Here is a 57671-nt window from a genome sequence, read left to right on the forward strand (position 1 = left end):
TGTCGCCGCGGCCAGAGAGGTTGACCACAATCAACTGCTCTTTTTCCGGCTCGGCCTGAATCATCTTCATGGCGTGCGCCAGGGCGTGGGATGACTCCAGCGCCGGAATGATACCTTCATCGCGACAGAGCTGTTTAAAGGCGGCCAGCGCTTCGTTATCGGTGATGGAGACATATTCCGCACGACCAATGCTGTTCAGGTGCGCATGCTGCGGGCCTACCGACGGGAAGTCGAGGCCGGCAGAGATCGAGTAAGACTCCTCAATCTGGCCATCATGGGTCTGCATCATCGGCGATTTCATACCGAAGTAGATGCCGACGCGACCGTGCTTGAGCGGTGCGCCATGCTCGCCGGTCTCAATGCCGTGGCCCGCAGGCTCTACGCCGATCAGCTTCACGCTGGTCTCATCGATAAAGTCGGCAAACATGCCGATGGCATTGGAGCCGCCGCCCACACAGGCGAGGATCGCATCGGGCAGACGCCCCTCTCTTTCCAGAATCTGCTTTTTAGTCTCTTCGCCAATCATGCGCTGGAACTCACGCACAATCGTCGGGAAGGGATGCGGACCCGCTGCGGTGCCGAGCATATAGTGTGATGTCTCGTAGCTGCCAGACCAGTCGCGCAGTGCTTCATTACAGGCATCTTTCAGCGTGGCGGAGCCGCTGTGCACCGGGATCACTTCTGCGCCCATCAGACGCATACGGAAGACGTTGGGTGACTGACGCTCCACATCTTTTGCGCCCATATAGATGCGGCATTTCATGCCCAGCAGCGCACAGGCCAGCGCTGAAGCTACGCCGTGCTGACCCGCACCGGTTTCGGCAATGATTTCGTTTTTGCCCATGCGTTTGGCTAACAACGCCTGACCCAGCACCTGGTTGGTCTTGTGCGCGCCACCGTGCAGCAGATCTTCACGCTTAAGATAGAGGCGGGTTTTGGTGCCTTTAGTCAGGTTTTTGCACAGCGTCAGGGCGGTAGGCCGACCCGCATAGTTCTTCAGCAGGTCGGTAAACTCGGCCTGAAACTCAGGATCTTTCTGGGCGTCGACAAACGCCTGTTCCAGCTGGCGCAGGGCTGGCATCAGGATTTGCGGAACATACATTCCGCCAAATTCGCCAAAGTAGGGATTAAGTAACGTCATTTTTTATCTTCCTTTCTCGGGCCCGCCGTTGAGCAGGCCAGGCAAATCAGTAGGCTCGCAGTGTCTGAAACACAGCGGCAATTTTACGGGCATCTTTGATGCCAGGCGCGCTTTCCACGCCAGAGTTGAAGTCCAGGCCGGCACAGCCGAGCTGCGCGGCTTCAACACAGTTATCCGCGCTCAGGCCACCGGCCAGCAGAACATTGTTGAGCGTCTGTCCCTGCAACAGCGACCAGTCGAAACGCTGTCCGGTTCCACCGTCGCCATTATCAAACACATAACGGTCAACATGAGGCCAGTCGCGCGCCGGCAAGGTGCCTTCAATGCGCAGCGCCTTCCAGATTTGAATCTCTGCTGGCAGAGCCGCACGCAGTTCAGCCACAAACGCCGGCGTCTCGTTGCCATGCAGCTGCACCGCAGAGAGTGAAAGCGCACCGGCTTGCGTGACAATGTCACTCATAGCGGCATTGCGGAACACGCCGACGTAGCGCAGCGGGGCCGCAGCGATAACGGTCTGCGCCGTAGCGGTGTCAATCTGGCGCGGGGAACCTTCCGCGAAGATCAGCCCACCATAGATTGCCCCGGCTTCATAGGCGGCACGCGCATCTTCGGCACGGGTCAGGCCGCACACTTTATTGCTGCCCAGCGTGACCCGACGCACCGCTGCGGTCAGGTCGGCTTCTTCCATCAGTGCAGAACCAATCAGGAAGCCGTTGGCAAAATGGCTCAGCTCGCGAATATCGGCATAGCTGTTAATGCCTGATTCGCTGATTACCGTGACGCCGTGTGACAGGCGCGGTGCCAGCTGACGGGTGCGGTTAAGATCGATAGAGAGGTCACGCAGATCGCGGTTGTTGATACCCACGACTTTGGCCTGCAGCGCGATAGCCCGCTCCAGTTCCTCTTCATTGCTTACTTCAGTCAGAATGCCCATCTTCAGGCTGTGCGCCACAGCGGCCAGCTGACGATACTGCTCGTCATCCAGCACTGACAGCATCAGCAGAATCGCATCCGCCTGGTAGTAACGGGCCAGATAGATCTGATAGGGGTCGATGATAAAATCTTTGCACAGCACCGGCTGGGTGATGGCCGCGCTGACAATCGGCAGAAAGGCGAAGTCGCCCTGAAAATATTTCTCATCGGTCAGCACAGATACCGCGGAAGCGTAGTGGCGGTAGACCCCGGCAATGGCGGCTGGATCGAAATCCTCACGAATAATGCCTTTCGAGGGAGAGGCCTTTTTACACTCCAGGATAAACGCGGTTCTTGCACCCTGCAGCGCGTCGTAGAAATGACGGCTGGCAGGTTCAATGCTGTTCTGAAAGGTAGAGAGAGGCTGCTGCTGCTGACGGGCTTCAACCCAAATCGCTTTGTCCTGAACAATTTTTTCTAACACGGTGCCTTTCATGATTATCCTCTTGCTGCCAGTGCGACGACACGCTCATAAGCCTGTCCGCTGCGGATGGCGTTAAGCGCCTGCTGTGCGTTTTCACGCAGATCTTCCTGACCGAATACTTTAAGCAACATCGCCACGTTGACGGCGACGGCCTCCTCATGGGCCTGCTGGCCATTACCCTGGAGTAAAGAGGTCAGAATGTCACGATTTTCTTCCGGCGTGCCGCCCGCCAGCGCCTCTTTGGGATGGAAGCCAAAACCAAAGTCCTCTGGCGAGAGCTGATAGCGCGTAATTTCACCTTCACGCAGTTCGGCCACATGGGTCACGTCGTGCAGCGCCACCTCATCCATTCCGCCACCGTGAACCACCGCCGCGCGCTGATAACCCAGCACTTTCAGCGTCTGGGCAATCGGCATCACCAGTTCCGGGCTGTAGACGCCAATCACCGCCAGTGGCGGGCGTGCCGGATTGATCAGCGGGCCCAGCACGTTAAACAGCGTACGGGTCTTAAGCTGCTGGCGGACCGGCATCGCGTGGCGAAAACCGGTGTGATACTGCGGCGCAAACAGGAAGCAGACATTCAGATCGTCCAGCGCCTGGCGCGCCCGGTCAGCGGGCATATCGAGATTGATGCCAAAGGCGGCCAGCAGATCGGAGGAGCCCGATTTGCTGGAGACGCTGCGGTTGCCGTGCTTCGCCACTTTCAGACCGCAGGTCGCAGCGACAAAGGCGCTGGCAGTCGAGATATTAATGCTGTTACTGCCATCGCCGCCGGTGCCCACAATGTCGGCAAACGCATAATCAGGGCGGGGAAAAGGTTTGGCATCTTCCAGCAGTGCGGTGGCGGCTCCGGCGATCTCTTCCGGCGTTTCACCGCGCACTTTCATGGCGATCAACGCGGCAGCGAGCTGCGTTGGCTCCAGCTGTCCGGTAATGATGGCGCTGAACAGCTGATGACTCTCAGCCTGATTCAGCGTCTGCGCCTGGTAAAGTTTTTCCAGTGTCTGTTGCATGTTTATTCTCCCTGTTACTTCGCCAGCGCCCAGGCCAGCGTCTGCTCAAGCAGGCGCGCGCCCTGAGAAGTCAAAATCGATTCAGGATGGAACTGAAACCCGCATACGCGATCGGTTTCATGGCGAACGGCCATCACCATCCCGTTGTAACTGGCGTTCACCGTCAGCTCTTCCGGCGTGTTGCTGCCCACCAGCGAGTGATAGCGCGCCACCGGCAGCGGATTGCTCAGACCGGCAAACATCGCCTCGCCGTCATGGTCGATTGAAGAGGCTTTGCCGTGCAGGATCTCGCCTGCCTGGCCCACATGGCCGCCATAGGCTTCGACAATCGCCTGGTGACCCAGACAGATACCGATAATTGGCAGACGACCACGCAGCACCCGCAGCAGCTCCGGCATACAGCCAGCATCTTTTGGCGCGCCGGGACCGGGAGAGAGCATCAGCACCGGGTTCTCCATCCGCTGCAGCTGTTCAATAAGCAGTTCGGCGGGCAGGTTGTTGCGGTAAATCACCACGTTGTGACCAAAGGTCCGCAGCTGATCAACCAGGTTATAGGTAAAAGAGTCGATGTTATCGAGCAGCAGAATATCGGCCATCAGAAGATCTCCTTGCAGTGATGGGCAGTCGCGATAGCGCGCAGTACGGCGCGCGCTTTGTTGCGGCTTTCATCAGCTTCAGCCTGCGGATTAGAATCCAGCACCACACCAGCGCCCGCCTGAACGGTGGCGACGCCATCTTCTACATAGGCGGAGCGGATAACGATACAGGTATCGAGATCGCCCTGGGCGGTGAAGTAGCCCACCGCGCCGCCGTAGCTGCCGCGACGGGTGCGTTCAGCCCCGGCAATCAACTGCATGGCGCGAACTTTTGGTGCTCCGCTCAGCGTGCCCATGTTCATACAGGCACGATAAGCGTGCAGCACATCGAGATCCGCGCGCAGCGTACCCACCACGCGGGAAACCAGATGCATCACAAACGAGTAGCGGTCGACTTTGGTCAGGTCAGCCACGTAACGGCTGCCGGGCACGCAGATACGTGCCAGATCGTTACGCGCCAGATCCACCAGCATCAGATGCTCAGCCAGCTCTTTATGGTCGGTACGCATCTCCAGCTCAATGCGGCTGTCGAGATCGCGGTCCAGTGAGCCATCAGCATGGCGGCCACGCGGGCGGGTACCGGCAATCGGGTAGATCTCAATCTGACGGGAGGTGGCGTCATACTTCAGCGAACTCTCCGGCGACGCGCCAAACAATGAGAAATCCTGATCCTGCATGAAAAACATGTAGGGGCTGGGATTGCTGTTTTTCAGTGTCTCATAAGCAGCCAGCGGCGACGGGCACGGCAGCGAGAAGCGACGTGACGGCACGACCTGGAAAATTTCGCCGATGCGAACCGCCTGCTGAAGGGTGCGTACTACGTCGCAATACTCTTCATCACTCTGGCTGGTGGTCAGCGTCATCTGTTCTACCGGCTGGACCGGCAGAGCCGGTGCCGGCTGCAGCATCTGGCCGTGCAACTGCTCGATGCGGCGCTGCAGGCGCTGGAACTCGCTGGTGGACGGGCAGAACAGGCTGGCCTGCAGACGCGCACTGCGGGTCTGGTGATCGATCACCAGTAAGGTTTCTGCCAGGTAAAAACAGTAGTCAGGGCAGCGTTGCTGATTATCCAGCTCCGGCAGGGTTTCAAAACCGGCAACCAGATCATAAGCAAACAGGCCACCCAGCAGCACGGCTTCGCGCTCATCGGCAGGGGAGTTGACCAGTTGTGGAATCAGACGCAAAGCATCAAACACCGACAGTGCCTTGAGGCGGGAATCTTCATCCTGCTGATGGTCGGTGCTTTGCGGGAAAGTCAGCTCGCGTCCATCGGGACGAACCTGATTGCTGACCGACGCAGGCAGGGCCTCATCCAGCAGCGGCAGCAGGGCGCGGCCATTTTCTGACAACGCCTGAACGGTGACATTGTTGCCCATTGCGCTGACGCGCAGCGCGCTGTCGACAATCAGCAGGCTTTTTAAGTTGCGCTTGCTGTCGATGTCAGCGGATTCAAGCAGCAGGGTTGCCGGACGTGCGCCGCACAGCTGGTGAAACACTGCGGCCGGATCTTCGCGGTAGGGTGCGGTGCCGGTAATCAACTTCACTGTAGGTTTCGCATTTGGCATGATGATTTCTCTGAATTTCGCTCAAAAAAAAGCCCGCTCGGTGGCGGGCTCAGGTATTAGCACAGCGTTTACGCAAAGTGTGCACGACCCTGTCGCCCGTTTTCGGGAACATTGCGCCAACCGTTTAAATGCGTGATTACAACAGCCATGATTGAATACCCGTTACGTGTGAACTTGTGTACTAGTTAACGGGTTCAGAGCGGAAATGTCAATACACTTTTTCACTGACCGTGAAAATCGTTATCATGCTGGCCGGTTTAGTTTTTGCAGGAGTTCTCTTGAGCGATATCGCCCGTTTCCCGGTTTATGATTTACACAGCCACACGCGTGCCTCCGATGGCTTACTGACGCCAGCCGCCCTGGTGCAGCGAGCGGTTGAGATGCGCGTCGGCGTACTGGCGATCACCGATCACGACAGCGTTGCAGGGGTTGATGAAGCGCAGCAAACGGCAATCGATTACGATTTACCGATAAAAGTGCTGGCGGGCGCAGAAATCTCCACCCTGTGGGAAAACCATGAGATTCACATCGTGGGACTGAACATTGATATCCGCCATCCGGCGATGGTGGCGTTTCTGGCCGGACAACATGCCTGTCGGCAAGCACGTGCAGAAGAGATTGGTGAGCGACTGGCGAAGGCACGTATCCCGGATGCGCTGGCGGGAGCCACGCGACTGGCTGATGGCGGCATCATTACCCGCGGTCACTTTGCCCGCTTCCTGATTGAGCAGGGTAAAGCAGAGAATATGGCGCAGGTGTTCAAAAATTATCTGGCGCGTGGCAAAACCGGTTACGTGCCGCCACAATGGTGTACAATTAAACAAGCTATTGATGCTATTCATCATTCTGGTGGCTGCGCCGTGCTGGCGCATCCTGGCCGTTACGGTTTATCGGCAAAGTGGCTCAAACGGCTGGTCGCCCATTTCCGCGAAGCGGGCGGTGATGCGATGGAAGTCGCGCAGTGCCAGCAGCCACCTAATGAGCGCACGACGCTGGCGCAATACGCCAGAGATAATGAACTGGCCGCATCACAAGGTTCTGATTTTCATCAACCCTGTCCGTGGATTGAACTGGGCCGCAAACTCTGGCTGCCCGCGGCGGTTGAGCCGGTCTGGGAACGCTTCCCGGATCTGGCTCCCAGCCTGGCAATCACGGAAAGGTGACACGAGGTTTCTATGAGTCAATTGTTTCATATTCATCCGGACAACCCGCAGCCCCGCCTGATTAATCAGGCGGTTGACTACCTGAACAAAGGCAGCGTCATTGTTTATCCAACCGATTCCGGCTATGCGCTGGGCTGTCGGCTGGAGGAGAAGGGCGCGATGGAGCGTATCTGTCGTATCCGTCAGCTCGACGGGCACCACAACTTTACCCTGATGTGCCGGGATCTCTCTGAGCTGTCGGTCTATTCGCAGGTGGGCAACTCAGCGTTTCGCCTGCTGAAAAACAACACGCCAGGCAACTACACCTTTATTCTCAAGGCGACCAAAGAGGTGCCGCGCCGCCTGATGAATGAAAAACGTAAGACCATTGGTCTGCGCGTGCCCTCTAATCCCGTGGCGCTGGCGCTGCTGGAAGCACTGAATCAGCCGATGATGTCGACCTCATTAATTCTGCCGGGCAACGATTTCACCGAGTCCGATCCGGAAGAGATCCAGCACAGCATCGGCAAGCTGGTCGATCTGATTATCGACGGCGGCACGCTGGGCCAGCAGCCGACCACGGTGGTCGATCTGACCACCGATGCGCCGGAAATTGTGCGTGAAGGGGTGGGCGATACCCGCCCGTTCCTGTAAGCCCTCAGGCTCAGGCACCGCGTGTCGGTGTCTGGGCCAGATTCGACTCTAACCAGCTTTTGAACTGGCCGTAAGGAATATAAAGTGACACATCTTTCAGGATCACTTTGTTATTACGCCCATTTTTAATCGAGTCAGAATAGCCAACAATCACGCCGCCCAGCGTATCATCACGGTTATAAACGCCGCCGCCCGACATCCCCTGAACAACACCTGCATTGGAGGCCATGGCTATACAGGGACTTTTATTCCAGTTATTCCGAATAGCCGTACGGGCTAAATTAACTCCGGTCGATTCAACCGGCATCGCTGAAATAAAACTGTAGCCATACATTTTAACCGGATCGCCGATGTCGCTGCTGCGGAACTTAGTCAGCGTGCTGGCGTCATTCTTGTGATAAATAATCGCAAGGTCGCAATAAGGGTGATAAGACTTGACGCGCTGCACGGCAGTTTTGGCAACGTGCGCAGCTGTCAGGCTATATTCAGGCGTCAGAGGAATGCTGGTGCCCAGTGTGCCGAGACCGAGGATCGTCGGAATGCCAGTCACGCTCATATCTACGTGCTGCATCGCCGTACGACTGTACTCAGTGTGGCCCACAGAACACCCGCTCAGCACCAGTGCAGCAAGCACCGGGCACAGCAACAGGTTTTTCATGATGGGTTTCTTTATTCAGGCATGTCGGGAAATCCCTGGTGAAGATTTTTGACATGCAAGCAAGGTTCATCACTGAACCGTATTAACGCAACAACTCCGGATGCGCCGGTTTATTGGATTAATCTAAAAAGACTATTTTTATAAACGAATAACAAAAGCCGGACTTCATTGTTGCAAGACCCCTCTGTCGTGAGTCCTGCTTTTTATTGTGCTACAGGAATAAAGTATATCAGCTTAATAGTGTCGTACAATTTATTAAAGCTAATAAGAATCAAATGTCCTTGAAAATAAGGCCTTAAATAAATCTGCGTTAGAAAAAATCTGGGTTTTTTGTATTTACCGAGCGGTTATAATGGATTAAGTCATTAAAACAGTTTTTTGTGCTAACTTTAATGTTTTTTTAAGAAGAATAAAAGCAAGGGAAAACCAGCGAAAGTGTAAGATAGTGTTAAGGTTTTTATCACCAGAACATTACGTTGATGAAACTAAAGTGGTTAGAAAATTTAATTGTCATCAGCTATAAAGTTTTTAATACATGCATTTTATTAATCTTATTCCTGTCAGATGCACGGGGATTATTTAAATCAGCGTCAGATATTATCAGATCTAAAACTATCAGAGGCTGACCCTTCTTAATTCGCTTCAGACCCACTCATAAAGCGCGTTACTTCAGGGGTAAATGCCTGTATAATGGGGCCGAATTAATAGGTTAACCTGTTGATTCAGAAAGAATTATCACCCTACCGTGACGCCTGGGAAGGCGACAAAGAGGAAGCTCAATGAGCGAAAAGTTACAGAAAGTCTTAGCGCGTGCCGGTCATGGCTCGCGTCGTGAAATCGAATCAATGATTGCCGCTGGCCGTGTCAGCGTCGACGGCAAGATCGCCACCCTGGGCGACCGCGTTGAAAGCAGCAAATCTCTGAAAATCCGTATTGATGGCCATCTGGTCTCGATTGCTGAATCAGCAACCGAAGTTTGCCGCGTGCTGGCTTACTACAAACCAGAAGGTGAACTCTGTACCCGCAGCGATCCTGAAGGGCGCCCAACGGTATTTGACCGTCTGCCTCGTCTGCGCGGTTCACGCTGGATTGCCGTTGGCCGTCTGGATGTGAACACCTGTGGTCTGATGCTCTTCACCACTGACGGTGAACTGGCGAACCGCCTGATGCATCCGAGCCGTGAAGTGGAACGTGAATATGCGGTGCGCGTCTTTGGTCAGGTCGACGATGATAAAATTCGTCAGCTGAGCAAGGGCGTTCAGCTGGAAGATGGCCCGGCTGCCTTTAAAACCCTGAAATTTGGCGGTGGAGAAGGGATCAACCAGTGGTACAACGTGACCCTGACCGAAGGACGCAACCGTGAAGTGCGTCGTTTATGGGAAGCGGTCGGCGTGCAGGTCAGTCGTCTGATGCGTGTTCGCTACGGCGATATCACCTTACCAAAAGGCCTGCCACGCGGTGGCTGGACCGAACTGGATCTGCCTGCGGTTAACTACCTGCGTAATCTGGTGGAGATGGATGATGAAACGGTTACCAAACTGGTGGTCGAAAAAGATCGTCGTCGCACCAAAGCGAACCAGATTCGTCGTGCCGTGAAACGTCACAGTAAAGTGAGCAGCACCCCACGTGCACCACGCCGCAATCCGGGCAGCAAACGTAACTCCGGTTAATCACGTTGCCCGATCGCTAAAAACGCAGCCCCAGGGCTGCGTTTTCTTTTTCTGTTACCAGTCAATTCCCTGCTGAGCCTGTATCCCGGCATCAAAAGCGTGCTTAACCGGCCGCATCTCAGTCACCGTATCCGCCATCTCAGTCAGGCTGCGATGACAGCCACGTCCGGTAATGATGACGCTCTGATGCGCCGGGCGCTGTTGCAGGGCCGCTATCAGCTCTTCCAGTGGCAGATAATCCATGCTGACCATATAGGTGATTTCGTCGAGCACCACCAGATCCAGCTGCTCATCGGCCAGCATCCGTTTTGCATGCTGCCACACCGCCAGACAGGCGGCGGTATCCGTTTCGCGGTTCTGCGTATCCCAGGTAAAGCCGGTTGCCATCACCTGAAATTCAACACCGTGCTGTTCCAGCAGGTTTCGCTCGCCATTCGGCCAGTCACCTTTAATGAACTGGATAGCCGCCACGCGTTTGCCATGACCGGTGGCGCGGAGTGCGGTGCCAAAGGCCGCAGTCGTTTTGCCTTTGCCATTGCCGGTAAAGACCATCAGGATGCCACGAACCTCCGTGGCTGCAGCAATACGCGCATCTACCTGTTCTTTTAACCGCTGCTGACGCTGTTGATGACGATCGTCAGCCATTATTCAGCGGCTCCCGGTTTTCTGCCTGGCTGGGCATCAAAGCTGATCCCGGTTTTACGACGGCTGTCATCACCCATCAGATAAAGGTAGAGCGGCATCAAATCGGCAGGGGTTTTCAGCTTATTGGCATCTTCCTGCGGGAACGCGCTGGCACGCATTTTGGTTCGCGTCCCGCCCGGATTAATACAGTTCACCCGCAATGCCTGCGTTTTATACTCATCAGCCAGTACCTGCATCATGCCTTCGGTAGCAAATTTAGAGACGGCGTAAGCCCCCCAGCCCGCGCGACCGGTACGGCCCACGCTGGAGGTGGTAAACACCAGTGAACCGGCATCCGATTTTAACAGCAGCGGCAACAGCGCCTGCGTCAGGAAGAAGGTGGCGTCCAGGTTGATGTTCATCACCTGCTGCCAGACCTGTGGGTCGAGTTCAGCCAGCGGCAAAATCTCACCGAGGATACCGGCGTTATGCAGCACGCCGTCAAGACGCGGAAACTGTTGGGCCAGCTGTTCTGCCACCTGCTGGCAACGTTCCGGTGTCGCTTCGGCCAGATCGAACACCACAGTGTGAGCAGGGCAGAGATTAAGTTGATTGATCGCCTGTTCGACCTGCTGAAGCTTCTCAGGGTTACGGCCCATCAGGATCACTTCTGCGCCATAGCGGGCATAAGTCAGCGCCGCTTCCCGGCCAATGCCATCTGAAGCGCCAGTGACCAGGATAATGCGATGATTGAGCAGGTCGCTTTTCGGTTGATAATGCACAGCGGGGTCCTCCAGCGAAAACAGCATGATTCCGCTTTATGCCTGAATTTACGAATGGGCGCAATCGCCAACCCACGCATTCTGTGCCAGCTGCTGGCATTTCAGGCGACGAAGCGGGGCAAAACGGCTAAACTGGCGAACTGTTTTTGATTCTCAGTTTACTAAGGCGACCTATGGATTTTATTTCAACGTATGGACTGTTTTTAGCGAAAGTGGTGACACTGGTGGTTGCCGTCGCTGTGATTGTCATGATTGTGATGAATGCCGCATTACGCAAACGGGCACAAAACGGTCAGCTTCGACTGACTCATCTGGATGATGACTATCAACAGATGAAAGAGGATTTGCAGCTGGCAAAAATGAAGCCTCAGGCACAAAAAGTCTGGCTGAAAAATCATAAGAAAAGTGAAAAGCTGAAAGCCAAAGCGGAAAAGCAGGCGGCGAAGCAGGGGCAGACAGACAGTGCGAAGCCCACGCTCTATGTACTCGATTTCAAAGGCAGCATGGACGCCCATGAGGTGACTTCACTGCGCGAAGAGATTTCAGCCGTGCTGGCTGTGAAACAGCCTGGCGATGAAGTGCTGCTGCGTCTTGAAAGCCCTGGTGGCGTGGTTCATGGCTATGGCCTGGCAGCCTCGCAGCTGCAGCGTCTGCGCGATCAGGGTCTGCGCATCACGGCGGCCGTGGATAAAGTGGCGGCCAGCGGCGGTTACATGATGGCCTGCGTAGCCGATCGTATTGTGGCGGCACCTTTCTCGATTATTGGCTCCATCGGCGTGGTCGCGCAGATCCCCAATTTCAACCGCCTGCTGAAACGGAACGATATTGATATTGAGCTGCATACCGCCGGACAGTACAAGCGCACGCTGACGCTGTTTGGTGAAAACACCGAAGAGGGACGTGAGAAATTCCAGGAAGATCTCGACGAAACGCACCTGCTGTTCAAGCAGTTTGTCCACCAGATGCGCCCGTCACTCGACATCGATCAGGTGGCAACCGGTGAACACTGGTATGGACGCCAGGCGCTGGACCTCGGACTGGTTGACGAAATCGGCACCAGCGATGATCTGATCATCCGTCAGATGGATAAGTTCAGCGTGCTCGGCGTGCATTATGCCCGCCGCCGTAAGGTGATGGATCGCTTTACGCAGAGCGCCGGCTCTGTGGCAGAGCGCCTGCTGCTGAAACTCTGGCAGCGCGGCGAAAAGCCACTGCTCTGATGATGCGAAACCCGGCCTGCGCCGGGTTTTTTCATTCCAGGTGGTAGAGCGGCGATAGCACCACGGCAAGGTGTTTGAACACGTTAAACACCGCCGTGGTTTTAGCCGTCGGCACTCCATCGGCATCGAGAAAAAACGGTCCGCGAAATACCAGCACTTCACCCTGCTGAATCACCTCATCCGCCTGCATTCCCGCTAAATAATCATCATGTTCTTTGATCAGCGCATTGGCCTTTTCCAGCAACGCCTGGCGGGAAATAGCCTGAGTTGAACTCTGCATTTATTCACTCCTGTTTGACAGTACTCCAATCCTTTCTATATTACTGGCGAGTCACAGGGTGTGACAAATCGGTGTAATCGATGAAAACCTGGCGTAAGTCCGGGCTGAGTGCTAATTAAGTTGCGTAACAGATTTTATCAGGTAGAGTGTGGGCGATTCCGATTTCAGGGATTTTGCACCAGGATGTGCGATGAGTTCAGATAGAAAAAGCACTCTTTATCATGCAGTTGCATAACGCCACATCATCTGATCTGAGATTGACCCCTCCGCCTTGAAATGTTAAACAGGCGCAGCAATATTGAACCCATTGGGTTTTTGGGCATCCAATCCTCTCCCGTTAAGCAGGATGTTTTCATTAGGTAAAGGTAAATATGGGTAAAGCACTCGTTATTGTTGAGTCCCCGGCAAAGGCTAAAACAATCAATAAATACCTGGGTAGTGATTACGTGGTTAAATCCAGCGTGGGTCATATCCGGGATCTGCCGACCAGTGGTTCAACCGCGAAAAAAAGTGCTGACGCCTCGACAGATAAGAAAGTCAAAGACGCTTCGACTGACAAGAAAGTCAAAAAAGTTAAAAAAGATGAGAAGGCCGCACTCGTCAGCCGCATGGGTGTTGACCCCTATCACGGCTGGGAAGCGGACTATCAGATTCTGCCCGGCAAAGAGAAAGTGGTTGCCGAACTGAAGGCGTTAGCCGCCAATGCTGACCACATCTATCTCGCAACCGACCTTGACCGCGAAGGGGAAGCCATTGCCTGGCACCTGCGGGAAGTGATTGGTGGTGATGACTCGCGCTTCAGCCGCGTCGTGTTTAACGAAATAACCAAGAATGCGATTCGTCAGGCGTTTGAAAAGCCGGGCGAACTGAATATTGATCGGGTTAATGCTCAGCAGGCGCGTCGCTTTATGGACCGCGTGGTGGGCTACATGGTCTCGCCACTGCTGTGGAAAAAGATCGCTCGTGGTCTCTCTGCCGGACGTGTGCAATCCGTTGCCGTTCGCCTGGTGGTGGAACGTGAACGTGAGATTAAAGCTTTTGTTCCCGAAGAGTACTGGGAAGTTAATGCCGCGCTGACCACGCCGAAAGGCGATGAGCTGTCGATGGACGTGACGCACAAAGGCGATAAAGCCTTCCGTCCGGTCAACCGCGACGAGACGTATGCCGCCGTCGCGCTGCTGGAAAAAGCGCGCTATGAGATCGTGGATCGTGAAGATAAGCCGACCAGCAGCAAGCCGGGCGCGCCTTATATCACCTCGACACTGCAGCAGGCTGCCAGCACCCGTCTCGGCTTTGGCGTTAAGAAGACCATGATGATGGCCCAGCGGCTGTATGAAGCGGGCCACATTACTTATATGCGTACCGATTCGACCAACCTGAGTCAGGATGCGGTCGCCATGGCGCGTGGCTATATCGAAAGTAATTTCGGTAAAAAGTATCTGCCTGAAAACGCCATAACTTACGCCAGCAAAGAGAACTCCCAGGAAGCGCACGAAGCGATTCGTCCTTCTGATGTGGAAGTGGTGGCGGAAAAGCTGAAAGATATGGAAGCGGATGCGCAGAAACTCTATCAGCTGATCTGGCGTCAGTTTGTTGCCTGTCAGATGACACCAGCAAAATATGACTCCAGCACCATTACTGCCGCCGCCGGTGATTTCCGGCTCAAAGCGAAAGGCCGTATTCTGCGTTTCGACGGCTGGACCAAAGTGATGCCTGCGCTGCGTAAGAATGATGAAGATCGTACGCTGCCTGCGGTAAGCGTGGGTGATGTTCTGGACCTGCAACAACTGCTGCCCGGTCAGCACTTCACCAAGCCACCGGCGCGCTTCAGCGAAGCGTCACTGGTGCGCGAGCTGGAGAAGCGCGGAATTGGTCGTCCATCCACCTACGCCGCCATTACCTCGACGATTCAGGATCGTGGCTACGTACGGGTTGAAAACCGCCGTTTTTATGCGGAAAAAATGGGTGAAATCGTCACCGATCGTCTGGAAGAGAACTTCCGCGAACTGATGAATTATGATTTCACCGCCCGCATGGAGAGCAACCTTGACCAGGTTGCCAATAACCAGGCGCAATGGAAAGCGGTACTCGACCACTTCTTCACCGATTTTACCCAGCAGCTTGAACTGGCTGAGAAAGATCCTGAAGAGGGCGGGATGCAGCCGAACCAGATGGTGCTGACCTCGATTGACTGCCCGACCTGTAGCCGTCCGATGGGGATTCGAACTGCCAGTACCGGCGTCTTCCTGGGCTGTTCCGGCTATGCGCTGCCACCTAAAGAGCGCTGCAAACAGACCATCAACCTGATCCCGGAAAATGAAGTTCTCAATATTCTGGAAGGGGATGATGCTGAAACCAACGCCCTGCGTGCCCGTCGTCGCTGCCAGAAGTGTGGCACGGCCATGGACAGCTACCTGATCGATAACGAACGTAAACTGCATGTCTGTGGTAATAACCCGGAGTGTGATGGTTACGAGATTGAGAAGGGCGAATTCCGCATCAAAGGCTATGACGGCCCGGTAGTGGAGTGCGAGAAGTGTGGTTCGGAGATGCACCTGAAGATGGGACGCTTTGGTAAGTACATGGCGTGTACCAATGAAGAGTGCAAAAACACCCGCAAGATCCTGCGCAGTGGTGAAGTTGCTCCGCCGAAAGAGGATCCGGTTCCGCTGCCAGAGCTGGCGTGTGAGAAGTCAGATGCTTACTTCGTGTTGCGTGACGGTGCGGCGGGCGTTTTCCTCGCGGCCAACACCTTCCCGAAATCACGCGAGACGCGTGCGCCGCTGGTGGAAGAGCTTCAGCGCTTCAAAGATCGTCTGCCTGAGAAGCTGAAATATCTGGCCGACGCGCCAGCAGCCGATCCGGAAGGCAACAAAACGCTGGTGCGTTTCAGCCGCAAGACCAAACAGCAGTATGTCTCCTCAGAAAAAGAGGGCAAGGCAACCGGCTGGTCCGCCTTCTATATAGATGGCAAATGGCAGGAAGCGAAAAAGTAATCCCTGAAGGCCAGCGCTCGCTGGCCTTTTTCTGAGCCTTATATCAATCCGTTCTACTCTCTCACTTAAACTGATATAGTTGTTATAGCATTTCCGACCTTTCCTGATGCATAGCATCTTTTTACCCTCGCGACTATACGTCAACCGGGGATGCGACTCTGTAACTTACCGGGATGGAATAGATATGAAATTACAGCAGTTGCGCTATATCGTTGAAGTGGTCAATCACAATCTCAACGTCTCTTCGACGGCGGAAGGTCTCTACACCTCTCAACCCGGCATCAGTAAACAGGTGCGTATGCTGGAAGATGAACTGGGCGTGCAAATCTTTGCCCGCAGCGGTAAACATCTCACCCAGGTCACGCCTGCAGGGGAAGAGATCATCCGTATAGCGCGTGAAGTTCTCTCCAAAGTGGATGCGATTAAATCGGTAGCCGGTGAACACACCTGGCCTGATAAAGGCTCGCTCTATGTCGCAACCACGCACACCCAGGCTCGCTACGCGCTGCCTGGGGTGATCAAAGGATTTATTGAGCGCTATCCTCGCGTCTCTTTGCACATGCATCAGGGTTCTCCGACCCAGATCGCCGAAGCCGTCTCCAAAGGTAATGCGGATTTTGCCATCGCCACCGAAGCCCTGCATCTCTATGACGATTTAATCATGCTGCCGTGCTACCACTGGAATCGGGCAATTGTGGTGACTGCCGATCATCCGCTGGCCGGAAAAGGGCAGGTCACCATTGAGGAGCTGGCTGAATATCCGCTGGTGACCTACACCTTTGGCTTTACCGGGCGCTCAGAACTGGATACGGCTTTCAATCGTGCAGGTTTAACGCCACGCATCGTCTTTACCGCGACCGACGCCGACGTAATCAAAACTTATGTCCGCTTAGGTCTGGGGGTTGGCGTTATCGCCAGCATGGCAGTAGATCCGGTGGCCGATCCTGACCTGATTCGCATTGAAGCCGCCGATATCTTTACCAACAGCACTACTAAGATTGGATTCCGCCGCAGCACCTTCCTGCGCAGCTATATGTATGATTTTATCCAACGTTTTGCGCCGCACCTGACGCGCGATGTGGTAGATACTGCGGTTGCGTTGCGCTCCAATGAAGACATTGAAGCGATGTTTAAAGATATCAAACTGCCGTTTAAATAGAATTTAACCTCCCCGCGTAAACATAAGGCTGCCTGGTGCAGCCTTTTTTGTCTCCAGGCTTTAGCGCCAAATGAGACTCAAAAGTTTTTATGATTTTTTTGTAAATGAAACATTGATCACATGTTTCCTCATCGGGCTTTCTTAAATGCGAATTACAACACATTTTTAACTATGTCACTTTGCGGCTTGCCAGGAATATTCCCATACTCCAGTTAAGAGCTAACGTGGGAAGCCACTAAACATAAGGTTCTTAAGTGTTATCTATAGTTTTGAGTGGATCTGTTTTTAAATTAACTCAAATTTTTTAGCGGGTTTTTTAATTAAATATTAGTTCCGGTATTAATGATTTCTTACGTTACCTGAGCTCATTGATTAATACCGTTAATCGTTGTACTCAATAAAAATAACTGGATTTTTGGCCTTAACGCGTTTAGGATTCCTCCTAAATCTTAATCGATGTTATCAATCATTTTGTTGAGAGTGATTATCAAAAACTATGAATACACGACTGACTGTACAACCGGGTTTCCCGGCAAAAAGCACCAAGGTTGAGCGTACCGGCAACACTCGTCGCAAAGCCTGGTTAACCGTATTCGCTGCCTCTGCGCTGTTTTGGGTAGTTGTCGCGTTAATGATTTGGCGTATCTGGGGTTAAAGCCATGTGGGCAAATACACTCAGCCATAAACGTTCCCTGACCTCGGGTCAGCACAAGACGGTCTCCTGTAAAGGAAAAGAACCCCTTGCAAAGGACGAAAAAGTGTCTATCCCCGATTCATGGGATTTGAGTGATAACCAGAGACTTTTTATTGAGTCGTTTCTGGACCCTAAAAACAAATAACGTTGTCAGACCATTTCTTCGTCACTGTTCTTTTAAAACCGGAATTTCCGGTGGGCCTATAAATGCCCTTACCACATCCTGTACGACCAAAGGGTGTCGCCTCTTTCTATAAGGTGACCGCAAAAACTTTTACGCCCGATTCCGGCGAAGGAGTGAACCAAATGAATATTATTAAAATGTCCTGGCTCAGCGCGTATGCATTCTCCTTTGCGTTCTGGTCTGCGGCGGTGTGGATAACCCTGTAATTTGAATTAAAATCACCTTTTCATGATGCCTCGTGACTTCACGGGGCATTTTCGTTTGCGATCGATTGTAGCAATTTGTGTTGTAATCAAAACGTTAACGAAATTGTGGTCTATCTTTAACATAAACCTTTGTCTCTCTGAGGTTTAAAGACCATGAATGAAAGGAGGAGCTATGTCGTCTACCCTACGCGAGCAGAGTCAGGAAGTACTGCAGGTCGACACCAAAAAATATCACATCTTCAGTCTTCCCCATGCTGCTCAACACCTTGGCAATATCGATCGCCTGCCAAAATCCCTTAAAGTCCTGCTGGAAAATTTACTGCGCTATCAGGATGGTGACTCTGTTACGACGGAGGACATCCAGGCGCTGGTTGACTGGCAAAAAGATGCCCACGCCGATCGTGAAATTGCCTACCGGCCAGCCCGTGTATTAATGCAGGACTTTACTGGCGTGCCTGCGGTAGTCGACCTTGCTGCGATGCGAGAAGCAGTGAATCGGCTAGGCGGCGATGTGGCGAAAGTTAATCCGCTGTCACCGGTTGATCTGGTTATCGACCACTCGGTGACTGTCGACCATTTTGGCAATGATGACGCGTTTGAAGAGAACGTCCGGCTGGAGATGGAGCGAAACCATGAGCGCTACGTCTTTCTCCGCTGGGGCCAGAAGGCGTTTGATAAATTCCGCGTGGTGCCACCAGGAACCGGTATTTGCCATCAGGTGAACCTGGAATATCTCGGCAAGGCAATCTGGCATGAAACCGTTGATGGTGAAGAGTATGCCTGGCCCGATACGCTGGTCGGTACGGACTCTCACACTACCATGATCAACGCGCTTGGCGTGCTGGGGTGGGGAGTAGGGGGAATCGAAGCCGAAGCCGCCATGCTCGGTCAGCCTGTCTCAATGCTTATCCCGGATGTGGTGGGTTTCAAACTTACCGGCAAATTGCGGGCGGGTATTACGGCAACCGACCTTGTGTTGACCGTCACCCAGATGCTGCGTAAGCATGGCGTCGTCGGTAAATTCGTTGAGTTTTATGGTGATGGCCTGGCCGATTTGCCGCTGGCAGACCGCGCAACCATCGCCAATATGGCACCGGAATATGGCGCAACCTGCGGATTCTTCCCGGTTGATGACGTCACGCTGAGCTACATGACCCTGACCGGACGCGATGCCGAACAGGTAGCGTTAGTGGAAGCTTATGCCAAAGCGCAGGGTTTGTGGCGCAACCCTGGCGATGAGCCGCGTTTTACCAGCACTCTGGCGCTGGATATGAATGAGGTGGAATCGAGTCTCGCAGGACCAAAACGTCCGCAGGATCGGGTGTCGCTGGGTGATGTGCCCGCCGCGTTTGATGCCAGCAACGAACTGGAAGTGAATCAGGCGCAGAAACCCCATAAAATCGTTGAGTATACCGACAGTGATACCGGGCTGACGCATAAGCTGACCGATGGAGCGGTGGTGATCAGTGCGATTACCTCCTGTACTAACACCTCCAACCCCAGCGTCTTAATGGCGGCCGGTTTACTGGCGAAGAAAGCGGTCGAGCGGGGGCTGAAACGTCAGCCGTGGGTCAAAGCCTCGCTGGCACCCGGTTCTAAAGTGGTTTCAGACTACCTGGCCGTCGCGCAACTGACCTCTTATCTCGACGAGCTGGGCTTTAATCTGGTTGGTTATGGCTGCACCACCTGTATCGGTAACTCCGGCCCGCTGAAAGATGAAATCGAGTCTGCGATCAAAGCAGGCGACCTTACGGTGGGTGCTGTGCTGTCCGGCAACCGCAACTTTGAAGGCCGTATTCATCCGCTGATTAAAACCAACTGGCTGGCGTCGCCGCCGCTGGTGGTGGCCTACGCGCTGGCGGGTAACATGAAGATTAACCTGCAGACCGAGCCGCTGGGCCACGATCGTCAGGGCCAGCCGGTCTACCTGAAAGATATCTGGCCTTCTCCGGAAGAGATCGCTACGGCCGTGCAGCAGGTCACCAGCGACATGTTCCATAAAGAGTACGCTGAAGTCTTCGACGGTACGCCAGAGTGGCAGGAGATTAAGGTGAGTGAAGCCGCGACTTACGACTGGGATGAGGGCTCGACTTATATTCGTCTGTCGCCTTTCTTTGACGATATGGAGAAAGAGCCTAAGCCGGTGCAGGATATTCGCGGTGCGCGGGTGCTGGCCATGCTGGGCGACTCGGTCACCACTGACCATATCTCACCTGCGGGCAGCATTAAAGCGGAAAGTCCGGCCGGACGGTATCTGCTGTCACACGGCGTGGAGCGTATAGACTTTAACTCCTATGGTTCGCGTCGCGGTAACCATGAAGTGATGATGCGCGGCACGTTCGCCAACATCCGTATCCGCAATGAGATGGTACCCGGCGTGGAGGGCGGTTATACCCGACACTACCCAAGTGGCGAACAGCTGGCCATCTATGATGCGGCAATGAAATATCAGGCGGAAGGCGTGCCGCTGGCGGTCATCGCGGGTCTTGAGTATGGCTCTGGTTCAAGTCGCGACTGGGCGGCGAAAGGACCACGTCTGCAGGGGGTCAGGGTAGTAATTGCGGAATCTTTTGAGCGTATTCACCGCTCAAACCTGATTGGGATGGGCATTCTGCCACTGGAGTTTCCGCAGGGCTTGACCCGCAAAAGCCTGGGGCTGACCGGTGAGGAGCGCATTGACGTGGAAAATCTTCAGGCACTGACGCCTGGCTGCAGCGTTAAAGTGACGCTGACCCGTGCCGACGGCAGTAAGGAAGAGCTGGACACTCGCTGTCGCATCGATACCGGTAATGAGCTGACCTATTACCGCAATGACGGCATCCTGCACTACGTTATCCGCAATATGCTGGACTGATAAGAAAGCCGGGGAAACCCGGTTTTTTTATGTGGCTTACAACGTCTGTAATAAGAAGCTGTGAGACCGTGGCTGCACAGGGAAAGGGAACATGGTCAGATCGGAAAGACGCAAAAGCGGTCATCCATGACATGCTAGGCCCGCGCAATTACGCACCTCATCCCTGAGGTGCGCCCGTACCGGGCCAACGCTTTGCGTTGTTCAAAAACGCTCCCGGCGTTTTTATCCGGGCGGCGGGACGCTTTCCTCTTCTGACCGTGCACCCTGCGCGTTGAGCTAATCCGTTGCTTGAGGATTCTCTCAGATTGGGCTTCTTAAATGGTCAGATGCCAGTGAATCCCAGCTTATTTATGACTTCGGCAGCAGATGCCCCATCTTTTCCGCTTTCGTATCCAGATAGTGCGCATTCTTAGGATTACGTCCCACGACCAGCGGCACGCGTTCAACAATGTTGATCCCGGCTTCGCTAAGGATCTCCACTTTACGCGGGTTATTAGTCAGCAGTCGCACTTCATTGACGCCCAGTAGTTTGAACATATCGGCGCACAGCGTGAAGTCGCGCTCATCGGCGGCAAAGCCCAGCTGATGGTTCGCTTCTACCGTGTCATACCCTTTGTCCTGCAACGCATAGGCGCGGATCTTATTCAGCAGACCGATGTTACGGCCTTCCTGACGGTGATAGAGCAGTGCGCCGCGACCCTCTTCTGCGATGGCATTGAGAGCGGCTTCCAGCTGAAAACCACAGTCGCAACGCAGGCTGAAGAGTGCATCGCCGGTCAGGCATTCAGAGTGAACGCGCGCCAGTACCGGCTCGTTATCATTAATATCGCCAAAAACCAGTGCAACGTGGTCATGTCCGGTTGCCAGTTCTTCAAAACCAACCATCAGGAAATCTCCCCATGGCGTGGGCAGTTTGGCTTCTGCCACCCGTTTAAGCTGCATGTGACTCTCCAGAACCTTCAGAGGATGCACTATCATCATGATAGTGCACAGGCCAGTGTGGCCCGACAAACGTGCAATATTGTGCCACAACCCGCAAGCGGGCTGGTAATCTCTGATACCAATTGCAGTGATAAAGCACAATTATCCAATCGGCAACGGTTATGTTATTCTTTTTTAAGCTAAAGTTATGCAATTGCTCTCTTTTGACGCCGGGATAAGGGAAGAGGATGTTTAAGATTTCACGTCGTACCACCTTTGGAATGCTGCTGCTGCTGATCATGCCGGTTGCGGTCTGGCTGAGCGGCTGGCGCTGGCAACCAGGCGAAAGCAATGTGCTGCTGAAAGGTCTCTTCTGGATGACCGAGACCGTCACCAACCCCTGGGGCATTGTTACCAGCGTCGTGCTGAGTGCCTGGATGCTCTGGTGCCTGCGCTTTCGGCTGAAGCCAGCCATCCTGCTGTTGCTGATCATGAACGCCACCATTCTGGCCGGGCAATACACCAAATCCTATATCAAAGAGCAGATTCAGGAGCCGCGTCCTTATGTGATCTGGCTGGAACAGCATCACGGGCTGGATGAAAAGACCTTCTACGAGATGAAGCGCAAACAGCGTGGCGAGATGGTAACCTCACTGATTGCCGATGAGACGCAGATCCCAGGCTGGCTGAAACGGCACTGGGCGTTTGAAACCGGTTTCGCGTTCCCGTCGGGACATACTATGTTTGCCGCCAGCTGGGCGCTGCTGGCATTGGGTCTGCTCTGGCCGCGTCGGCACTATAAAACCGTGGTGGTGATCTTTCTGTGGGCCACCGGCGTAATGGCGAGTCGTCTGCTGCTGGGCATGCACTGGCCACGGGATCTGGCGATGGCAACCATACTCTCCTGGCTACTGGTCACCATTGCCACCTGGCTGGCGCAGCGATTCTGTGGCCCGCTGACGCTGCCGCCGGAAGAGCAAAAAGAGGTGGCGCAGCGGGAGCCCTGATTGTAATTCACCCGTAAGACCCCATATTATTAGACGGGCCTGCGTAAAAGCGACCCGCCCGATGCTGCTGGGAGCAGCATTTTTGCTGGAGTTTTGGCATAATTCTACCCGACAACCTCACAACAGGATGCACTGTGAAATATTTGCTGATTTTTTTAGTGGTACTGGTCATTTTCATTATTTCCGTCACCCTGGGTGCGCATAACGATCAGGTCATTACATTTAACTATCTGCTGGCGCAGGGTGAGTTCAGCATCTCGACCTTACTGGCATCCCTGTTTGGCGCAGGTTTCGTGCTTGGCTGGATCATCTGCGGTCTGTTCTGGTTACGGACCCGCGTCTCCCTGGCGAATGCCAACCGGAAAATTAAGCGTATGCAGACCCAAATCGAGCAGAGTACTGCCCTGGCGACCACGCCATCTTCTTCGGCTGGCCGGGAATAATCCCTGATGCATGAATTGCTGTTTCTGTTACTGCCGGTGGCGGCAGCGTATGGCTGGTATATGGGCCGTCGCAGCGCGCATCAGGATAAGCAACAGGAAGCCAACCGACTGTCACGTGAATATGTCGCTGGCGTAAACTTTCTGCTCTCCAATCAGCAGGACAAAGCGGTCGACCTTTTCCTTGAGATGCTGAAAGAGGACAGCGGCACGGTTGAAGCACACCTGACGCTGGGCAATCTGTTCCGTTCGCGCGGGGAGGTCGACCGCGCCATCCGCATCCATCAGGCTTTAATGGAAAGCGCCTCCCTGAGCTATGAGCAGCGTCTGCTCGCCGTACAGCAACTGGGCCGCGACTATATGGCGGCGGGCTTATATGACCGCGCGGAAGACATGTTTAAGCAACTTACCGATGAAACTGACTTTCGGGTGGGTGCGCTGCAGCAACTGCTGCTGATCCACCAGGCAACCAGCGACTGGCAGCAGGCGATTGAGGTTGCGGAACGGCTGGTTAAGCTTGGCAAAGAGAAGCAGAAAGGCGAAATAGCCCACTTCTACTGCGAACTGGCTCTGCAGGCGATGAGCAGCGACGATCTCGATCGTGCCATGAGCCTGCTGAAGAAAGGGGAGTCGGCCGATCGCAACAGCGCACGCATCTCGATCATGATGGGCCGTATCCTCATGGAAAAAGGGGATTACGCCAAAGCGGTGGGCCATCTGCAGCGGGTGCTGGACCAGGATAAAGAGCTGGTGAGTGAAACGCTGGGGATGCTTGAAACCTGTTTCCAGCAGCTCAATCAGCCAGACGCCTGGTCAGAGTTTCTTCATCGCTGTGTTGAAGAGAACACCGGCGCAGCTGCAGAGCTCTATCTGTCTGACATCCTTGAGCAGCAGCAGGGGCCCGAAGCGGCCCAGAATTACATCAGCCGTCAGCTGCAGCGTCATCCTACCATGCGGGTGTTCCACCGCCTGATGGATTTAAATCTGCATGAAGCGGAAGATGGCCGGGCGAAAGAGAGCCTGATGGTGTTGCGTGACATGGTCGGCGAACAGATCCGCACCAAGCCGCGCTATCGCTGCCAGAAGTGCGGCTTTACCGCCCACGCACTCTACTGGCATTGCCCATCCTGCCGCACCTGGTCTTCGGTTAAGCCTATCCGCGGCCTCGACGGCCAGTAAACCGGCCGCTGCAGCCGCACCATTAATAGCTCATTATAGTTACAACATACTATAGGTTGAATTAGCTTACAGCCCTCAGCAACAGAGCAGAATTTGCCAGGCAGAAGGGCAATGGCGATTGTGATGGTCAGACACCGCAGGTAGAATGCTTGCCGTTTGTCTATTGCGCCTGCGGGCGCCTGTTGCAGAGGAAATGCCATGCCTTCACCCCACAACGTGACCGCTTCGCCGATTCTGGTAGCGCTGGATTATCATGACCTCGACAGCGCACTGCGTTTCGTCGACCAGATCGATCCCCGCAGTTGCCGCCTTAAAGTAGGCAAAGAGATGTTTACGCTATTTGGCCCCTCGCTGGTTAACACTCTGCAGCAGCGCGGCTTTGAAATCTTCCTCGATCTTAAATTCCACGATATTCCCAACACCACCGCTCATGCCGTGGCGGCCGCTGCCGATCTCGGGGTCTGGATGGTCAACGTTCATGCCAGTGGCGGGGCACGGATGATGAACGCGGCGCGTGAAGCGCTGCTTCCCTTTGGTAAAGAGGCGCCCCTGCTCATTGCGGTGACTGTACTGACCAGTATGGATGCAGAGGATCTCAAAGGGCTGGGCATTACGCTTTCTCCTGCCGAACAGGCAGAGCGACTGGCGAAGCTGACACTGTCTTGCGGGCTGGATGGTGTGGTCTGTTCCGCCCATGAGGCTGTCCGCTTCAAACAGGTTTTAGGTCAGGAGTTTGCGCTGGTTACGCCGGGGATTCGCCCGGCAGGCAGTGATGCTGGCGATCAGCGTCGCATCATGACACCTGAGCAGGCGAAGCAGGTGGGCGTGGACTATATGGTTATCGGGCGTCCGATCACCCAATCCGCCGATCCTGCCGCCACTCTGCAGGCGATCCTGCACAGTCTGGAGACACAATAATGGCGAAGGATAATCCACTGGTTTACTCAACCGACAGCGGGCGCATTACCCAGCCGGAGCCAGCGAAGGATCGGCCAAAAGGGGATGGCATTGTGCGCATCCAGCGTCAGACCAGTGGTCGCAAGGGAAAAGGCGTCTGTCTGATCACCGGTATCGACCTGGACGACGCGGCATTGACGCTGCTGGCGGCCGAACTCAAAAAGAAGTGCGGCTGCGGGGGTTCGGTGAAAGAGGGTGTTATCGAGATTCAGGGGGATAAGCGCGATTTACTGAAAAGCCTGCTGGAAGCCAAAGGCATGAAGGTCAAACTGGCGGGTGGCTGAAAAAAATCGGGCTACCGAAGTAGCCCGATTGTTGTGTAGATGCTTAGCGTAGCCGATTATTCTTTTAATAAGGTCTTTAGTGGACCTGATGACCGATAATACCACCGACAGCGGCGCCACCGACTGTGCCGAGTGCGCTACCATTGGTCAATACTGAACCCCCAATCGCACCCGCGCCCGCGCCAATAGCGGTGTTGCGGTCACGTTTAGACCAGTTAGAACAGCCGCTCAGTGCAACAGCTAACGTAGTCGCCAGTACAACGGCAGTGATTCGTTTCATTGTTGTTGTCATACACTTCTCCTTTGATGTGCTCACAGAGGCAACACTCTTAGTATAGCTCCGATATTTCCTCAGCCCGCTTGTGTCGCATCATTGCCGCATCCGTGTCGGCATGGAAATGTGATCACCATGGACAAACCGTTTGTAGCGGGAGAGTCGCAATGTAAACCCGACAGGGCCACGCATTGCCTGAGAGGATTCTAAGCGTTCTGGTTAAATTCCGAAGATAGAAAATTCTGAAATCACGACACATTTTTGCATTCACAGCCATTCCTTCTGCGTTTATAGCCATTTGCTCCATAACTCTTTCGCGTCCGACTCCGCAAAATTCAGGGACGATTGTCAGCAGGAGAAAATAGATGCTGGAACACCTGAAACAACAGGTTCTGGAAGCGAATCTGGATCTACCCAAATACAACCTGGTGACCTTCACCTGGGGCAATGTCAGCGCTGTTGATCGCGAACAGGGTTTGCTGGTGATTAAACCTTCCGGCGTGCGCTATGAAGTGATGAAGCGCGACGACATGGTCGTGGTCGATCTGGCGAGTGGCGACGTGGTGGAAGGGGATAAACGCCCCTCCTCGGACACGGCGACACACCGCGCGCTTTACCTCGCCTGGCCGGAGGTGGGTGGCATTGTCCATACCCATTCGCGGCATGCGACCATCTGGGCCCAGGCAGGACGACCGATTCCTGCCTGGGGAACCACCCACGCCGATGACTTCTATGGTGAGATCCCCTGTACCCGGTCGATGCGCAATGAAGAGATTCAGCACGACTACGAGTGGAACACCGGTGAGGTGATTATCGAGACTTTTGCGCAACGTGGGTTGTCTCCTTCGGCGATCCCGGCGGTACTGGTCAACTCTCATGGCCCGTTTGCCTGGGGGAAAGACGCTCATGCTGCGGTACACAGCGCGGTTGTGCTGGAGGAGGTGGCGTATATGGGCCTGTTCAGCCAGCAGCTGACCGCTAATCTGCCGCCGATTAACCAGACGCTGCTTGACCTGCACTACCTGCGAAAGCATGGCGAGAACGCCTGGTACGGGCAAAAATAGCGAGCGGGACGCCACGGCGTCCCGTTTTTTTAGTCTCATCTGAGACTGGTATGGCGATCTCCATCATAGTTATCAAAACAACAGGTCATTAAAAATAAAACAGCGTTTCATTTTATCGAATCGATCACTGTTTTGATTACCCCAAGTGACTACTTTGCTTGCATCGCCTTCGGGCACTTCCTGCTCCACCCTCTGGCATAGCAAAGGTGACATCCATATGCATATCAAACGTGCAATAGACAAAATTCCGGGCGGTATGATGCTCATTCCGCTCTTTATCGGCGCACTCTGTCATACGTTTTCTCCAGGCGCCGGGAAATATTTCGGTTCTTTCACCAACGGCCTGATGACCGGCACGGTACCCATTCTGGCCGTCTGGTTTTTCTGTATGGGCGCGTCGATTAAACTCAGCGCCACCGGGACGGTACTGCGTAAATCGGGCACGCTGGTGCTTACCAAGATTGCCGTCGCCTGGGTTGTGGCTGCCATCGCCTCACGGGTGATGCCGGAGAATGGCGTAGAAGTAGGGATGTTTGCCGGGTTATCGACGCTGGCGCTGGTGGCTGCCATGGATATGACCAATGGCGGCCTTTATGCCTCGATCATGCAGCAATATGGTTCCAAAGAGGAGGCGGGTGCGTTTGTGCTGATGTCTCTGGAGTCCGGGCCATTAATGACCATGGTTATCCTGGGCACCGCCGGCATCGCCTCATTCGAGCCGCACGTGTTTGTGGGGGCGGTCCTGCCGTTTATTGTGGGGTTTGCATTAGGGAATCTTGATCCGGAGCTGCGCGACTTCTTCGGAAAAGCGGTCCATACGCTGATTCCTTTCTTCGCCTTTGCTCTGGGTAACACCATTAACCTGGGTGTCATTGCGGAAACCGGACTGCTGGGCATCATGCTGGGCGTGTCGGTGATCATCATTACCGGTATCCCACTCATTCTGACCGATCGGCTGATTGGGGGCGGGGATGGCACGGCTGGCATAGCTGCATCCAGTACGGCAGGCGCAGCGGTGGCGACACCGGTGCTGATTGCCGAGATGCTGCCGCAGTTTAAACCGATTGCCCCTGCTGCCACGGCGCTGGTGGCAACGTCCGTGATTGTGACCTCCGTGCTGGTGCCGATCATCACGGCCATCTATTCAAAACGTGTTAAGCGTCTTCATGTTGCCGTGGAGCAGCGTGCCGCTATTAAGTAACCCGCCTAATCAATCCCCGACGCGCGAGTCGGGGATCTCTCTGGATTTTGTGTTGTAAATCAATCTCTCATTTGGTCTGGCCTCACTCTGCATTACGCTGATGTGGCGTATTTAACGCATCAAATATAAACAGAGGATGAGACAATGACAGTTATTAACCAAGCAACGTGCAGATTATTTACCGAAGTCGGCAACACCACGCAGTTAGTCGCCTATTACGAAGAAGGGCGTCGTACTATGTGGATGATGTTGCGTGCACAGCCCCGTCCGAGCTTCAACCATGAACTGATTGAAGAGATCATGAATCTGAGCTACGCCGCTCAGCGTTCCGGTCTGCCAATCGACTTCTGGGTTACCGGCTCTCTGGTGCCACAGATGTTCAACGCCGGTGGCGATCTGCGCTTCTTTGTCGAGTGCATTCGCAATAACCGCCGTGAGGCGCTGCGGGCCTATGCCCGTGCCTGCGTTGACTGCATCCATTCGGCAGCACGGGGATTTGATACCGGCGCGGTGACGCTGGCGATGATTGAGGGCAGTGCGTTAGGCGGCGGATTCGAAGCGGCGCTGGCGCATCACTTCATTCTGGCGCAGAACAACGCGCGGATGGGCTTTCCGGAAATTGCTTTTAACCTCTTTCCCGGCATGGGCGGCTACTCACTGGTCGCGCGTCGTTCCGGCATGAAACTGGCAGAGGAGTTGATTTGTGAAGGGGAGTCCCACAGCGCAGAGTGGTATGAAACGCGCGGACTGGTGGATAAAGTCTTCCAGCCCGGCGACAGCTACCGCGCCACCCGCACCTTTATCGATACGTTACGTCCTAAACTCAACGGCGTGCGGGCAATGCTGAAAGCGCGTCAGCGCGTGCTGCAATTGTCACGCGCTGAGCTGATGGATATTACCGAAGATTGGGTCGATTACGCCTTTACCATCGAACCTAAAGACATTGCTTACATGGAACGCCTGGTTCAGTTACAAAACCGCCACAGCGCATCACTGCGTAAAGCGGGTTAATCTGAATTAGCGTTAAACGCGGGCAGGATGCTTAGCCAGCCAATGCCCAAACTGTTCCGCGGGCATTGGTTTTGCGTAGTAGTAGCCCTGACGCCCATCAACACCACTGTTAAGGACAAACTTCTCTTCATCCGGGGTCTCAATACCCTCTGCAATCACCTGCAAATCGAGCGCCTTGGCGACGGCGACGATAGCTCGTACCAGCGATTGTGAGACGGGCTGTTTATTAATATCGCGGATAAAGCTTTGGTCGAGTTTGATGGCATTGATCGGCACACGTGCGAGCTGAGAAAGCGATGAGTAACCGGTGCCGAAGTCATCCAGATGAACCTGTGCGCCAAGCTCCTGAAACTGCTTCATCAGCCGCAGGGCTTCAGCTTCATTCTCAATCAGGCAGCTTTCTGTGAGCTCAATATCGATAGGACAGTCGGTGATATTCGCCTCATGCAGTGCCTGTTTCAGGTCAGTATAGATGCTTTGATCAATCAGCTGACGTGCCGACACGTTGACGGCGACGCGCAGAAAAATGCCCTGCTGGCGCCAGACGATAATCTGTTTCAGCACATTGAGCATGACCCAGCGTCCCAGCGGCACAATCAGTCCCGACTCTTCGGCGTAGGGAATGAAATCAGCAGGGGAGACCAGGCCGCGCTCGGGTGAGTTCCAGCGTACCAGCGCTTCGGCGCTGCGGACTTCACCATCACTGTCGATTTTCGGCTGGTAATGCACCAGCAGGTGATCCAGCTCCAGCGCTTTACGCAGATTGGTGTCCAGCCACAGGTACTCAAAGACCCGCTGGTTCATCTCTGCCGCGAAGACACAGAACTTGCCACGACCGTTCTCTTTGGCGTGATACATCGCGGTGTCAGCATTGCGAATAAGGCTCTCGCGATCTTCACCATGCAGCGGCGCGAAAGCGATCCCGATAGAGCAGCCGCTGTACACTTCGATCAGTCCGATACGGAAGGGCTGACGCAGGCGCTCAAGAATGCGGGAGGACATCGCCTCCAGCGCAGCCTGGCTGGTGTGCTCAGCCAGCACCACAAACTCATCGCCACCCAGCCGGCCCAGAGTCTGGTCTTTACCCAGACAGCTAAGAATCGCCAGTGAGACCGCCTGCAGTAACTGATCGCCGAACATATGACCGTATGCGTCGTTCACTTTTTTGAAATTATCGAGATCGAGATAGACCACGCCGGTCTCATCGCGCTCAGATCGCTCCAGCGCCAGGCTAATCTGTTGATGAATTGCGTTGCGATTAGGCAAACCGGTCACCGTATCGGTGTTTGCCAGCACCCGCAGGCGTTCCTGGGCGCGTCGCTCCTCGGTTATGTCGGTGCCAGAACAGATGAGGAAAATTTCATTTTTGCCACTGCCGCTGTGAACAAACTTATTACGAAACAGAAACAGTCGCTGACCTTTTTTGGTTTTAACCCAGCGCTCCACCTCATAGGAGTTACCGTCACGGAAGAAGCCCGCAATGTTGCGTCGTGACTGAGACGCCTCTTGTTTGGTCATAAAGAGCTGAAAGACGTTACGGCCGATAACCTCATGCTCATTCAGACCGGTGTATTCTTCACTAAGACGGTTAAAACGCTGAATATTGCCGCGCTGATCGAGGATCACAATCACCGAGTTGGCTTCAGAAACCACCTGTTCGGCGAATGAAAGACCCAGGGTTAAGTCGCGGGCGACCGCTGAGGTATCGCCCCAGGCAGAAGCGGTTCCTGCCCAGGTCGCCTGGTTCACTTTGCGTCCGACAAAATGCATCGGAACATCAATGCCCTGCAGCGTCATGGTCAGATTGATGCTTGAAGTGATGACCGGCATCGCGCGTATCATGGCTGCCTGGCCGGGGGTTAACGGCAGGGCGATATTAGTTTGTGACGACTCATCTTCGGCAAAATGCAACGCATCGCTGTCCGCGGTCAGACGCCAATGAGGGCTGGTTGTACCGAAAAGGGTGTACAACAACGTTTGCCCTTGTTCATCGGTCATGGAAACTTCCTCCGGGAAGTGCTCTGCAGGCGTTATCTCATTATTTTAGCAACAGTATTCATCATCTGACGCCAGCACAAGATGCAAACCGAATATATTTTCCCATCCAGATAAGAATGGCACAAAAAAGCCCCGACGGTGCGGGGCTGTTTAGTCCGGTCAGCAGGGACATTTACCCAGTTTGCCTGCCTGGCTGGGGAAGCGGGCATCCAGACAGTAACGGTGGAAATCGCGCTCATTCATCGGCGGCTGATCGGGATGATGGAGTCGCATATGCTGCAGATATTTTTGATAATCCTGCACCCCGACCATTAAGCGAAAACACTGTTGCAGGCCGCGCCAGAATCCCCGCCAGCTGAATGCCTGTGGCTGCGGGGCGGCGGCAGGCTGGCAGCGGATAATCTGCCACTCTCCCTGCGGACGCCGGGACTGATGAATAGCATCAGACATGACGCACCTCCTTGTTGCGCAGCGTCACAACGGACTCATGCGTAGTAGGAAGATCGCTGCGCAGCGCCCGGCGAATGACAAAGAACGCAGAGATCAGCATCGTGACCGCCACCAGCATAAAGAAGGCGCACAGGGCCGCGTTAATCTGATTGCTGAAGACGATGGTCTGCATATCCGCCACGCTTTTTGCCGGGGCGATGATCACGCCTTCATCCAGCCCTTTGCGGAACTTATTCGCCTGCGCCAGGAAGCCAATCGACGGTTTTTCATGGAAGATTTTCTGCCAGCCGGCAGTCATCGAGGTGATAAACAGCCAGACAGTTGGCAGGATAGTCACCCAGGCGTAACGCTGCTTTTTCATTTTGAACAGCACCACGGTGCCGAGGATCAGCGCCATGGACGCCAGCATCTGATTGCCGATACCAAACAGCGGCCACAGAGTGTTAATGCCGCCGAGCGGATCGACCACGCCCTGATAGACAAAGAAGCCCCAACCCGCGACCGCCACGGTCGTGCCGGCCATATTGCCCAGCCAGGAGCGGTTATTCGCCATAGAAGGCACCACGGTGCCTGCCAGATCCTGCACCATAAAGCGGCAGGCGCGGGTACCGGCATCGACCGCCGTCAGAATGAACAGCGCTTCAAACAGAATGGCGAAGTGATACCAGAACGCCATCATCGCCCGGCTGTTAAAGATCTCGGTAATGATGTGGGCCATTCCCACCGCGAAGGTTGGCGCGCCGCCTGCGCGGGACAGGATCGAGCCTTCACCCACGTCACGGGCGATGCCGCTCAGCATTTCCGGCGTGACGACAAAGCCCCAGCCGTTGATCACCTGAGAGGCGCTTTCAACGGTGGTACCAATCAGCGCAGCCGGGGAGTTCATGGCAAAGTAGACGCCCGGATCGAGCACCGAGGCACAAATCAGCGCCATGATCGCCACAAAGGATTCCATCAGCATCGCGCCATAGCCAATAAAGCGGATATGACTTTCCCGCTCCACCAGTTTTGGCGTGGTGCCGCTGGAGACCAGCGCATGGAAGCCGGAGATGGCACCGCAGGCAATAGTAATAAACAGGAACGGGAACATCGCGCCGGAGAAGACCGGGCCAGTGCCGTCGATAAATTTGGTGACCGCCGGCATTTTCATCTCTGGCATGGCAAAGACAATCCCCACCGCCAGCCCGACAATCACGCCGATTTTAAGAAAGGTCGAAAGGTAGTCACGCGGAGCCAGCAGCAGCCAGACCGGCAGCACGGAGGCAATAAAGCCGTAGATCACCAGCACCCAGGTCAGTGAGGTGCCTTTCAGGGTAAAGAAGGGCCCCCAGTAAGGATGCTGGGCTACGTCACCACCATAGATAATCGCCGCCATCATCAGCACAAAGCCAATCAGTGAAACTTCGGCGATTTTACCGGGCCGGATAAAGCGCATGTAGACGCCCATAAACAGCGCAATCGGAATGGTGGCCGCGATGGTAAACAGTCCCCACGGACTGTTCGCCAGCGCCTTGACCACCACCAGCGCCAGCGCCGACAGGATAATGATCATGACGCCCAGCGCGCCGAGCATGGTCACCACACCGGCAAACGCACCCAGCTCCTGCCGCGCCATCTCGCCCAGTGAACGGCCATCACGACGGGTTGAGATAAACAGGATCAGGAAATCCTGTACCGCACCCGCCAGCATCACCCCGACCAGGATCCAGATGGTGCCAGGCAGAAAGCCCATCTGCGCCGCCAGAATCGGACCCACCAGCGGGCCGGCACCGGCAATAGCCGCAAAGTGGTGACCAAACAGCACCCATTTATTGGTCGGGACATAATCGAGCCCGTCGCTCAGCCGCTCGGCAGGCGTCATCCGGCGGTCGTCCAGTTCGAAAATATTGCGGGCGATAAACAGGCTGTAGAAGCGATAAGCGATGCTGTAACAGGCGACAGCGGCTATCACCAGCCAGACTGCGTTGACGTGTTCGCCGCGGCTGAGGGCCAGCATGGCGAAAGCGCCCGCGCCGATTAACGCCACCACTAACCAGATCGCACTGGTTTTGACGTTTTTCATGACTAACTCCTTGTGAGGACCGAGAGGAAAGCGATCGAAAACAACGAGTCAAACTTAATGTAATGGAATGTAAGTGAAAGTTAATCAGTGGAGAAGTGTGAAGCGGGGTACAAATTTAACTTTTTTGCAATGCGGGCGGGGTGGAAACAGACGGGATAACCGGAGTTATCCCGCCCGATTGACTGATCAGAACATCACTACTCAGACGGCGGGACGCGCCACGACGCTGCGGGTTTCCATGCGGACTTCGGCGATGGTGACATCAATCACATCGGTCACACGGTAAACCACTTCGCCTTTGATCTGAACGCTGCCATTTTCCTGGCTGCAGACCAGCTCATCACGCACCGCGTGAATGAACGGAGCCGGGATAAAGGCGACCGCGCCAAACTCCAGCAGGCGAACACGCATGCCACCACGTGACACATCGATAATCTCGGCGCTGAAGCGACGGTCGGTTGCTGCAAACGGCGCCAGATAACGGGCGTAGAGCCAGTCGCCAACATCACGTTCCGCCATGCGGTTCAGGCGGCGGCGCTCACTCATCGTCACCGTCAGCGCATCATCCGGACGAGCGATCTGCTCACCGCGAATAATCGCTTTCAGCAGACGATGGTTGACCATGTCGCCGAACTTACGAATCGGTGAGGTCCATGTGGCGTAAGCCTCAAGTCCCAGGCCAAAGTGCGGGCCAGGCTCGGTGCTGATCTCAGCGAAGGTCTGGAAGCGACGGATCCGGCTGTCGAGGAACTGGGTCGGCTGGGCATCAAGCTCACGACGCAGCACGCGGAAACCTTCCAGCGTGGTGATCGCCTGCGCATCCACGGTAATACCATGGTTGGCCAGCACGGCCGCGGCCTGTTCAGCATTGGTGGCATCGAAACCGGCATGGACGTTGTAGATACCAAAACCGAGACGGTCACGCAGCACTTTCGCCGCGCAGACGTTGGCCAGAATCATAGACTCTTCGACAATGCGGTTAGCGATGCGGCGCGGTTCAGCCACAATCTCCAGCACTTCACCTTTTTCACCCAGCAGGAAGCGGTAATCCGGGCGATCTTTAAACACCAGCGCGTGAGTCTGACGCCACTCGCTGCGCGCCAGGCAGAGGCGATGCAGCAGGCGAATCTGTTCAGCAATCGCCTCACTTTCCGGCTGCCATGAGCCGCTGTTTTCCAGCCAGTCAGAGACGTCGTCATACGCCAGCTTGGCTTTGGATTCGATCCAGGCGGCAAAGAACTCAACGTCATCACCTAAACTGCCATCGGCTGCCACGGTCACGCGGCAGGCCAGGGCCGGACGGCGCACATTCGGACGCAGCGAGCAGACATCATCAGAGAGTTCGCGCGGCAGCATCGGGATGTTAAAGCCCGGCAGGTAGTTAGTAAACGCACGCTGCGCCGCCAGCTTATCGAGCTGACTGCCTTCCGGCACATAGGCGGTAGGGTCGGCGATAGCGATGGTCAGACGCAGGGCGCCATCGTCCAGGGCTTCCACAAAGAGCGCATCATCCATATCCTGGGTGCTGGCGCTGTCGATGGTAACGAAATCCAGCGCGGTCAGATCTTCACGCGTCAGATTTTCATCCAGCATCTCGCCAAAACTGACATCGGGCGCTTCACGCTCAAGGTTATGACGCGACAGCGTCACCCACCACGGCGCCAGATGGTCATCAGCTTTGACAATAAAATCGGTGAGTTCGGCATAAAAGCCGCGATCGCCTTTCAGCGGATGGCGACGCATCTCCGCCACGGCCCAGTCACCATTTTCAAACTCATGGCTGACATCGCGCGCAGGGCGACACTGGATCGCATCCTTCAGCAGGGGATGATCCGGCACAATCGACAGGCGATCGTCTTTCTTCTGTACCCGGCCAACAAAGCGGCTCAGGAACGGCTCAACCAGGGTTTCCGGCTCAGCGCTTTCGCGATCTTTATCGCTGTGGATCACGGCGGTGATGCGATCGCCGTGCATCACTTTCTTCATCTGCGGTGGCGGAATGAAGTAGCTTTTTTGCGCATCGACTTCCAGAAAGCCGAAGCCTTTTTCAGTGCCTTTTACGACGCCTTCAGCACGAGGCGTTTGCGAATGGAGCTTCTCTTTCAGCTGCGCGAGCAGCGGGTTATCCTGGAACATAATTTTTACGTTTCGTTGGCTGATTGCGGCTGACAGTTTTACGCGAATCGACGTCGCGCGGCAAGGCAAAAAGCCGGACGAGCCGGCTTTTTAGGGGGGAGTGAAAGGGCTGTCAGGCGATGCGCTGATCGGCCAGTGCCTCAGAGAGTTCCAGCTTCACCGGCACCGATTTAGAGGTCGGTGTACCACTGTCATCACCAAAGCTGTTCAGCGGCACCAGCGGGTTGGTTTCCGGATAATAGGCCGCCAGGTTACCGCGCGGAATATTGTAGGGAACCAGTTTGAATCCGCTGACGCGACGGGTAATGCCATCATTCCACAGCGTTTCGATATCGACATTCTGGCCTTCGGTAAAGCCCAGGTCTGCCATATCGTCCGGGTTGATGAACACCACTTCACGCTGACCAAACACGCCACGGTAACGGTCATCGAGGCCGTAAATGGTAGTGTTGTACTGGTCGTGCGAACGCAGTGTCTGCAGGGTAAAAGGCACGTCCTGATCAAGATTCGGGAACAGTGAGGTCGGCAGCGCTGAGGCGTTAAATTCCGCTTTCTGGCTCGGGGTATTGAAGCGCAACTCGGCTGCTGCGTTGCCCAGATAGAAACCGCCCGGGATATCGCATTTGGCGTTAAAGTCGGCAAAGCCCGGGATCGTCGCGGCGATATGCTCACGGATCAGGTTATAATCACCCGCCAGCTCGCGCCATTTCACTTTTTCATCACCCAGCACCGCCTCAGCGATACCGGCAACAATCCAGGTCTCTGAACGCTGTGTTTCCGCCAGCGGAATACCGATCCCTTCAGAGGCGTGCACCATGCTGAAAGAGTCTTCCACGGTAATAAACTGATTGCCGGTGGCCTGCAGATCGCGCTCGGTGCGGCCCAGCGTCGGCAGAATCAGCCCATCGTGACCCGGCACCAGATGGCTGCGGTTCAGTTTGGTGCTGATATGCACGGTCAGACCACAGCGTGACATCGCCTCTTCGGTGCGCGGTGAGTCGGGTGCGGCCGCCGCCAGGTTGCCACCCAGCGCGATCAGCACTTTCACTTCATCACGCAGCATGGCGTTCAGCGCTTCCACGGTGTTGTGGCCTGCCGCACGCGGGGGCTCGAAATTGAAATGATTCCCCAGCGCATCCAGGAAGGCTTTCGCCGGTTTCTCATCGATGCCCATGGTGCGGTTGCCCTGCACATTACTGTGACCACGAACCGGGCAGAGGCCTGCGCCTTTTTTACCCAGCTGGCCAAACAGCAACTGCAGGTTGGTGATCTCGCGCACCGTGTCGACAGAGTGTTTGTGCTGGGTGATACCCATCGCCCAGGTACAGATCACCCGGTCAGCGCTCTGGTAGAGCGCCGCGGCTTCACGGATCTGCGCCTGCGTCAGGCCCGACTGCGCCACAATCTGCATCCAGCTGGTGTTATCCACGGCGTCGAGATACGCCTCAATGCCGTTGGTTTTAGCATTGATAAAGGTCTGATCGAACAGGCCGCTTTCACCAGCCGCCAGACGCGCGCGGTGGGTTTCCAGCAGGGATTTCACCATGCCGCGCACCGCTGCCATATCACCGCCCAGGTTCGGCTGATAATAGGAGGAGCTGATGTTACCCGCTTTCGAAGTCACCACTTCCAGCGGTTTCTGCGGATCGGCAAAACGTTCCAGACCGCGTTCACGCAGGGTATTAAAGGTGACGATTTTCGCACCGTGATCGGCAGCGTGACGCAGGCTGTGCAGCATACGCGGATGGTTAGTGCCGGGATTCTGACCGAAGACAAAAATGGCATCTGCGTGGTCGAAATCATCCAGACGAATGGTGCCTTTACCGACGCCAATGCTGCGCTTCAGGCCGGTGCCGCTGGCTTCGTGGCACATATTGGAGCAGTCAGGGAAGTTATTGGTCCCCATCAGGCGACCAAACAGCTGATAGAGCCAGGAGGCTTCATTGCTGGCGCGACCGGAGGTGTAAAGCTCCATCTGATCCGGATGATCCATCGCCTTGATGTGCTGCGCGATCAGCGCAAACGCATCATCCCAGCTGATGGGCTCGTAGTGATCGGTTTCCGCGTTGTAGCGCAGCGGATGGGTCAGACGTCCCTGATACTCCAGGAAGTAGTCACTCTGGGTATAGAGCGTGGTTACGCTGTGTTTAGCGAAAAAGTCGGTGTCGACCATCCGGCGTGTCGCTTCCCAGGTCACCGCTTTGGCGCCATTCTCGCAGAAGCTGAAGGTACTTTTATTGTCATCACCCCAGGCGCAGCCCGGACAGTCAAAACCGCGTGCTTTGTTCATGCGCATCAGGTTGCGCATATTTTTCAGGGCCGCTTTGCTGTCAAGAACGAAACGCGTGGTGGCTTCCAGTGAACCCCAGCCGCCCGCTGCCGCGCGATAGGGTTTGATTTGGCGTTTAAATTTCATATTGAGTGCAGGCTTTTTATAGTAGGAATTATTGTTTGGTGTTTGTTATCAGGTTATATCCTGATGGTGAAAGGAAGTCTGCAGCTATCCTCATACCTTGTCTAATTGATTGACTTAATGGTGCGATAGCTGGCGTTTATCGTGCATAAGCCAGAAATGTGATGCTGGTCAGATTTTACCCGCCTTTAACCTGCTGATAACGGGAGTTCTCCCGACAACAGGCTAATACTTGCTGTTCACAATCAGAGAGGGCACGACTCCATGAAACAGCTGACCAGCCAGATTCATGCATTTGGCAAAGCGTTGATGATGCCAATCTCGGTCATCGCTGCCGCAGGTATCTTCCTTGGGCTGGCGGCGGCCATGCAGAACCCGGCGGTCACCGGCGATGCCTTTGCGCAGATGCAGGTGCCGCAGTTAATTATCGGCTTTATTCGCAAGGTTGCCGGAGCGCTATTCGCTAATCTGCCGGTCTTCTTTGCGGTAGCGAGTGCCATCGGACTGGCGAAAGCGGAAAAAGCTACCGCCGCCTTTGCCGCGGTGATTGGCTATATCGTGATGAACGTCGGTATCAGCGCGACGCTGGCGGCCAAAGGGATCACCGCCGCCACCACCACACCTGCAGCCCTGCAGCAGGCGGGCATGGACCAGACCACCGCCATGATGACCTCGGCGGAATATATCAACATGCTGGGCGTCTTTACCTACAACATGAGCGTACTGGGCGGGGTGATTGCCGGACTGGTAACGGTGGCGCTGCACAATCGCTTTTATACCCAGCAACTGCCTACCGCGATAAGCTTCTTTGGCGGACGGCGTTTTGTGCCGATCGTGACCGTGGTCTGTCTGCCACTGATTGGGGTATTGCTGGCGCTGGTCTGGCCGACCATTGGCGACGGTATCGCCTGGATTGGACAGATGATTGGCAAAAGCGGGCAGTATGGCGCTTTTCTGCTGGGGGCCTTTGAGCGCATCCTGATCCCCACCGGCCTGCATCACATCCTTAACGAAACCGTGCGTTTCACGCCTATTGGCGGCATGGCGGTGGTCGATGGTCAGACTGTTGTTGGTGCACTGAACATCTTCAACGCGTCGCTGACTCATCCGGGATCGATCCCCGATGAGACGCTGCGCACCGCCACGCAGTTTCTGGCGCAGGGCAAGATTCCGGTGATGATGTTCGGCCTGCCCGCCGCGGCGCTGGCGATCTATCACACCGCCCGACCCGAGCATAAACAGCGGGTCAAAGCACTGGTCATGGCGGGGGCGCTGACCTCCTTCACCACCGGCATCACCGAACCGCTGGAGTTCTGCTTTATCTTTGTCTCTCCGGTGCTCTATCTGCTGCACGCTTTTCTGACCGGCCTGTCGTTTATGCTGATGTCGATGCTGCATCTGATGATTGGCAACGTGCAGGGCGGTGTTATCGACCTGGTGGTGTTCGGCATGCTGGGTGGAGCAAAAACCCACTGGTGGTGGACGCTGGCGCTGGGCGTGATCTATGCGCCGATCTACTACTACGCTTTCCGGCTGGTGATTACCCGGATGAATGTTGAAACGCCAGGCCGTGAATCGGAGGATGAGAAACCGCAACAGGTCGCCGCGGATGAACGGACTCAGGTCATTATCAGCGGGCTGGGCGGGCAGGCCAATATCGAGGATGTCGATTGCTGCTTTACCCGGCTGCGCGTGCGGGTCAAAGAGATGAATCAGGTGGTCGATCAGACGCTGATGAGCACCGGTGCCAATGGGGTCAATCGCGTCAGTGAGCACGACATTCAGGTGATCTACGGCCCGCAGGTCGAGAAGATCGCCAACGAGGTAAAAATGGCGCTGGGCGTCGCTTAACGGCAGCCTGTTTCACTCTTCGTCACAATGCTAACCGCCCGACGCCCGTGGGCGGTTAGCCCCTGTTCCCGGGGGCGCTCCGCCCGCTGCCGTCCCGCTTATTGTAACTAAAAAAAGCCCAGCCCTAATGGGCCGTACCTTTCTGCCGATATAGCGACTAATCCTCTTACTTTTCGGAACACCGCGATGTCGTTAAAAAAATCCTCCCTGATTATCTTCTCCTTCCTGCTGGCGCTGTTTCTTACCAGCGTGGCAATCAGTACCTGGCTGCTGATTCAGAGCAATCACTCGCTGAATGCGGTTAACAAAGAGATCCGCGTGGTGCTCTCGGTGATTGACCCCATCAACCACAGCCGCACGCTGCGTGTGCGTCTGATGGAGTACATGAAGGAGATTGAGGGCAGTGACGCAAACAATCCCGCCACGCTGGACAGCGTTCGGACCGTGGCCAGCAAAGCGGATGCTGCATTTCAGGCCTATATGAACGCGCCGCGTCTGCCGGGCGAAGAGGCGGAAGCCGACGCCTATAGCCAGGCTTATCAGGCCTATCGTCAGCAGGGTTTACAGCCGTTGATTGAGGCGGCAGAGGCGCACGATCAGGTGCGCTTTAAAAATCAGATCGCCACCGTGGTTCGCCTTGATCGTCAGTATGAAATCATTCTGGACCGGGTGCTGGCTCAGCATGAAACCTATGCCAAAAAGCTTAACAGCGATGCACAGAGTCACTTTACCTCCGGCATTACCCTGCTGGGGCTGTTTGGGGTGCTGTTTTTCGCCATCATCGTCGCCATTTACATCTTCATGAAGCGCTATGTGCTTTCGCCGATCAATGATGCGCAGGAACACTGCAAGCTGATTGCGGCGGGCGTCCTGGATACCACGGTGCCGGTCAAAGCCGGTTCGCGCAGTGAGATTCAGTTGCTGATGGGCTCGCTGGAGCAGATGCGCAGCGCGCTGACCGCCATTATTCTCCAGGTGCGCGATTCAACCCGCTCAGTCTCCACCGCCTCTCAGGAGATTGCGGCGGGCAACATCGATCTCGCCTCGCGAACCGAACAGCAGGCCGCCGCGCTGACGGAAACCGCTGCCAGCATGGAGCAGCTGGGCGCAACGGTGAAACAGAACACTGAAAACGTCTTTGAAGCCTGCCGCCTGACCAGTGAAGCGGTGAAAAACGCGGAAAGCGGCGAAAAGGTCTCGCAGGAAGTGGTGACATCGATGGCGCTGATTAATGCCAGCTCGAAGAAGATCGAGGAGATCACCACCGTGATCGACAGCATCGCCTTCCAGACCAATATTCTGGCGCTGAACGCGGCAGTCGAAGCCGCCAGGGCGGGTGAACAGGGTCGCGGTTTTGCGGTGGTGGCAGGGGAAGTCCGTAATCTGGCCCAGCGCAGCGCTACCGCAGCCAAAGAGATTGAGGGGCTGATTGCGGAATCTGTTTCGATCATCCACGCCGGTTCCGATCAGGTCAGCCGGACCGGTGAGGCGATGAGCGCCATTATCTCCTCTGTCAGCCGCGTGAATCTGCTGATGGAGCACATCTCAACCGCTTCTGATGAACAGAGTCGCGGTATCGGTCAGATTGAGCAGGCGGTTACCGAGATGGACAGCGTCACACAGCAGAACTCGGCGCTGGTGCAGGAGTCTGCCGCGGCATCTGCCTCGCTGGAAGAGCAGGTGCAGTATCTGACGCAGTCGGTCTCCACCTTCCGTCTGGCAAACCGTTAATCAGGGGGCTCCGCGCTGAGTTTATGCAGCGCGGAGTCCGGAGCCCCGATGCTGAGTAATGCCCGACAGAAAAGGGAGAGTTTGATTCAGTGCCTTGTGGCGCAGGGCTAATCGGCGGATTATAAGGCTTTCCAGTAAATATGGGGTGGTCATGCTAATCAGCACGGAAAGTGCCCGCAGCAACAGCGCGGATACCCGACTGGCCTGCACGCTTGCCGCTGCCGCAGGCGCACTGAATACCGCAGCCTTTGAGATCGTCGGTTTTTTTTCAGCCAACATGACCGGGAATGTCTCGCTGCTGTCCGATCACCTGGCAAAAGCGAATCTGGGGCCTGGCCTGTTTTTTCTGTCGATCGTGCTTCTGTTTATTGCGGGTTCCATGTTTTCAACGCTGATCATTAATGCCGGGCACCGCAGAAATATCCGCACTATCTATGCCTTTGTCATCCTGATTGAGGGCAGCGCGCTGATTGCACTGGGGGTGATTGAAAATCACTTTCCGCCGCAGTCGCCCGGTGTGGTGTTAATTATGAGCCTGAGCTTTTTAATGGGGTTGCAGAATGCGGTGGTGACGCGTATCTCCAATGCCCGCGTTCGCACTACCCATATCTCCGGCACGGCGACCGATATCGGGATTGAGCTGGCAATGCTGTTTGAGGTGCTGCGGCGTAAAGCGTCACCGAAAGAGGCACCGCTCTATCTGAGCCGGCTGCGACTGCACTGTCTGACCCTGCTTTCTTTCCTTGCAGGAGGGATAGCCGGAATCGGGCTTTACCGGCTGCTTAGCTACGATTTCCTGCTGCCAGTAGGGTTCGGGTTAATCTGTCTGGCGCTGAATGCCATCTTTACTAAGCCAGCAAAACAACAGGGCGCGATGATTTAAGTGCGCTACCCTCACTGATGCTTAAACCAGGGCGGCGCGGAGTCCTGATTTCATCGCTCCGCCTGCGCAAATGAACCGTGCGGTTAAAACATCCGAGCCTGCGCGGGGTAACATTCAGCCTTATACTCTGGTTGATCCTGCGAACGAGACAGTAATGCGAACAGCTTTCAACCTGCTGATGGATAATTAACATCGACATTAAACAACTCATTTACTTGTGTAACCTGGAACGTGAACGCCATTTCGGGCGGGCCGCGGAAGCCAGTTTTGTTACGCAGCCGACCCTCTCTATGCGCCTGAAAAACCTTGAGCGCGAGCTGGGCCTGCCGCTGATTAACCGCAGCAATAACTTTGCCGGATTTACGCCAGAGGGCGACCGTGTGCTGGCGTGGGCGCGGGAAATTGTTTCGGTCTATCAGGGGCTGAAGCTGGAAGTGGAATCGCTGAAGCATGGGGTAAACGGTACGCTGCGGGTTGGCGTGGTGCCGCAGTGCAGCATGGCACTGCCGCTGCTGCTGAAAGCGGTGCAGGCGCGTTATCCTCAGCTCGACTATCGCATTGCGGTACTCAGTGCTGACCAGTTGCTGGAAGCGCTCAACAGCCACACCGTGGATGTCGGGATCGGTTTTTTCGAGATGGCAACCCTGCGTGAACTCCATTTTCAGACCGAGATGCTGGCAGATCGGGGCGTTGAAGCCATATTCCATCCCGACCATTTCCCTGAGCTGGTGGGGGAAACCGCGCTGACGCTTGATGAAGTGGCACAACAGCCGCTCTGCCTGGCGGAGCCGACGCGTTATTTCCGGCGTTATCTTGATATGGCTTTTCGCGAGGCGGCGCTGGTACCCCGGGTGATCGTCGAGAGCGCCTCTGTCATGCAACTGATGCAATGCGCGCAGGTCGGTCTCGGGCTGCTGGTGTCGCCGGTCGGTCATCTCCTATCCGCTTCATTACAGGGGCTGCAGCAGCGCGCTATTACGCTGCCGCCGATGGCGCGCCAGGCGGCGCTGGTAATTGCCGAACCGGGCCGAGCCACACCGCTGGCGCAGCACTTTTTCGATGAAGCACGGGGCCTGCTGCCGGTGTAATTCCAGTTACTGCGCCTCGCCCAGCGCATAAAACAGGCGGCTGTTCCAGTTGCCTATCGCCACGCTCTGTATCAGCGCGAACAGCGCATCAGCTTCCCAGCCCGCCTCCATTAGCGGCTGCAGATGGGCCGCGCTGAAACGCTCTGGCGAACGGGTCAGCTGCGCCGCCAGCGCAATAATCTGCTGCTCTTCCTCTTTTGCCGCCGCGTCATCCACGCCCTCAATTAAGATCTCATTTCCGGCCAGCAGCCGGAACGCCCAGCGACTGCCCAGAATACGGGCGGCCGTCGCTTCTGCCAGAGTATTGTCCTGAGTGAGATGCTGACGCAGTTGCGCCCAGCCATAGAGCACTGAGGGATCGTGTGCCAGCAGCCATACCGCGTCCTGCATTCCCGGCAGCGATTGACAGCGGGTAATGGCAGCGAGCTGCTCAGCACTGGCATACCGCAACTCCAGCGGTTTCAGCACGGGCTGCCAGCGGGCAGGCTGATCAAAACCTGCGGCCTCAGCATCCGGTGGTGCAGTGCTGCCGGGCAGCCAGCGTACCGGCTGGGCCTGCAGCGCCTGTAAACCGGCGACCACCCGCGCCTGATAACTGACAAAGCCGATCACCTGATTCAGCGTCACAATATCGGGCTCTGTCAGGCCGACTGCATCCAGGGCAGTGATTGCGCTGGCGCTGATCAGCTCAGGCTGCATCGCCAGCTGGCGTGCATACTGCGTAATCTGGGTGAGGCGATTATTACTTTCACGTGAGGAGTCGGGCCCGGGCAACGGATTGAGGCGGGCAGAGTAGTGATTACACAGCCGCTGTACACCCGCCACCTGCGCCACCGTCAGCGCCGTGCTGAGGCGATCGTAAAGCGTTAAGGTGTGCGTAAGCGTGGTGACGACACGGTCGGGGAACAGCAGCTGTGCCAGATCGCGCGCCGCCAGCAGGGCGGGCTGATTGGTGCGCAGCAGTGACTGCACCACGTTGTCATCGGCGTAACATCCCAGCAAAAAACGGTCATCAATATGGGCGGCCTCGGGCACCAGCGGTGCGGCCTGTGAGGTACGTGGACTGGTCTGGCTCTCGTAAAACCAGTGGTTATGGCCCGGATAGCGGCGTTGTTCCATGATCAATCCTTTTGCAAATTCGGGTTCGGTATGCAGGCGGCAGAATCTGAAAATGTGCATAAACCGAAGGGCAGGCTTATCGTCGCTGATGGCCAGTCCGGGGCAAAAGATTGATCGGTGATAATTAATAGCGTTACGGTATAACGGCAGCGAAATCAGGCAGGAAGGGCGAGGCGGGAGCAAAGAGAAGGGCGAGCCAGGCTCGCCCTTGCAGAACTTATTTCAGTTCCAGTTCGTTCATTGCGGCGATGCTGAAGCCGCCATCAACGTGTACCACTTCACCGGTGATGCCGCCAGCCAGGTCAGAGCAGAGGAATGCTGCTGAGTTGCCGACATCTTCGATTGTAACGGTACGGCGAATCGGGGTGACCGCTTCGCAGTGTGCCAGCATCTTACGGAAATCTTTGATGCCTGATGCTGCCAGGGTGCGGATTGGACCGGCAGAAACGGCGTTAACACGCACGCCTTCCGGGCCCATGGCGTTTGCCATGTAGCGCACGTTGGCTTCCAGCGACGCTTTCGCCAGACCCATCACGTTGTAGTTCGGGATCGCGCGCTCTGCACCCAGGTAAGAGAGGGTCAGCAGCGCAGAGTGTGGATTCAGCATCTCGCGGCACTCTTTGGCCATCGCGACGAAGCTGTAAGCACTGATGTCATGCGCGATTTTAAAGCCTTCGCGGGTAACGGCGTTCACGTAGTCGCCAACCAGCTGCTCGCCAGGGGCGAAACCGATAGAGTGAACGAAACCGTCAAATTTCGGCCAGGTTTTTGCCAGTTCAGTGAACAGAGATTTGATGCTCTCATCTTCGGCTACGTCACATGGCAGCACGATGTCTGAACCCAAATCTTTGGCAAACTCTTCCACACGACCTTTTAATTTGTCGTTCTGGTAGGTGAAAGCCAGTTCTGCGCCCTGTTTGTGCATCGCCTGTGCAATACCGTAGGCGATGGAAAGTTTACTGGCAACGCCAGTAATCAGAATGCGCTTACCGGAAAGAAAACCCATAGCTGTAATCCTTATGGTCATTGTAGTTGGCGGCCGCATGGTTAAAAAGTAAGCGACCGACGTTAATCGACGTGCGGATTCTAGCACGTCTCTCATAAATCAGGTAAATCGGCCCGCAATTTCCGCGCTATGCAGCAAAAATCAACGCTCTCGCCGCCAGGCTTCGGCACTCAATGCTTCGCCAAAGTGGCTGCTGATCAGTCGTCGGGTCAGATCGTGCAGCGGGGAGGCCAGTACATCAGCGGTGCCGCCGCGCTCGACCACTTCGCCCTGATGCATCACCAGCACCTTATCGCTGATGTGCTTCATCATCCCCAGATGCTGGGTAACATAAATGTAAGCGATCCCATGCTTCTCCTGCAGTTCCAGCATCAGATTCACCAGTTGGGAACGCATCGTCATATCCAGCGAGGCCAGCGCTTCATCGGCCACAATCACTTTGGGTTGCAAAATCAACGCGCGGGCCAGCCCCAGACGCTGCTTCTGACCGGGTGCCAGCATGTGCGGATAATAGCCGGCGTGATCGCGCAGTAATCCCACCTGACGCAGGGTAGCGATAATGCGTTTCTCTCGATCCTCCGCGCTGAGATCGGTATTAAGCCGCAGCGGGAACTCCAGAATCTGGCTGATACGCTGACGCGGATTCAGGGAGGTTGAGGGATCCTGGAAAATCATGCGGATGCGCTGACTGCGATAGCCATAATCGCCGAATGTCAGCGGATGATCGTCTATCAGAATCTCACCTTCAGTAGGGGCGACCATGCCGCTGAGCATCTTCGCCAGCGTGGACTTGCCGGAGCCGTTTTCGCCGATTATCGCCAGCGTCTGCCTCTCGCGTAGGGTAAAACTGACCGACTTCACCGCCTCAACGTGCTGACGGCGGAACAGGCCCGTGCGATAGCGAAAGGTTTTACTCAGGTTGCGCACTTCCAGCAGGGTCTCCATGCTACTGGCCCTCCATATTCAGCGGGAAATGACAGGCATAAAGATGCGTTTTGCTGCCGGTTAGCCGTGGCGTTTCAATACATTTGCGCTGCGCATAAGGGCAACGTGGCCCCAGACGACAACCAATCGGCAGGCTCTCCAGCGACGGGATCGCTCCTGACAAAGTATTGAGACGGCTTTTGTGCGGCAGGGATCGTCCAAAATCGGGCATCGCCCGAATCAGCGCCTGAGTATAAGGATGGTGCGGCGTACTCATTAAATCTTCGCTCTGGGCGGTTTCTACCGTCTGACCACAGTACATCACGTTGATACGGTCCGCCCACTGGCTCATGGTGCGCAGGTCATGACTGATCAGCAGAATGGTGGTGTTGTTGTTCTGGTTCAGACGGCTCAGCAGGCGGAAAATCTGCGCCTGCGTAGTGGGTTCCATGGCATTCGTCGGCTCATCGGCAATCAGCAGACGCGGCTGATTAGCCAGCGCAATCGCGATCATCACTTTCTGGCATTCGCCTTCGGTCAGCTCATAGGGGAAGCTGCGCATTATATCTTTGTGATCTTTAATGCCGACGCGATGCAGCAGTTCGATGGCGCGGGTTTTGCGCCAGAACCAGAAGCGTTTCAGCCACGGACCTTTATACGTCCAGCGCGGGATCACCTGCATCAGCTGACGACCGATGCTTTCAGAGGGATCCAGACAGGATTGCGGCTCCTGAAAAATCATCGAGACATTATGCCCGATAATGCGGCGGCGCTCGCGCGACGACAGGCGCAGCAGGTCAACATCATCAAACACCATGCGATCGGCGGTGACACGCCAGTTATCGTTAGTTACGCCGCAGATCGCCTTGGCAACCAGACTCTTACCGGAGCCGGACTCACCGACCAGGCCACGGATTTCACCTTCGCCCAGCGTCAGATTGACGCGATCGACCGCTTTGACCGGCCCGTCAGCGGTCATAAATTCAATGGTCAGATTACGGATATCGAGTAACGGCATTTATTCCACTCCCGCTTCGACGGCGCGACGGATGCCGTCACCGAGCAGGTTAACAATTAATACGCTGACCATCAGTGCCACACCCGGCAGCATAACGGTCCAGGGGGCGACGTAGATCAGCTCCAGCGAATCACCCAGCATCGCTCCCCATTCGGGCGAAGGCAGCTGCGCGCCCAGATCGAGAAATCCGAGTGCGGCAATATCCAGAATCGCCATCGATAGCGCGCGGGTAATTTCGGTGATCAGCAACGGTAAAATGTTAGGCAAAATGGCGTAGCGCAGGATGTTGCGGCCTCTGGCACCATCCAGACGTGCCGCCACCACATACTCTTTTTCCAGCTCATCATGCACGGCACTGTAAATCTCGCGCACCAGACGTGGAATCAGCGCCAGCCAGACTGCCAGCAATGCATGCTCGAGTCGCGGTCCGAGAAACGCCACCACGATAATCGCCAGTAACAGCGACGGAATAGAGAGCAGGGTGTCCAGCACGTGGTTCATCACCGCCGAGCGTATGCCATGCGTCATGCCCGCCAGTACGCCCAGCACCAGCGCGCCGAGCGTGGCGAACAGCGTAACCAGAATCGCCGAACCCACCGTCGGGCCCGCACCGCTCAGCAGGCGGCTCAGCACATCCCGACCCAGATCGTCAGTGCCGAGAAAGAAGGAGACATCGCCGTAGTGTGACCAGGATGGCGGCAGCAACTGATAACCCAGGAACTGCTGATCGATATCGTATGGCGCTATCAGCCCGCCAAACAGACAGAGCAGCAGCAGTGCGCCAAAGCCATACAGCCCGACCATCGAAATCGGGTTGCCATAGAAATGGTGCCAGCTCTGACGAAACGCGCTGGGCAGGCGTTTTTCGGCGTAGATATTATCGGAGGGCATACGCTTTCACTTTATTGTGCTTGAGTTCGGACAACGTTTCTTTATAAAAATCATTCATATCAGAGGGTTATCCTGAGGACATGCTTTATGTTTCTTTATCATGGCTGACTCTGAGTAGCGTTAATTTATGTGTTTTGTGTACGCCTCTGCGTAGACGTAAAGAAGCAAAGAAGATGTACACATTGCAGACAGACACTAAGCTCAGGAAAGCGCTGGGTAAGCGCCGCGACAAAGCAGAGGTTATCTTCAACTCGTCCGGACTGAATGTCAGGCTCTCCATTCGAGGCGGCGTGACATTTTTCTACCGTTATCGCTGGGAGGGTTAACCCGTCAGCTGTCTACAGGGGATTATCCGTCGATATCCCTGTTACAGGCAAGGAAACGGCGTCAGCAATTTCGGCTCTGGATTGCAAAGGGTTATGATCCGCGTCGGCATATCATCCTGAACAGCCTGAAAAAAGTTATATTCACCTCCGGATAACAGGCAATAAAAACCGCCCTGTTGGGCGGCGGATTAGATCTTAGCGGAGGCTACGCTGGCCGGACCCTGGCCTTTGTCGGGTGTCCGTCAGGCCCATCGTCATGGGTGTGGTCAGGATCCGGCTCAATGATCACGATATAATCTTTACCTATCCCATCGCGCGTTAACGTTACTAAATCTCCGGCCACAGGTTTGGTGTCAAACTCATGTTCCTCTTCAACGCCGGTATCTTCAAAAATTACAGAGAATTTCATTTTTCGTCCTCTTTCTGATAAACCGCGTCGTTACCGCGAGGTTTGTTGCTGACGCTTACATAAAGAATTTTAGCCTATCCTGAAAATATCAGGCATCTCAGTGGATTACTTCATGCCGATATTATGCGCGATTACCGGCTGGCTTCAGGTGTCCCGGTGTTCAGACCGCTCTGGACGCATACCCGCCTGGCGGTTTCAGGTGCAGATGCTATGCGCGAATGGCTCACTACTGAAACCCTGCCGGAACCCGCACAGGAAATCGTTCATGATGCTGCATGAGTAATACACCGTAAATCTTCCACGGAAGACGGATAATCCAACACCTAAGACGTTCGCCTCAACAGAGATCACTTTTTGTGCAACATTGACAGATTCTTCATCATTTCCAGATTGTTCATTGATGACTTTAGGGGATAGTCGCGTCCTGAGAGTGAACTCTTTACTAAAGGAGATAAATCGGTGGCGAGAATAAAATGAAAGGAGCTTAGACAAGGGAATTGCAAACGATCAATATAGAATTAAATTTTGTGTGACAATGGATTTGAATTAAAAGAGACCGCAAAAAACGCAACAGGGGGATGGCATGACAGATAAAAACTTCTTTAATGCATTAACAGAATGGATTGATGATCATGCGGATGAAAAAATAAGCCTGGATAAAGTGGCTAAAAAAAGTGGATATTCAAAATGGCACCTTAACAGAATGTTCACAAAGCATTGCGGAGTCAGCCTCGGGAAATATATTAATAACACCAGAATGCAGGCGGCCTCGCTGAGTTTAAGGTTTACTGAAGCCACTATTGCAGAGGTAGCTGATCAGTTCAACTACGACTCACAGCAAACGTTCACGCGCGCCTTCTCGCGACATTTTGGTATGCCTCCTGGCATCTGGCGAGTCACTGATGCTGCAAAAAAAATCAGATAAGAACTCTCTCTGCTTCCCTAGGGATGACGCCATTTTCAGGCAGCGGTTGAGAGCTTACATAATGCCGTAGGTTTACCTGATTGCATCCGCAGCAAATTATTATCTACAGGACGGCGGGGAAGGACCGCGATGCATAAAAATTAAAACCGGCCCTGAGATTAAACGTTTTTTTTAACACCCTTCATTGATGCCTGGCATTTCAGGATTCGGCGGTTTTGTGCTTATTTCCAGCCGCTCCGATGCAGAAAATAAGCCAGCCTCTCCTGAAAGATTAAAAAATTATTTTCCTCGTGGAGTGCGCATCCGCCCAGCGAAGCTTATACGTCCATTCTTTATCAAGTGAGCCGATTGAAAGCCTCATCTCTTTTCCCGTCTGTTTACAGAAGTCCCTTGCCGCACCAATGTTTTTCCACATAAGTAAACTACCCGGGCTAAGGTCCGAATATTTCATGTTAACGCCGCCGTTTGGCACATCAAAATAGATAATGTGTTCACTCTCAGCCATGAAGAGCAGATCCATCGCGCACGGCTCGTTTCCTACAAAAAGAATATAGCCGAAGAGCATCCTTTTCATGGCAACGATAAGCGTGATCAGGTTCTCCCTGGAATAACAGGTTACGCTGTCAGAAAAACGGGATTTAAAAAGGAAGATGTAATAGTCTGCCAGCTCTTCAGGGCTGAATTGATTCATATCATAGCAGCGGCCACCCGCACGTATGAACCGGTTGTATTCGTTGCGGCGATTCTTTTCTGTTTTAACTGAATAGCTCTCTTTTACAAAGCACACTTTATTTTTTCGGGCAAAAGAAAAGTTAAAATTTATGAAGTTGTGCTTGTTGAAATGTGACATTTTATTTGTTCTTTCAGGGAAACACATAGAAGCATTTTTAGCCGCTGGCACCATGATCTCATCATAAGATAGCGGGAATTTTTTCCATTGATCGACACCTATCCGTGAGTGATCCAGCAGGGCATATGCGGCAATATAGCCACCTTGCTTTACTTTATGAAAATACGTTGCCTCATGACCTGTGCGAGATGAGAAAAACCTGATCACGTCAGGATGCATATTAACACTCCCGCCAAAACGGTTAAAACAGTGCTCATAAATGCCAGCGTCGGATTTTTCCCAGCCGTAAAGCATTCTTTTGAAGTGGCTCATATAGGATGTTAAACCTGATAGTCGCTCTGATAAATCGAGTTAAAAAGATGGCTCCTGAATGTCAGCCACCCTATGCTATCTTTTCCTGTCACTAATTCCGGACAGATGGTCTCTGCTGTGACATTTTAATCAGGGCATTATGTATTTTTTTTATCAACGTAAAGGCAAGGAAATATCAAGAATCTATCAAGCGATGTCGTTTTATTGCTTTATATTTGTGAGGGCTGCCTGACATTTATATCAAGTTTATCTGAGTCACCCGCGTAATAGCCTGACCGGGTGACTTCATTCTCTTTCAAACAATCCGCTGGCTCTGCTCCCGGCGATGCTTGTGATAATCCTCATCACACTCGCTTGAACAGAAAGCAGTTTCAGCCACTACGGGCTCATCTTTGCACCAGATGCATAAGCCGTTTGGGCTTTTAAGTTTGGCCTTACGAGCTGCCAGAGAGGCAGCGAGATGCGCTTCTTCACGCTCCTGTGCCAGATCAACTTCATCCATAAATGTTCATCTCCTCATTAATTATTACGCTTCGAACTTAAATCGGTTTCTGCAGGAACAATATTCGTGTACATCAATGCCTGCTTGCAGCACGACTTCTGAACGACAAAATTCATATGTTTTTATTCTATGTTTTGCCTTAGCGCCCTGAGCGTTAGCGGAGGGCATACCATTCCTTATGTTTCAGCGGATTCATGGCCGCACCAATCACGTCAGAAATCACATTGACCAGAATCACCAGCCCGCCAATCACCATCACGCCAGCGGAGATCGCCGCGTAATCCTGCTGTCGAATCGCGTTTATCAACCAGCGGCCCAGACCCGGCCAGTTAAAGACCATCTCGGTGATCATCGCCAGCGTCAGCATGGTGGAAAATTGCAGACCCAGACGCGGGATCACCGGCGGCAGCGCATTATGCAGCACGTGGCGGCGGATCACGGTAAACGGCGAAAGACCCCGCGTGGCCGCCGCTTTGACATAATTTTTGTCCATCACGTCGCTGGTGCTGTTGCGCAGCAGGCGGATCACTTCCGTCGTCGGCGCCATCGCCAGCACCAGCACCGGTAAAATCAGGTGGTTCAGGACGCTGATTATCATCTCATGTCGCCAGGGCGAAGGACTCATCCAGGCATCAATCAGCGCAAAGCCAGTGACACTCTGCACCGGATAGAGCAGGTCGTGACGACCGGACACCGGCAGCCAGCCCAGCGTCAGCGAGAAGAACAGCGTCAGCAGTAGCGCCAGCCAGAAAATTGGCGCAGAGAAGCCAATCAGCGCCAGCGCACTGATGGTTTTGTCCTGCCATTTATTGCGCATCACGCCGGCACAGATCCCCAGCGGGATCCCGACCAGCAGCGCGAACAGAAACGCCAGGATGCACAACTCCATGGTGGCCGGGAAAACTTCACGCAATTGCAGGCCAATCTCCTGACCGTTGGTGCTGGAGACGCCGAAATCAAACTGCAGCATCCCTTTAAACCAGAACCACCAGGCGTCCGAGAGCGCCGCGCCTTCCAGCGGGGCGTCAGGCGTAAAGTAGCTCAGACTGAAGCTCACCAGCGACAGCAGAAACAGGGTAATGATCAGTAGCAGCAGGCGCCGCAAAATATAGATAATCACTTACTTTTCCTTATCGCTTTCACGATAAACCCCGGCAAACGAGGCGTTGCCAAACGGACTCAGGACCAGCCCTTTAATATCATGACGAAACGCCTGCAGTCGCAGAGAGGATGCCAGCGGCAGCACCGGCAACTCCTGCGCCAGAATCTGCTGCGCTTTGTCATAACTGTCGATGCGGCCAGAGAGTTGTTGTGATAACAGCGCATTCTGCAGCGTTTCGTCAAAGGCCGGCGAGCACCAGTGCGCGTAATTGGTCTGCGAGCGAATCGCCGCACAACTGAGCAGCGGCCGGAAGAAACTGTCTGGATCGTTACTGTCGGTGGCCCAGCCTGACAGTGTCAGATCATGATTCATCGCCATCAGCTGCGCCTCCTGAAAACGGCCCTCAACCGGCACAATGGTCAGCCGGACGCCGACCTGCGCCAGATCCGCCTGCAACAGTTCGGCGGTTTTCAGCGGGCTGGGATTCCACGACTGCGACGCGGCAGGCACCACCAGCCGCAGATGCAGATCGCTGATGCCCAGAGCCGCCAGTGCGGCACGGGACTTCTCCGGATCATAGCTGGTGATGCGCGCATCATTATCATATGCCCATGAGGCGCGAGGTAATATCGAGGCGGCGGTTTCGGCGGTGCCGTAATAGATTGACTCCATCAACCGCTCATTGTTGATCGCCAGCGCCAGCGCGTGACGCACCTCAGGGCGGTCGAGCGGCGGCTTACGGGTATTAAAGGCCAGATAGGCGATGTTCATGCCGGGACGCAGCGTCATCCGCAGGCGCGGGTCATCGCGCAGGATGGTGAGCTGGCTGGCCGCGGGATAGGCAAGCACGTCACATTCACCGGTCAGAAGCTTGGAAAGCCGCCCGGTGCCGCCCGAGCCGAGATCGATCACCGCCTGTTGCAGACGCGGCACCCCTTTCCAGTAGTGAGGATTGCGCGCCAGGCGGATGTACTGACCGGTACGGTATTCACTGAGCTGATAAGGACCGGTGCCAACCGGTTGTCTGTCCATCTCTTCCTGCCGGCCCTGCGCGGTGAGCTGGTCGGCATACTCTTTCGACAGCACTGGCGCATAGTGGGTCGCCATGTGCCACAGGAACGACGCATCCGGGCTGTTTAACCTGAACTCAACCGTTCTGTTATCGATTTTCTTCACGCTCTGCACGGAGTCTGAAAATTGCAGACTGTCAAAGTAGGGATAGTTGCCGCCATTGACGTTGTGCCAGGGGTGATTGCGGTCAAACATCCGGGCGAAGCTGAACACGACATCGTCGGCGTTCAGCGCCCGGGTGGGGCGGAACTGATTCGTCTGCTGAAACTGCACGCCGCTGCGCAGATGAAAGCGATAGGTTGCGCCGTTATCGCGCACTTCCCAGCTGGACGCCAGATCGGGCTTGAGACGATAGGTGTAAGGATCGACATCCAGCAGGCGGTCATAGAGTTGTGCCGCCAGCGTATCGACAGTCAGCCCGCTGCTGGCCATCTGCGGATTAAAGGTGTTCAGCGTGCCGCTGACGCAATAGACGAAGCCGGTCTGGCGGATATCACCCGCAGGCGCTGACCACGCAGGGGCACTCAACACGCTGAGACTCAGCAACAGCGAACATATTAGTTTTGACATAGAACTCAACGATTTTGAGGCATTAAACAGAGTGTATCGCAAAGCGGGCATTGTCCCAAAACCTGCAACCGCTGCCAGACTGATTTTCATCATCGCGGCGGTAAAAAGAGCGCACAGAAGGTTTAGTAATGAGAAAAATTCTCAATAACTTGTTTACAGATGATAATAAGAATGATTATTATTCATCTGCGCTTCGACGGTGGCTCTGCCGTAGAAGAGCACGACATTGCTCACATTGCTTCCAGTATCGTTGCCCGCCTGTTGGCGGGCTTTTTTTTGGCTTATGCAGAGTGGCATGCCAGCCTGGACGGGGAAGGGATTGCAAGCAAAGGGGATTAAAGTGGTGAAGCGGTGAGGAAGACCGGGACGGAATAGGGCTCCTCGTTGATGCGAATACCAGGCAAATTGTGGAAAGCGAAAATCTCGCCGTTTATCGTCAAATATACCGCTTTATCAAGAACCCGAGGAAAGACGTCACCATCTGAGGTGATCAGGAAAGGCTTTAGGTCGTCGTTCAGACTTTCTTTAAAAGAGTCATCGCTTCGGGATGCATCATAAAGATAAAAACGGTATGAGAAGGCAGTTGTGGCACCCGCACTGGCTTCGGTGATGTAAAGGTTAATCCGGCTGCTGACGTTAACTTTCCTGATGATCGACTGTTCAAGCGGTGATAACTGCGAAAGTCGCCAGCCTGCAAAGACAATAGTCATCAGCATCAGCATCAGAACCAGCGTGCGCTTTTTAAAAACCGGAACGTTTTGCATAATCTATCCCGGCTCTTATCCAGTATTGATCGTCAGGGTCATCTCCAAAAGGCGCTGCGCCATACCAGACATCAAATTCCTCTCTGCGGGTTCCGGCCCGGTTTTGCGCCCAACCGGCTGCGCGAAGAAGAACAGCGTCTTTTATTCCAGCGGCATGCCCCACAGCACCATAATGAAAATTACCAAAATGTTCATATTGGCTCCCATGTTGAAATTTATAATCCCATGGGCCATGTCCTTTAACCTGGTTATAAAACCAGACATATGTCAGGGCTGAGGGTCCCCTGTGAAAACGTGCAACCATCATATTGTTTATCAACGAAACTCCAGCTGGAGTAAATGATAGAATATCATAAGGAGGAGAGGGAGATGCCGCTAAGGCAGGATATCTCATGATTTATGCCTTTTCATTCCAGCTATCTGAAAAAATGATGTTACCATCACAATGCTTCCAGGTTATTTTCTCGTAAGCAAACTCAACGCATTCAAGATGATTATGTTTTTCTTTTTCAGGGTCTTTAGTGTCATGCATAATAGGCGAAATACCGACAATTCTGACATTTTCAAGTAGTATGTTGAAGTATTCTTCTTCCTGACCTGCGTAGTTGATATTGTACCATCTGAACTCGGCTGACCTTAATGTTTGTCCAGTTGCCACTGCCTTATAAAGGTAGGGCGAAGATGAATCGAATTCTTTTTGAACGATGATGGGTGCATGTTTTCTTGTCCCTGTGGGCTTGCCTGTCATAGAATCAGTCGGCAGTCTTAAGTTATGAGAAAAACCCGTAACTTCAATGCTTCCCTCTCGGTCTTTAACATCTACTGAACCATTGATGCTCGCACCACCATCATCTTTCAGCCAAAGATATGCTGGAATAGCCATATTAAAAATCCTTTAATGGGTTAAGTTATATTCCTTTTGGAGGATAGTTAATGCTGGCTTTGCATAAACCTCAAGTGCATATTAAAAAAATCGAAGGCATAATGATAAAGATCAATATTTAATAATTTCATATGTAATGGCTGGGATCTTTCCACACCATGGTTATGTAGTGCGAAATGGATTGTTCAATTAATTGCTGTAAATCTGATTAAAAAGCCAATTCAACTATTAACGGGTATTGGTATCATTAGTTTAGTTAAGATTCAAACCAGAAGAGTAAATCATGTAATCCCTTGAGTTATAGATTGTGTTTATATCCGCATGCATTCGATGTATCTGATGCTGGAAAGTGTAATATCGCGCTTAACTTTTACAAAAACGCAGGTACTATAAGCTCATCTTCTGGTCACCCACTTCCTGGCAATGAATAAATTCCAAAAAAACGTTCAGGCTTTTCAGCATACATCCTTTCGCTATCTCTTTTTTGGACGCCTGTTCACCGTGCTGGGCAATGGGATTGCACCCATTGCGCTGGCTTTTGCGGTACTGGATATTGGCGGGTCTGCTTCTGATTTAGGGATAGTGATTGCGTCCCGTTCACTGTGTAACGTGCTTTTCCTGCTGGTGGGCGGTGTTGTCGCCGATCGCTACTCACGCAGTAGGGTATTAGTTTCATCAGCAGTAGTTGCCGCTGTTTCTCAGGCTATCGTCGCCTGGTCTGTACTCGATGGCTCAGCAACTGTCATTAGCCTGACTTTGCTGGGTGCCCTGAATGGTGCGGCGGCAGGCATCGCACTGCCTGCATCGTCTGCGCTGGTTCCGCAGGTAGTTCCTGCAACGGATTTGCGTCAGGCTAACGCGTTAATTCAGCTGGGTATTTATGGCGGTACAGTAATGGGGGCATCGCTGGGGGGAATTATCACCAGCGCTGTCGGGCCGGGCTGGGGGCTGGCAATTGATGCGCTGGGTTTTGCTGTTTCCGCGCCGCTCTATTTCCTGATCCGTGTGAAATCGAATAAAGCCGCGGCTTCGCAAGGCAATATCCTGCGCGATATCAAAGAAGGCTGGGCAGAGTTCGCCGGACGAAGCTGGATTTGGTCGATAGTCCTTCAGTTCGCCATTATCAACGTCGCGTTCAATGGAATTGTAGAGGTATTTGGCCCGATGATTGCCGACGCCTCTTTCGGGCGGGCGCGATGGGGAATTATTGTGGCT

General features: G+C 54.5%; 51 protein-coding genes, 2 pseudogenes and 1 other annotated feature (2 of these 54 cut by a window edge). Of the genes and pseudogenes, 25 read left to right on the forward strand and 28 right to left on the reverse strand.

Features of this window, described 5'->3' with window-relative positions; translation table 11 throughout:
* The 4 genes and pseudogenes from trpB to LC417_RS02425 form a co-directional block, all read right to left on the reverse strand.
* Positions 1-1141, reverse strand: partial view of a tryptophan synthase subunit beta gene (gene trpB / locus LC417_RS02410; RefSeq protein WP_010244436.1) — the 5' portion only. The gene continues 50 nt to the left of window position 1, outside the view; the window shows 1141 of its 1191 coding nt (coding positions 1-1141); its start codon is at positions 1139-1141; its stop codon lies off the left edge, out of view.
* A 46-nt stretch (positions 1142-1187) separates the two neighbouring features.
* Positions 1188-2549 carry a bifunctional indole-3-glycerol-phosphate synthase TrpC/phosphoribosylanthranilate isomerase TrpF gene (gene trpCF, locus LC417_RS02415; protein ID WP_010244438.1) on the reverse strand — a complete coding sequence of 454 codons (1362 nt, stop codon included), beginning with the start codon at positions 2547-2549 and terminating at the stop codon, positions 1188-1190.
* Positions 2550-2551: 2 nt separating this feature from the next.
* Positions 2552-4146 (reverse strand): annotated as a pseudogene (trpD, locus tag LC417_RS02420) (bifunctional anthranilate synthase glutamate amidotransferase component TrpG/anthranilate phosphoribosyltransferase TrpD).
* Positions 4146-5711, reverse strand: a complete 1566-nt coding sequence (locus LC417_RS02425) for an anthranilate synthase component 1 (protein ID WP_010670253.1) — start codon at positions 5709-5711, stop codon at positions 4146-4148. Before LC417_RS02425 ends, trpD begins: the two are co-directional and overlap by 1 nt.
* Before the next feature lie 23 nt (positions 5712-5734).
* Positions 5735-5836: a sequence feature (Trp leader region), on the reverse strand.
* Between the two features lie 120 nt (positions 5837-5956).
* Here LC417_RS02425 and LC417_RS02430 point away from each other — a divergent pair.
* Together LC417_RS02430 and LC417_RS02435 are read left to right on the forward strand one after the other, a co-directional pair.
* Entirely contained in the window at positions 5957-6874 is a 918-nt protein-coding gene (locus tag LC417_RS02430) for a PHP domain-containing protein (protein WP_181955249.1), read from the forward strand.
* Positions 6875-6886: 12 nt separating this feature from the next.
* Positions 6887-7507 (forward strand): L-threonylcarbamoyladenylate synthase, encoded by a 621-nt coding sequence (locus LC417_RS02435; protein ID WP_003853883.1) that lies wholly within the window; start codon positions 6887-6889, stop codon positions 7505-7507.
* A gap of 10 nt (positions 7508-7517) precedes the next feature.
* On the opposite strand, the gene LC417_RS02440 is transcribed toward LC417_RS02435, so the two are convergent.
* Entirely contained in the window at positions 7518-8165 is a 648-nt protein-coding gene (locus tag LC417_RS02440; protein ID WP_010244455.1) for a hypothetical protein, read from the reverse strand.
* A gap of 779 nt (positions 8166-8944) precedes the next feature.
* Between LC417_RS02440 and rluB the strand changes: the two genes are divergently transcribed.
* Positions 8945-9835 carry a 23S rRNA pseudouridine(2605) synthase RluB gene (gene rluB, locus LC417_RS02445; RefSeq protein WP_010670251.1) on the forward strand — a complete coding sequence of 297 codons (891 nt, stop codon included), beginning with the start codon at positions 8945-8947 and terminating at the stop codon, positions 9833-9835.
* A 54-nt stretch (positions 9836-9889) separates the two neighbouring features.
* Here rluB and cobO read toward each other — a convergent pair whose 3' ends face one another.
* Both cobO and LC417_RS02455 read right to left on the reverse strand, forming a co-directional pair.
* Entirely contained in the window at positions 9890-10480 is a 591-nt protein-coding gene (gene cobO, locus LC417_RS02450) for a cob(I)yrinic acid a,c-diamide adenosyltransferase (protein WP_010670250.1), read from the reverse strand.
* A complete protein-coding gene (locus LC417_RS02455; RefSeq protein WP_223565409.1) occupies positions 10480-11241 on the reverse strand; it encodes a YciK family oxidoreductase in 762 nt (253 codons plus the stop codon). The genes cobO and LC417_RS02455 overlap by 1 nt, the downstream gene beginning before the upstream one ends.
* Before the next feature lie 173 nt (positions 11242-11414).
* Between LC417_RS02455 and sohB the strand changes: the two genes are divergently transcribed.
* Complete coding sequence (sohB, locus tag LC417_RS02460; RefSeq protein WP_010244469.1) at positions 11415-12461, forward strand: protease SohB; 1047 nt, start codon at positions 11415-11417, stop codon at positions 12459-12461.
* Between the two features lie 31 nt (positions 12462-12492).
* Here sohB and LC417_RS02465 read toward each other — a convergent pair whose 3' ends face one another.
* The gene (locus LC417_RS02465) at positions 12493-12741 is read right to left on the reverse strand and encodes a YciN family protein (protein WP_033757844.1); all 249 of its coding nucleotides are present in this window, start codon (positions 12739-12741) and stop codon (positions 12493-12495) included.
* Positions 12742-13112: 371 nt separating this feature from the next.
* Between LC417_RS02465 and topA the strand changes: the two genes are divergently transcribed.
* From topA to acnA, 4 genes are all read left to right on the forward strand, one after another.
* Positions 13113-15737: a type I DNA topoisomerase gene (gene topA, locus LC417_RS02470; protein ID WP_010244475.1), complete on the forward strand. Its 2625-nt coding sequence runs from the start codon at positions 13113-13115 to the stop codon at positions 15735-15737.
* 184 nt (positions 15738-15921) lie between these two features.
* Positions 15922-16896, forward strand: coding sequence for an HTH-type transcriptional regulator CysB (gene cysB, locus LC417_RS02475; RefSeq protein WP_003853865.1), 975 nt, complete (start codon positions 15922-15924; stop codon positions 16894-16896).
* Between the two features lie 496 nt (positions 16897-17392).
* Positions 17393-17551: a YmiA family putative membrane protein gene (locus tag LC417_RS02480; protein ID WP_071778593.1), complete on the forward strand. Its 159-nt coding sequence runs from the start codon at positions 17393-17395 to the stop codon at positions 17549-17551.
* A 601-nt stretch (positions 17552-18152) separates the two neighbouring features.
* On the forward strand, positions 18153-20834 hold the full coding sequence (gene acnA / locus LC417_RS02485) for an aconitate hydratase AcnA (protein ID WP_223565410.1): 2682 nt from the start codon (positions 18153-18155) through the stop codon (positions 20832-20834).
* Between the two features lie 348 nt (positions 20835-21182).
* Here the strand turns inward: acnA and ribA are convergent, their stop codons facing one another.
* Positions 21183-21776: a GTP cyclohydrolase II gene (ribA, locus tag LC417_RS02490; RefSeq protein WP_010244482.1), complete on the reverse strand. Its 594-nt coding sequence runs from the start codon at positions 21774-21776 to the stop codon at positions 21183-21185.
* 227 nt (positions 21777-22003) lie between these two features.
* Between ribA and pgpB the strand changes: the two genes are divergently transcribed.
* The 5 genes from pgpB (at position 22004) to yciH (ending at position 25622) form a co-directional block, all read left to right on the forward strand.
* Entirely contained in the window at positions 22004-22762 is a 759-nt protein-coding gene (gene pgpB / locus LC417_RS02495; protein ID WP_033757837.1) for a phosphatidylglycerophosphatase B, read from the forward strand.
* A 134-nt stretch (positions 22763-22896) separates the two neighbouring features.
* Complete coding sequence (locus tag LC417_RS02500; RefSeq protein WP_033757836.1) at positions 22897-23205, forward strand: LapA family protein; 309 nt, start codon at positions 22897-22899, stop codon at positions 23203-23205.
* A gap of 6 nt (positions 23206-23211) precedes the next feature.
* The gene (lapB, locus tag LC417_RS02505) at positions 23212-24381 is read left to right on the forward strand and encodes a lipopolysaccharide assembly protein LapB (RefSeq protein WP_010244490.1); all 1170 of its coding nucleotides are present in this window, start codon (positions 23212-23214) and stop codon (positions 24379-24381) included.
* A 198-nt stretch (positions 24382-24579) separates the two neighbouring features.
* Entirely contained in the window at positions 24580-25299 is a 720-nt protein-coding gene (gene pyrF / locus LC417_RS02510; protein ID WP_187484022.1) for an orotidine-5'-phosphate decarboxylase, read from the forward strand.
* A complete protein-coding gene (gene yciH, locus LC417_RS02515; RefSeq protein ID WP_187484023.1) occupies positions 25299-25622 on the forward strand; it encodes a stress response translation initiation inhibitor YciH in 324 nt (107 codons plus the stop codon). Before pyrF ends, yciH begins: the two co-directional genes overlap by 1 nt.
* Before the next feature lie 76 nt (positions 25623-25698).
* Here the strand turns inward: yciH and osmB are convergent, their stop codons facing one another.
* A complete protein-coding gene (gene osmB, locus LC417_RS02520) occupies positions 25699-25914 on the reverse strand; it encodes an osmotically-inducible lipoprotein OsmB (RefSeq protein ID WP_003853848.1) in 216 nt (71 codons plus the stop codon).
* A gap of 347 nt (positions 25915-26261) precedes the next feature.
* On the opposite strand from osmB, the gene araD reads away from it, so the two are divergent.
* From araD to LC417_RS02535, 3 genes are all read left to right on the forward strand, one after another.
* The gene (araD, locus tag LC417_RS02525; RefSeq protein WP_010244508.1) at positions 26262-26960 is read left to right on the forward strand and encodes an L-ribulose-5-phosphate 4-epimerase; all 699 of its coding nucleotides are present in this window, start codon (positions 26262-26264) and stop codon (positions 26958-26960) included.
* A gap of 217 nt (positions 26961-27177) precedes the next feature.
* Positions 27178-28161: a 2-keto-3-deoxygluconate transporter gene (kdgT, locus tag LC417_RS02530; RefSeq protein ID WP_010244511.1), complete on the forward strand. Its 984-nt coding sequence runs from the start codon at positions 27178-27180 to the stop codon at positions 28159-28161.
* A 144-nt stretch (positions 28162-28305) separates the two neighbouring features.
* Positions 28306-29172, forward strand: a complete 867-nt coding sequence (locus LC417_RS02535) for a crotonase/enoyl-CoA hydratase family protein (RefSeq protein WP_003853843.1) — start codon at positions 28306-28308, stop codon at positions 29170-29172.
* 12 nt (positions 29173-29184) lie between these two features.
* On the opposite strand, the gene pdeR is transcribed toward LC417_RS02535, so the two are convergent.
* From pdeR to LC417_RS02560, 5 genes are all read right to left on the reverse strand, one after another.
* On the reverse strand, positions 29185-31170 hold the full coding sequence (pdeR, locus tag LC417_RS02540; protein WP_010244518.1) for a cyclic di-GMP phosphodiesterase: 1986 nt from the start codon (positions 31168-31170) through the stop codon (positions 29185-29187).
* A gap of 159 nt (positions 31171-31329) precedes the next feature.
* On the reverse strand, positions 31330-31620 hold the full coding sequence (locus LC417_RS02545; RefSeq protein WP_109650482.1) for a YbdD/YjiX family protein: 291 nt from the start codon (positions 31618-31620) through the stop codon (positions 31330-31332).
* The gene (locus LC417_RS02550; protein WP_010244523.1) at positions 31613-33682 is read right to left on the reverse strand and encodes a carbon starvation CstA family protein; all 2070 of its coding nucleotides are present in this window, start codon (positions 33680-33682) and stop codon (positions 31613-31615) included. The genes LC417_RS02545 and LC417_RS02550 overlap by 8 nt, the downstream gene beginning before the upstream one ends.
* A 201-nt stretch (positions 33683-33883) precedes the next feature.
* Positions 33884-35818, reverse strand: coding sequence for an exoribonuclease II (locus LC417_RS02555; RefSeq protein WP_033769156.1), 1935 nt, complete (start codon positions 35816-35818; stop codon positions 33884-33886).
* Positions 35819-35930: 112 nt separating this feature from the next.
* Complete coding sequence (locus LC417_RS02560; RefSeq protein WP_223565411.1) at positions 35931-38234, reverse strand: FdhF/YdeP family oxidoreductase; 2304 nt, start codon at positions 38232-38234, stop codon at positions 35931-35933.
* Positions 38235-38495: 261 nt separating this feature from the next.
* Between LC417_RS02560 and LC417_RS02565 the strand changes: the two genes are divergently transcribed.
* The 4 genes from LC417_RS02565 to LC417_RS02580 all read left to right on the forward strand — a co-directional run bounded on the left by LC417_RS02565 (position 38496) and on the right by LC417_RS02580 (position 43784).
* Positions 38496-40082 (forward strand): PTS transporter subunit EIIC, encoded by a 1587-nt coding sequence (locus LC417_RS02565; RefSeq protein ID WP_223565412.1) that lies wholly within the window; start codon positions 38496-38498, stop codon positions 40080-40082.
* Between the two features lie 186 nt (positions 40083-40268).
* A complete protein-coding gene (locus LC417_RS02570) occupies positions 40269-41813 on the forward strand; it encodes a methyl-accepting chemotaxis protein (protein ID WP_010670240.1) in 1545 nt (514 codons plus the stop codon).
* 151 nt (positions 41814-41964) lie between these two features.
* On the forward strand, positions 41965-42696 hold the full coding sequence (locus tag LC417_RS02575) for a YoaK family protein (RefSeq protein ID WP_050679877.1): 732 nt from the start codon (positions 41965-41967) through the stop codon (positions 42694-42696).
* 191 nt (positions 42697-42887) lie between these two features.
* Positions 42888-43784 (forward strand): LysR family transcriptional regulator, encoded by an 897-nt coding sequence (locus tag LC417_RS02580; RefSeq protein WP_029519092.1) that lies wholly within the window; start codon positions 42888-42890, stop codon positions 43782-43784.
* A 6-nt stretch (positions 43785-43790) separates the two neighbouring features.
* Here the strand turns inward: LC417_RS02580 and LC417_RS02585 are convergent, their stop codons facing one another.
* The 5 genes from LC417_RS02585 to sapC all read right to left on the reverse strand — a co-directional run bounded on the left by LC417_RS02585 (position 43791) and on the right by sapC (position 48742).
* Positions 43791-44903: an oxidoreductase gene (locus tag LC417_RS02585; RefSeq protein WP_223565413.1), complete on the reverse strand. Its 1113-nt coding sequence runs from the start codon at positions 44901-44903 to the stop codon at positions 43791-43793.
* Positions 44904-45120: 217 nt separating this feature from the next.
* Positions 45121-45909 (reverse strand): enoyl-ACP reductase FabI, encoded by a 789-nt coding sequence (gene fabI / locus LC417_RS02590; protein WP_010244547.1) that lies wholly within the window; start codon positions 45907-45909, stop codon positions 45121-45123.
* A gap of 141 nt (positions 45910-46050) precedes the next feature.
* A complete protein-coding gene (gene sapF, locus LC417_RS02595) occupies positions 46051-46854 on the reverse strand; it encodes a putrescine export ABC transporter ATP-binding protein SapF (protein WP_010244550.1) in 804 nt (267 codons plus the stop codon).
* A gap of 1 nt (position 46855) precedes the next feature.
* Entirely contained in the window at positions 46856-47851 is a 996-nt protein-coding gene (gene sapD, locus LC417_RS02600; RefSeq protein ID WP_010244553.1) for a putrescine export ABC transporter ATP-binding protein SapD, read from the reverse strand.
* Positions 47852-48742 (reverse strand): putrescine export ABC transporter permease SapC, encoded by an 891-nt coding sequence (sapC, locus tag LC417_RS02605; RefSeq protein WP_010670235.1) that lies wholly within the window; start codon positions 48740-48742, stop codon positions 47852-47854.
* A gap of 173 nt (positions 48743-48915) precedes the next feature.
* Here sapC and LC417_RS02610 point away from each other — a divergent pair.
* Positions 48916-49205 (forward strand): annotated as a pseudogene (locus LC417_RS02610) (Arm DNA-binding domain-containing protein); the annotation flags it as partial.
* A gap of 68 nt (positions 49206-49273) precedes the next feature.
* Here LC417_RS02610 and LC417_RS02615 read toward each other — a convergent pair.
* Complete coding sequence (locus LC417_RS02615; RefSeq protein WP_182504698.1) at positions 49274-49477, reverse strand: hypothetical protein; 204 nt, start codon at positions 49475-49477, stop codon at positions 49274-49276.
* A 156-nt stretch (positions 49478-49633) separates the two neighbouring features.
* On the opposite strand from LC417_RS02615, the gene LC417_RS22395 reads away from it, so the two are divergent.
* Positions 49634-49756, forward strand: a complete 123-nt coding sequence (locus tag LC417_RS22395; protein ID WP_255601824.1) for a hypothetical protein — start codon at positions 49634-49636, stop codon at positions 49754-49756.
* A gap of 304 nt (positions 49757-50060) precedes the next feature.
* On the forward strand, positions 50061-50402 hold the full coding sequence (locus tag LC417_RS02620) for a helix-turn-helix domain-containing protein (protein WP_022625589.1): 342 nt from the start codon (positions 50061-50063) through the stop codon (positions 50400-50402).
* Positions 50403-50673: 271 nt separating this feature from the next.
* On the opposite strand, the gene LC417_RS02625 is transcribed toward LC417_RS02620, so the two are convergent.
* The 4 genes from LC417_RS02625 to sapA form a co-directional block, all read right to left on the reverse strand.
* Positions 50674-51564: a GNAT family N-acetyltransferase gene (locus tag LC417_RS02625; RefSeq protein ID WP_223565414.1), complete on the reverse strand. Its 891-nt coding sequence runs from the start codon at positions 51562-51564 to the stop codon at positions 50674-50676.
* A gap of 295 nt (positions 51565-51859) precedes the next feature.
* Positions 51860-52066, reverse strand: coding sequence for a hypothetical protein (locus LC417_RS02630; RefSeq protein WP_010244571.1), 207 nt, complete (start codon positions 52064-52066; stop codon positions 51860-51862).
* A 154-nt stretch (positions 52067-52220) separates the two neighbouring features.
* Positions 52221-53186, reverse strand: a complete 966-nt coding sequence (sapB, locus tag LC417_RS02635) for a putrescine export ABC transporter permease SapB (RefSeq protein ID WP_010244573.1) — start codon at positions 53184-53186, stop codon at positions 52221-52223.
* A complete protein-coding gene (sapA, locus tag LC417_RS02640; RefSeq protein WP_031292936.1) occupies positions 53187-54809 on the reverse strand; it encodes an ABC transporter substrate-binding protein SapA in 1623 nt (540 codons plus the stop codon).
* 171 nt (positions 54810-54980) lie between these two features.
* Between sapA and LC417_RS02645 the strand changes: the two genes are divergently transcribed.
* Positions 54981-55148, forward strand: a complete 168-nt coding sequence (locus LC417_RS02645; protein ID WP_223565415.1) for a hypothetical protein — start codon at positions 54981-54983, stop codon at positions 55146-55148.
* On the opposite strand, the gene LC417_RS02650 is transcribed toward LC417_RS02645, so the two are convergent.
* From LC417_RS02650 to LC417_RS02660, 3 genes are read right to left on the reverse strand one after another with little or no spacing between them, the layout of a single operon-like run.
* Positions 55145-55573, reverse strand: coding sequence for a hypothetical protein (locus tag LC417_RS02650; RefSeq protein ID WP_223565416.1), 429 nt, complete (start codon positions 55571-55573; stop codon positions 55145-55147). The genes LC417_RS02645 and LC417_RS02650 overlap by 4 nt on opposite strands.
* The gene (locus LC417_RS02655; protein ID WP_072101287.1) at positions 55551-55967 is read right to left on the reverse strand and encodes a polymorphic toxin type 44 domain-containing protein; all 417 of its coding nucleotides are present in this window, start codon (positions 55965-55967) and stop codon (positions 55551-55553) included. Before LC417_RS02655 ends, LC417_RS02650 begins: the two co-directional genes overlap by 23 nt.
* 3 nt (positions 55968-55970) lie before the next feature.
* Positions 55971-56456 (reverse strand): Hcp family type VI secretion system effector, encoded by a 486-nt coding sequence (locus LC417_RS02660; RefSeq protein WP_033757795.1) that lies wholly within the window; start codon positions 56454-56456, stop codon positions 55971-55973.
* Between the two features lie 423 nt (positions 56457-56879).
* On the opposite strand from LC417_RS02660, the gene LC417_RS02665 reads away from it, so the two are divergent.
* Positions 56880-57671: the 5' portion of an MFS transporter gene (locus tag LC417_RS02665; protein WP_223565417.1), read on the forward strand. Its footprint extends 444 nt past the window's final position; 792 of the gene's 1236 nt are visible here — the first part of the coding sequence; its start codon is at positions 56880-56882; the stop codon falls past the right edge of the window.

It is taken from the genome of Pantoea sp. OVA07A (assembly GCF_019969975.1).
GTDB lineage: Bacteria > Pseudomonadota > Gammaproteobacteria > Enterobacterales > Enterobacteriaceae > Pantoea > Pantoea agglomerans.

Bases quoted from the DNA above. Each gene is read 5' to 3' on its own strand.
- LC417_RS02655 (WP_072101287.1), bottom strand. From the start codon at position 55,967: ATGAGATATCCTGCCTTAGCGGCATCTCCCTCTCCTCCTTATGATATT.
- LC417_RS02645 (WP_223565415.1), top strand. From the start codon at position 54,981: ATGATTATTATTCATCTGCGCTTCGACGGTGGCTCTGCCGTAGAAGAG.
- LC417_RS02560 (WP_223565411.1), bottom strand. From the start codon at position 38,234: ATGAAATTTAAACGCCAAATCAAACCCTATCGCGCGGCAGCGGGCGGC.
- cobO (WP_010670250.1), bottom strand. From the start codon at position 10,480: ATGGCTGACGATCGTCATCAACAGCGTCAGCAGCGGTTAAAAGAACAG.
- kdgT (WP_010244511.1), top strand. From the start codon at position 27,178: ATGCATATCAAACGTGCAATAGACAAAATTCCGGGCGGTATGATGCTC.
- yciH (WP_187484023.1), top strand. From the start codon at position 25,299: ATGGCGAAGGATAATCCACTGGTTTACTCAACCGACAGCGGGCGCATT.
- LC417_RS02430 (WP_181955249.1), top strand. From the start codon at position 5,957: ATGCTGGCCGGTTTAGTTTTTGCAGGAGTTCTCTTGAGCGATATCGCC.
- LC417_RS02555 (WP_033769156.1), bottom strand. From the start codon at position 35,818: ATGTTCCAGGATAACCCGCTGCTCGCGCAGCTGAAAGAGAAGCTCCAT.
- sapF (WP_010244550.1), bottom strand. From the start codon at position 46,854: ATGGAGACCCTGCTGGAAGTGCGCAACCTGAGTAAAACCTTTCGCTAT.
- LC417_RS02660 (WP_033757795.1), bottom strand. From the start codon at position 56,456: ATGGCTATTCCAGCATATCTTTGGCTGAAAGATGATGGTGGTGCGAGC.
- LC417_RS02550 (WP_010244523.1), bottom strand. From the start codon at position 33,682: ATGAAAAACGTCAAAACCAGTGCGATCTGGTTAGTGGTGGCGTTAATC.
- LC417_RS02620 (WP_022625589.1), top strand. From the start codon at position 50,061: ATGACAGATAAAAACTTCTTTAATGCATTAACAGAATGGATTGATGAT.
- rluB (WP_010670251.1), top strand. From the start codon at position 8,945: ATGAGCGAAAAGTTACAGAAAGTCTTAGCGCGTGCCGGTCATGGCTCG.
- LC417_RS02570 (WP_010670240.1), top strand. From the start codon at position 40,269: ATGTCGTTAAAAAAATCCTCCCTGATTATCTTCTCCTTCCTGCTGGCG.
- LC417_RS02650 (WP_223565416.1), bottom strand. From the start codon at position 55,573: ATGCAAAACGTTCCGGTTTTTAAAAAGCGCACGCTGGTTCTGATGCTG.
- LC417_RS02585 (WP_223565413.1), bottom strand. From the start codon at position 44,903: ATGGAACAACGCCGCTATCCGGGCCATAACCACTGGTTTTACGAGAGC.
- topA (WP_010244475.1), top strand. From the start codon at position 13,113: ATGGGTAAAGCACTCGTTATTGTTGAGTCCCCGGCAAAGGCTAAAACA.
- pgpB (WP_033757837.1), top strand. From the start codon at position 22,004: ATGTTTAAGATTTCACGTCGTACCACCTTTGGAATGCTGCTGCTGCTG.
- araD (WP_010244508.1), top strand. From the start codon at position 26,262: ATGCTGGAACACCTGAAACAACAGGTTCTGGAAGCGAATCTGGATCTA.
- cysB (WP_003853865.1), top strand. From the start codon at position 15,922: ATGAAATTACAGCAGTTGCGCTATATCGTTGAAGTGGTCAATCACAAT.
- osmB (WP_003853848.1), bottom strand. From the start codon at position 25,914: ATGACAACAACAATGAAACGAATCACTGCCGTTGTACTGGCGACTACG.
- LC417_RS02615 (WP_182504698.1), bottom strand. From the start codon at position 49,477: ATGAAATTCTCTGTAATTTTTGAAGATACCGGCGTTGAAGAGGAACAT.
- pyrF (WP_187484022.1), top strand. From the start codon at position 24,580: ATGCCTTCACCCCACAACGTGACCGCTTCGCCGATTCTGGTAGCGCTG.
- LC417_RS02465 (WP_033757844.1), bottom strand. From the start codon at position 12,741: ATGCAGAGTTCAACTCAGGCTATTTCCCGCCAGGCGTTGCTGGAAAAG.
- LC417_RS02535 (WP_003853843.1), top strand. From the start codon at position 28,306: ATGACAGTTATTAACCAAGCAACGTGCAGATTATTTACCGAAGTCGGC.
- LC417_RS02425 (WP_010670253.1), bottom strand. From the start codon at position 5,711: ATGCCAAATGCGAAACCTACAGTGAAGTTGATTACCGGCACCGCACCC.
- trpCF (WP_010244438.1), bottom strand. From the start codon at position 2,549: ATGAAAGGCACCGTGTTAGAAAAAATTGTTCAGGACAAAGCGATTTGG.
- LC417_RS02575 (WP_050679877.1), top strand. From the start codon at position 41,965: ATGCTAATCAGCACGGAAAGTGCCCGCAGCAACAGCGCGGATACCCGA.
- LC417_RS02545 (WP_109650482.1), bottom strand. From the start codon at position 31,620: ATGTCTGATGCTATTCATCAGTCCCGGCGTCCGCAGGGAGAGTGGCAG.
- sapA (WP_031292936.1), bottom strand. From the start codon at position 54,809: ATGTCAAAACTAATATGTTCGCTGTTGCTGAGTCTCAGCGTGTTGAGT.
- LC417_RS02565 (WP_223565412.1), top strand. From the start codon at position 38,496: ATGAAACAGCTGACCAGCCAGATTCATGCATTTGGCAAAGCGTTGATG.
- LC417_RS02435 (WP_003853883.1), top strand. From the start codon at position 6,887: ATGAGTCAATTGTTTCATATTCATCCGGACAACCCGCAGCCCCGCCTG.
- LC417_RS02480 (WP_071778593.1), top strand. From the start codon at position 17,393: ATGAATACACGACTGACTGTACAACCGGGTTTCCCGGCAAAAAGCACC.
- sapC (WP_010670235.1), bottom strand. From the start codon at position 48,742: ATGCCCTCCGATAATATCTACGCCGAAAAACGCCTGCCCAGCGCGTTT.
- lapB (WP_010244490.1), top strand. From the start codon at position 23,212: ATGCATGAATTGCTGTTTCTGTTACTGCCGGTGGCGGCAGCGTATGGC.
- fabI (WP_010244547.1), bottom strand. From the start codon at position 45,909: ATGGGTTTTCTTTCCGGTAAGCGCATTCTGATTACTGGCGTTGCCAGT.
- acnA (WP_223565410.1), top strand. From the start codon at position 18,153: ATGTCGTCTACCCTACGCGAGCAGAGTCAGGAAGTACTGCAGGTCGAC.
- pdeR (WP_010244518.1), bottom strand. From the start codon at position 31,170: ATGACCGATGAACAAGGGCAAACGTTGTTGTACACCCTTTTCGGTACA.
- ribA (WP_010244482.1), bottom strand. From the start codon at position 21,776: ATGCAGCTTAAACGGGTGGCAGAAGCCAAACTGCCCACGCCATGGGGA.
- LC417_RS02630 (WP_010244571.1), bottom strand. From the start codon at position 52,066: ATGGATGAAGTTGATCTGGCACAGGAGCGTGAAGAAGCGCATCTCGCT.
- LC417_RS02440 (WP_010244455.1), bottom strand. From the start codon at position 8,165: ATGAAAAACCTGTTGCTGTGCCCGGTGCTTGCTGCACTGGTGCTGAGC.
- LC417_RS02625 (WP_223565414.1), bottom strand. From the start codon at position 51,564: ATGAGCCACTTCAAAAGAATGCTTTACGGCTGGGAAAAATCCGACGCT.
- sapD (WP_010244553.1), bottom strand. From the start codon at position 47,851: ATGCCGTTACTCGATATCCGTAATCTGACCATTGAATTTATGACCGCT.
- sohB (WP_010244469.1), top strand. From the start codon at position 11,415: ATGGATTTTATTTCAACGTATGGACTGTTTTTAGCGAAAGTGGTGACA.